General features: G+C 58.5%; 54 protein-coding genes (2 of these 54 cut by a window edge). 23 read left to right on the top strand and 31 right to left on the bottom strand.

Features of this window, described 5'->3' with window-relative positions:
- The 3 genes in view from moaA to Q0802_RS02235 are tightly spaced (at most 9 nt apart) and all read left to right on the top strand, a layout consistent with a single transcriptional unit that may run on beyond the window.
- A protein-coding gene (gene moaA, locus Q0802_RS02225; RefSeq protein ID WP_298913557.1) for a GTP 3',8-cyclase MoaA crosses the window boundary here: on the top strand, positions 1–172 show its 3' end. It extends 836 nt beyond the left edge of the window; the window shows 172 of its 1,008 coding nt (coding positions 837–1,008); the start codon falls outside the window, past its left edge; the stop codon is at positions 170–172.
- A 9-nt stretch (positions 173–181) separates the two neighbouring features.
- A complete protein-coding gene (locus Q0802_RS02230) occupies positions 182–1,480 on the top strand; it encodes a 3-deoxy-D-manno-octulosonic acid transferase (protein WP_298912916.1) in 1,299 nt (432 codons plus the stop codon).
- Positions 1,477–2,541, top strand: coding sequence for a glycosyltransferase family 4 protein (locus Q0802_RS02235; protein WP_298912918.1), 1,065 nt, complete (start codon positions 1,477–1,479; stop codon positions 2,539–2,541). The genes Q0802_RS02230 and Q0802_RS02235 overlap by 4 nt, the downstream gene beginning before the upstream one ends.
- Here the strand turns inward: Q0802_RS02235 and Q0802_RS02240 are convergent.
- From Q0802_RS02240 to Q0802_RS02255, 4 genes are all read right to left on the bottom strand, one after another.
- The gene (locus Q0802_RS02240) at positions 2,538–3,704 is read right to left on the bottom strand and encodes a M20 aminoacylase family protein (protein WP_298912920.1); all 1,167 of its coding nucleotides are present in this window, start codon (positions 3,702–3,704) and stop codon (positions 2,538–2,540) included. The two genes, Q0802_RS02235 and Q0802_RS02240, sit on opposite strands and share 4 nt — an antisense overlap.
- A gap of 200 nt (positions 3,705–3,904) precedes the next feature.
- Complete coding sequence (locus tag Q0802_RS02245; protein ID WP_298912922.1) at positions 3,905–5,251, bottom strand: FAD-binding oxidoreductase; 1,347 nt, start codon at positions 5,249–5,251, stop codon at positions 3,905–3,907.
- A gap of 69 nt (positions 5,252–5,320) precedes the next feature.
- Positions 5,321–6,484, bottom strand: coding sequence for an acetylornithine deacetylase (argE, locus tag Q0802_RS02250; protein WP_298912925.1), 1,164 nt, complete (start codon positions 6,482–6,484; stop codon positions 5,321–5,323).
- Between the two features lie 6 nt (positions 6,485–6,490).
- On the bottom strand, positions 6,491–8,335 hold the full coding sequence (locus tag Q0802_RS02255) for an ABC transporter ATP-binding protein (protein ID WP_298912927.1): 1,845 nt from the start codon (positions 8,333–8,335) through the stop codon (positions 6,491–6,493).
- A gap of 276 nt (positions 8,336–8,611) precedes the next feature.
- Here Q0802_RS02255 and Q0802_RS02260 point away from each other — a divergent pair, with 276 nt between their 5' ends.
- The 3 genes from Q0802_RS02260 (at position 8,612) to Q0802_RS02270 (ending at position 12,433) form a co-directional block, all read left to right on the top strand.
- Positions 8,612–10,333: a peptide ABC transporter substrate-binding protein gene (locus Q0802_RS02260; protein ID WP_298912929.1), complete on the top strand. Its 1,722-nt coding sequence runs from the start codon at positions 8,612–8,614 to the stop codon at positions 10,331–10,333.
- Between the two features lie 113 nt (positions 10,334–10,446).
- Complete coding sequence (locus Q0802_RS02265; protein ID WP_298912932.1) at positions 10,447–11,454, top strand: ABC transporter permease; 1,008 nt, start codon at positions 10,447–10,449, stop codon at positions 11,452–11,454.
- Entirely contained in the window at positions 11,447–12,433 is a 987-nt protein-coding gene (locus tag Q0802_RS02270; protein ID WP_298912934.1) for an ABC transporter permease, read from the top strand. The genes Q0802_RS02265 and Q0802_RS02270 overlap by 8 nt, the downstream gene beginning before the upstream one ends.
- A gap of 62 nt (positions 12,434–12,495) precedes the next feature.
- Here Q0802_RS02270 and Q0802_RS02275 read toward each other — a convergent pair whose 3' ends face one another.
- The 5 genes from Q0802_RS02275 to Q0802_RS02295 all read right to left on the bottom strand — a co-directional run bounded on the left by Q0802_RS02275 (position 12,496) and on the right by Q0802_RS02295 (position 18,195).
- A complete protein-coding gene (locus Q0802_RS02275; RefSeq protein WP_298912937.1) occupies positions 12,496–13,779 on the bottom strand; it encodes a DUF3422 domain-containing protein in 1,284 nt (427 codons plus the stop codon).
- Between the two features lie 438 nt (positions 13,780–14,217).
- Positions 14,218–15,651, bottom strand: a complete 1,434-nt coding sequence (locus Q0802_RS02280) for an NAD(P)(+) transhydrogenase (Re/Si-specific) subunit beta (RefSeq protein ID WP_298912940.1) — start codon at positions 15,649–15,651, stop codon at positions 14,218–14,220.
- Between the two features lie 17 nt (positions 15,652–15,668).
- Positions 15,669–17,243: a Re/Si-specific NAD(P)(+) transhydrogenase subunit alpha gene (locus tag Q0802_RS02285; protein WP_298912943.1), complete on the bottom strand. Its 1,575-nt coding sequence runs from the start codon at positions 17,241–17,243 to the stop codon at positions 15,669–15,671.
- A 125-nt stretch (positions 17,244–17,368) separates the two neighbouring features.
- The gene (locus Q0802_RS02290) at positions 17,369–17,818 is read right to left on the bottom strand and encodes an isoprenylcysteine carboxylmethyltransferase family protein (protein ID WP_298912945.1); all 450 of its coding nucleotides are present in this window, start codon (positions 17,816–17,818) and stop codon (positions 17,369–17,371) included.
- On the bottom strand, positions 17,815–18,195 hold the full coding sequence (locus Q0802_RS02295) for a VOC family protein (protein WP_298912947.1): 381 nt from the start codon (positions 18,193–18,195) through the stop codon (positions 17,815–17,817). The genes Q0802_RS02290 and Q0802_RS02295 overlap by 4 nt, the downstream gene beginning before the upstream one ends.
- 119 nt (positions 18,196–18,314) lie before the next feature.
- On the opposite strand from Q0802_RS02295, the gene Q0802_RS02300 reads away from it, so the two are divergent.
- Positions 18,315–19,067, top strand: a complete 753-nt coding sequence (locus Q0802_RS02300; RefSeq protein WP_298912949.1) for an SDR family NAD(P)-dependent oxidoreductase — start codon at positions 18,315–18,317, stop codon at positions 19,065–19,067.
- Between the two features lie 69 nt (positions 19,068–19,136).
- The gene (locus Q0802_RS02305) at positions 19,137–19,715 is read left to right on the top strand and encodes a transposase (protein ID WP_298912952.1); all 579 of its coding nucleotides are present in this window, start codon (positions 19,137–19,139) and stop codon (positions 19,713–19,715) included.
- Here the strand turns inward: Q0802_RS02305 and Q0802_RS02310 are convergent.
- The 5 genes from Q0802_RS02310 to Q0802_RS02330 form a co-directional block, all read right to left on the bottom strand.
- Positions 19,703–20,479 (bottom strand): gamma-glutamyl-gamma-aminobutyrate hydrolase family protein, encoded by a 777-nt coding sequence (locus Q0802_RS02310; protein ID WP_298912954.1) that lies wholly within the window; start codon positions 20,477–20,479, stop codon positions 19,703–19,705. The two genes, Q0802_RS02305 and Q0802_RS02310, sit on opposite strands and share 13 nt — an antisense overlap.
- A 128-nt stretch (positions 20,480–20,607) precedes the next feature.
- The gene (locus Q0802_RS02315) at positions 20,608–21,033 is read right to left on the bottom strand and encodes a heme-binding protein (RefSeq protein WP_298912959.1); all 426 of its coding nucleotides are present in this window, start codon (positions 21,031–21,033) and stop codon (positions 20,608–20,610) included.
- 41 nt (positions 21,034–21,074) lie between these two features.
- Positions 21,075–23,219 (bottom strand): malate synthase G, encoded by a 2,145-nt coding sequence (locus Q0802_RS02320; protein WP_298912962.1) that lies wholly within the window; start codon positions 23,217–23,219, stop codon positions 21,075–21,077.
- Positions 23,220–23,305: 86 nt separating this feature from the next.
- A complete protein-coding gene (locus Q0802_RS02325) occupies positions 23,306–23,464 on the bottom strand; it encodes a DUF2256 domain-containing protein (RefSeq protein ID WP_298912964.1) in 159 nt (52 codons plus the stop codon).
- A 4-nt stretch (positions 23,465–23,468) separates the two neighbouring features.
- Positions 23,469–23,645: a hypothetical protein gene (locus tag Q0802_RS02330; RefSeq protein ID WP_298912967.1), complete on the bottom strand. Its 177-nt coding sequence runs from the start codon at positions 23,643–23,645 to the stop codon at positions 23,469–23,471.
- Between the two features lie 104 nt (positions 23,646–23,749).
- On the opposite strand from Q0802_RS02330, the gene pepN reads away from it, so the two are divergent.
- The 3 genes from pepN to Q0802_RS02345 are packed head-to-tail and all read left to right on the top strand — an operon-like array spanning position 23,750 to position 27,469.
- Complete coding sequence (pepN, locus tag Q0802_RS02335; RefSeq protein WP_298912969.1) at positions 23,750–26,302, top strand: aminopeptidase N; 2,553 nt, start codon at positions 23,750–23,752, stop codon at positions 26,300–26,302.
- Positions 26,302–27,042, top strand: coding sequence for an SDR family oxidoreductase (locus Q0802_RS02340; RefSeq protein ID WP_298912971.1), 741 nt, complete (start codon positions 26,302–26,304; stop codon positions 27,040–27,042). Before pepN ends, Q0802_RS02340 begins: the two co-directional genes overlap by 1 nt.
- Entirely contained in the window at positions 27,032–27,469 is a 438-nt protein-coding gene (locus Q0802_RS02345; RefSeq protein WP_298912973.1) for a hypothetical protein, read from the top strand. The genes Q0802_RS02340 and Q0802_RS02345 overlap by 11 nt, the downstream gene beginning before the upstream one ends.
- Here the strand turns inward: Q0802_RS02345 and Q0802_RS02350 are convergent.
- On the bottom strand, positions 27,455–28,117 hold the full coding sequence (locus Q0802_RS02350; RefSeq protein ID WP_298912975.1) for a transglycosylase SLT domain-containing protein: 663 nt from the start codon (positions 28,115–28,117) through the stop codon (positions 27,455–27,457). The two genes, Q0802_RS02345 and Q0802_RS02350, sit on opposite strands and share 15 nt — an antisense overlap.
- Before the next feature lie 380 nt (positions 28,118–28,497).
- On the opposite strand from Q0802_RS02350, the gene Q0802_RS02355 reads away from it, so the two are divergent.
- From Q0802_RS02355 to Q0802_RS02375, 5 genes are all read left to right on the top strand, one after another.
- On the top strand, positions 28,498–29,637 hold the full coding sequence (locus tag Q0802_RS02355; protein WP_298912978.1) for a hypothetical protein: 1,140 nt from the start codon (positions 28,498–28,500) through the stop codon (positions 29,635–29,637).
- A gap of 20 nt (positions 29,638–29,657) precedes the next feature.
- Complete coding sequence (locus tag Q0802_RS02360; RefSeq protein ID WP_298912981.1) at positions 29,658–30,143, top strand: hypothetical protein; 486 nt, start codon at positions 29,658–29,660, stop codon at positions 30,141–30,143.
- A gap of 85 nt (positions 30,144–30,228) precedes the next feature.
- Positions 30,229–31,740, top strand: a complete 1,512-nt coding sequence (gatB, locus tag Q0802_RS02365) for an Asp-tRNA(Asn)/Glu-tRNA(Gln) amidotransferase subunit GatB (RefSeq protein WP_298912984.1) — start codon at positions 30,229–30,231, stop codon at positions 31,738–31,740.
- Between the two features lie 53 nt (positions 31,741–31,793).
- The gene (locus Q0802_RS02370; protein WP_298912987.1) at positions 31,794–32,273 is read left to right on the top strand and encodes a thioesterase family protein; all 480 of its coding nucleotides are present in this window, start codon (positions 31,794–31,796) and stop codon (positions 32,271–32,273) included.
- 116 nt (positions 32,274–32,389) lie between these two features.
- Positions 32,390–32,851: a DUF4177 domain-containing protein gene (locus Q0802_RS02375; protein WP_298912990.1), complete on the top strand. Its 462-nt coding sequence runs from the start codon at positions 32,390–32,392 to the stop codon at positions 32,849–32,851.
- A gap of 9 nt (positions 32,852–32,860) precedes the next feature.
- On the opposite strand, the gene Q0802_RS02380 is transcribed toward Q0802_RS02375, so the two are convergent.
- Positions 32,861–33,118: a BolA family protein gene (locus Q0802_RS02380; protein WP_298912993.1), complete on the bottom strand. Its 258-nt coding sequence runs from the start codon at positions 33,116–33,118 to the stop codon at positions 32,861–32,863.
- 74 nt (positions 33,119–33,192) lie between these two features.
- On the opposite strand from Q0802_RS02380, the gene Q0802_RS02385 reads away from it, so the two are divergent.
- The 6 genes from Q0802_RS02385 (at position 33,193) to Q0802_RS02410 (ending at position 39,774) form a co-directional block, all read left to right on the top strand.
- Entirely contained in the window at positions 33,193–33,819 is a 627-nt protein-coding gene (locus Q0802_RS02385) for a J domain-containing protein (RefSeq protein WP_298912996.1), read from the top strand.
- A gap of 125 nt (positions 33,820–33,944) precedes the next feature.
- On the top strand, positions 33,945–34,931 hold the full coding sequence (gene cobS, locus Q0802_RS02390) for a cobaltochelatase subunit CobS (RefSeq protein WP_298912999.1): 987 nt from the start codon (positions 33,945–33,947) through the stop codon (positions 34,929–34,931).
- 4 nt (positions 34,932–34,935) lie between these two features.
- Entirely contained in the window at positions 34,936–35,634 is a 699-nt protein-coding gene (locus Q0802_RS02395) for an aspartate/glutamate racemase family protein (protein ID WP_298913002.1), read from the top strand.
- 3 nt (positions 35,635–35,637) lie between these two features.
- The gene (gene cobT, locus Q0802_RS02400) at positions 35,638–37,515 is read left to right on the top strand and encodes a cobaltochelatase subunit CobT (protein ID WP_298913005.1); all 1,878 of its coding nucleotides are present in this window, start codon (positions 35,638–35,640) and stop codon (positions 37,513–37,515) included.
- A gap of 46 nt (positions 37,516–37,561) precedes the next feature.
- Positions 37,562–39,352: an aminopeptidase P family protein gene (locus Q0802_RS02405; RefSeq protein ID WP_298913008.1), complete on the top strand. Its 1,791-nt coding sequence runs from the start codon at positions 37,562–37,564 to the stop codon at positions 39,350–39,352.
- A 77-nt stretch (positions 39,353–39,429) separates the two neighbouring features.
- A complete protein-coding gene (locus tag Q0802_RS02410; RefSeq protein WP_298913010.1) occupies positions 39,430–39,774 on the top strand; it encodes a DUF427 domain-containing protein in 345 nt (114 codons plus the stop codon).
- On the opposite strand, the gene Q0802_RS02415 is transcribed toward Q0802_RS02410, so the two are convergent.
- The 14 genes from Q0802_RS02415 to ftsW form a co-directional block, all read right to left on the bottom strand.
- Positions 39,771–41,450: a chloride channel protein gene (locus tag Q0802_RS02415; protein ID WP_298913013.1), complete on the bottom strand. Its 1,680-nt coding sequence runs from the start codon at positions 41,448–41,450 to the stop codon at positions 39,771–39,773. The genes Q0802_RS02410 and Q0802_RS02415 overlap by 4 nt on opposite strands.
- A 66-nt stretch (positions 41,451–41,516) precedes the next feature.
- Entirely contained in the window at positions 41,517–43,166 is a 1,650-nt protein-coding gene (gene recN / locus Q0802_RS02420; RefSeq protein ID WP_298913016.1) for a DNA repair protein RecN, read from the bottom strand.
- Positions 43,167–43,192: 26 nt separating this feature from the next.
- Positions 43,193–44,062, bottom strand: a complete 870-nt coding sequence (locus tag Q0802_RS02425; RefSeq protein WP_298913019.1) for an outer membrane protein assembly factor BamD — start codon at positions 44,060–44,062, stop codon at positions 43,193–43,195.
- Between the two features lie 171 nt (positions 44,063–44,233).
- Entirely contained in the window at positions 44,234–45,157 is a 924-nt protein-coding gene (gene lpxC, locus Q0802_RS02430; RefSeq protein ID WP_298913022.1) for a UDP-3-O-acyl-N-acetylglucosamine deacetylase, read from the bottom strand.
- Positions 45,158–45,363: 206 nt separating this feature from the next.
- Positions 45,364–46,980, bottom strand: a complete 1,617-nt coding sequence (ftsZ, locus tag Q0802_RS02435; protein ID WP_298913026.1) for a cell division protein FtsZ — start codon at positions 46,978–46,980, stop codon at positions 45,364–45,366.
- A 360-nt stretch (positions 46,981–47,340) separates the two neighbouring features.
- Positions 47,341–48,645, bottom strand: coding sequence for a cell division protein FtsA (gene ftsA, locus Q0802_RS02440; RefSeq protein ID WP_298913560.1), 1,305 nt, complete (start codon positions 48,643–48,645; stop codon positions 47,341–47,343).
- 32 nt (positions 48,646–48,677) lie between these two features.
- Positions 48,678–49,553, bottom strand: a complete 876-nt coding sequence (locus Q0802_RS02445) for a cell division protein FtsQ/DivIB (protein ID WP_298913029.1) — start codon at positions 49,551–49,553, stop codon at positions 48,678–48,680.
- Complete coding sequence (locus tag Q0802_RS02450) at positions 49,541–50,419, bottom strand: D-alanine--D-alanine ligase (protein WP_298913563.1); 879 nt, start codon at positions 50,417–50,419, stop codon at positions 49,541–49,543. The genes Q0802_RS02445 and Q0802_RS02450 overlap by 13 nt, the downstream gene beginning before the upstream one ends.
- A gap of 161 nt (positions 50,420–50,580) precedes the next feature.
- Positions 50,581–51,498 (bottom strand): UDP-N-acetylmuramate dehydrogenase, encoded by a 918-nt coding sequence (murB, locus tag Q0802_RS02455; RefSeq protein WP_298913032.1) that lies wholly within the window; start codon positions 51,496–51,498, stop codon positions 50,581–50,583.
- A gap of 10 nt (positions 51,499–51,508) precedes the next feature.
- Positions 51,509–51,757 carry a DUF2484 family protein gene (locus tag Q0802_RS02460; protein WP_298913036.1) on the bottom strand — a complete coding sequence of 83 codons (249 nt, stop codon included), beginning with the start codon at positions 51,755–51,757 and terminating at the stop codon, positions 51,509–51,511.
- Entirely contained in the window at positions 51,754–52,002 is a 249-nt protein-coding gene (locus Q0802_RS02465) for a DUF2484 family protein (RefSeq protein ID WP_298913039.1), read from the bottom strand. The genes Q0802_RS02460 and Q0802_RS02465 overlap by 4 nt, the downstream gene beginning before the upstream one ends.
- The gene (murC, locus tag Q0802_RS02470) at positions 52,002–53,408 is read right to left on the bottom strand and encodes a UDP-N-acetylmuramate--L-alanine ligase (protein ID WP_298913042.1); all 1,407 of its coding nucleotides are present in this window, start codon (positions 53,406–53,408) and stop codon (positions 52,002–52,004) included. Before murC ends, Q0802_RS02465 begins: the two co-directional genes overlap by 1 nt.
- Positions 53,405–54,508 carry an undecaprenyldiphospho-muramoylpentapeptide beta-N-acetylglucosaminyltransferase gene (murG, locus tag Q0802_RS02475; protein WP_298913045.1) on the bottom strand — a complete coding sequence of 368 codons (1,104 nt, stop codon included), beginning with the start codon at positions 54,506–54,508 and terminating at the stop codon, positions 53,405–53,407. Before murG ends, murC begins: the two co-directional genes overlap by 4 nt.
- Positions 54,505–55,674 (bottom strand): putative lipid II flippase FtsW, encoded by a 1,170-nt coding sequence (ftsW, locus tag Q0802_RS02480; RefSeq protein WP_298913048.1) that lies wholly within the window; start codon positions 55,672–55,674, stop codon positions 54,505–54,507. The genes murG and ftsW overlap by 4 nt, the downstream gene beginning before the upstream one ends.
- A 139-nt stretch (positions 55,675–55,813) precedes the next feature.
- On the opposite strand from ftsW, the gene Q0802_RS02485 reads away from it, so the two are divergent.
- Positions 55,814–56,983 carry an NAD(P)/FAD-dependent oxidoreductase gene (locus Q0802_RS02485; protein ID WP_298913051.1) on the top strand — a complete coding sequence of 390 codons (1,170 nt, stop codon included), beginning with the start codon at positions 55,814–55,816 and terminating at the stop codon, positions 56,981–56,983.
- A 24-nt stretch (positions 56,984–57,007) separates the two neighbouring features.
- Here the strand turns inward: Q0802_RS02485 and murD are convergent, their stop codons facing one another.
- On the bottom strand, positions 57,008–57,671 hold the final stretch of the coding sequence (gene murD, locus Q0802_RS02490; protein ID WP_298913052.1) for a UDP-N-acetylmuramoyl-L-alanine--D-glutamate ligase. The gene runs 728 nt beyond the window's last position; the window shows 664 of its 1,392 coding nt (coding positions 729–1,392); its start codon lies beyond the right edge, outside the window — the gene reads right to left on this strand; its stop codon occupies positions 57,008–57,010.

Genomic DNA, 57,671 nt, shown 5'->3' on the forward strand with positions numbered 1-57,671 from the left:
GGACGCCGCAGACCTGCGCGCGCCGCTGCGCGCGCACCCTGCCGATGACGGGCCCCTCGAAGATGCCATCCGCGCGGCGATCGCGTTAAAGCCCAAAGGGCATGATTTCGACTATTCCCGTCAACGCCTGGACGGTCAGATGCCTCGCCATATGAGCCATACCGGCGGCTGACCTGAGCCAATGCGCGCACCGCTGCTCTTTCATGTCTATGTGGCGGCAACCACGTTGCTGATCCCTTTCGCGGCCTGGGCGCAGACACGCAAGATGCGTCGCCAGGGTGTTTCAGTGCTGCGCGCGCACGAGAAACTCGGCCATGCCAGTCAGCCTCGTACGGGGGGCGGAAAACTCGTCTGGTTTCATGCGGCCTCGGTTGGCGAGAGCCTGTCGGTTCTGGCGCTGATAACGCGCATGGGTGAGATGCTGCCCCGCGCCCAATTCCTGATCACCTCCGGCACGCCGACGTCGGCGAAGCTGGTTGCCGACCGTTTGCCGCCGCGCACCGTGCACCAGTTTGCGCCGCTCGATGCCCGTGGCCCCGTCAGCCGTTTCCTGCAACACTGGCGACCTGCTGCCGCAGTCTTCGTTGAGAGCGAGCTTTGGCCGCAGATGCTGCGCATGACCCGGAACACAGGCGCAAGCATGGCGCTGGTGAATGCGCGCCTCAGCGCAAAATCGCGCGCCGCCTGGACGAACAAGCCAGCTCTGGCGGCTTATATCTTCGATGTCTTCGATCTGATCCTCACGCAGAATGACGACATGGCGCAGGCCATGGTGAACATGCATGCGCCCGCCGATCGGGTTGCCCGGGGGATAAACCTCAAATCCATGTCGGCCCCCCTGCCGACCGACCCTGCCGTCCTTGCGCCCGCCCGCACGGCAATCAAGGGACGCCCCGTCTGGGTTGCAGCCTCCACCCACAAAGGGGAGGAGGCGATTGTTCTTGAAGCCCATAGAGCGCTTTTGCGTGATTATCCGGAGCTGCTCCTGATCCTGGTGCCGCGCCATCCCGAACGCAGCGCTGAAATCGCAGGGCTGATCAACAGTGGTGGGTTCAGCTGCGCTGTTCGCTCAAAAGGTGACCATCCGAAGGCGGGTGAAGCCGTCTACCTTGCCGACACGCTTGGCGAGTTGGGCAATTGGTATGCTCTTTCGGATGTTGTCTTTCTGGGCGGATCATTGTTGCCTATTGGTGGTCATAACCCCTTTGAAGTTGTGCAATCGGGTGCTGCGGTCATCTCAGGGCCTCATGTGACGAATTTCGCTGAAACGTTTTCCGACATGGAAAAATCGGGCGTAGCCCGCATTGCAGAGGACGGCCCTGCTCTTGCGCAGGCGGTTCAAATGATGCTGCAAGACGGTGCGCATCGCGCCACTGCATTGCAGGCCGCGCGCGACTATGTTCAGGACAAGGCGGATCAGCTCAGCGGTATTGCAAGCCGCCTGATCCGAATGCTCAAGCTGGAGGATGATATCCGATGACAGCCCCGCTCCCACCCCTGCGCGACATCGATGTCATTGCGCCCAATTTCAAACGGCGGCATTCCGGTGTGACATCGACGGTGATACGTCTCGTGCCGCTTCAGGCCCGCGACATCGCCATTGCCGCCTGTGCGCCTGATCTGCCACCGGAGGTGCCCAACCTCGCGCCCGGAAAACTGCTGCTGCTGCCGCGCAGCGGTCCCTCCGGAGCGCGCGTCTGGCATGCTAGGCGCAATGTTGAAATGATCGCCGGGCTGGCATTAAAATATCTCGCAGGCAAACGTCTGAAACTGCTTTTTACATCTGCTGCGCAACGTCGGCATACCGGATTTACCCGATGGCTCCTGCGGCAGATGGATGCGATCATTGCGACCTCTTCCAAATCTGCAAGTTATCTTGATCACGAGGCGACCGTCATTCGACACGGCGTGGATTGCGCGTTGTTTCAACCGGTGCAAGACAGAAAGGCGCTGCGCGAGGCTCTTGCTCTGCCCGGCGACGGCCCGTTGATCGGGTGTTTTGGTCGTATACGGCACCAAAAGGGTAATGACCTTTTCGTCGCAGCCATGATCGAGGTTTTTGCCGCCCACAAAACCGCCAAAGCGTTGATCATGGGACGTGCGACGACAGAGCATCAGGATTTCCTCAAGAAACTTAAGGAAGATGTCGCTGCGGCGGGTCTGGCTGACCGCATTCTCTTTCGCGACGAGGTGCCGATAGAAGACCTGGCAAAACATTTTCAGGCCCTTGATCTTTATGTCGCCCCGCAACGCTGGGAAGGGTTCGGACTGACCCCACTGGAAGCCATGGCCTGTGGCGCGCCCGCAGTGGCCACCAAAGTCGGCGCTTTTGAAGAACTCATTGCAGAAGGCGAAACCGGTCATCTGGTGGATATAGAGGATGTGCCCGCCATGGTGACAGCGATCGACGGAATATTGGCCGATGACGCCAAGCGCGACGCAATGTCCAAAGCAGCGCGCGCCCGGGCCGTTGGCAACTTCCGACTGGAGCAGGAAGCTGCCGCAATTGTCGCCGTTTATCGAAAGTTGCTCGCCAGCTAACCGGCAGCAGGTAGGCGCTGTTCCACAATTTCTGCCCACCAGCTGCACCCCGCTGGGATCGCCTCATCGTTGAAATTATACTCCGGATGATGAACCGCGGCCCCCGGGCCGTTTCCGACGAGAATATAGGCGCCCGGTCTCTCTTCGAGCATGAAGGCAAAATCCTCTCCCCCCATGACCAGAGGCGCTTCCTCGCAGGCGCCCGCAACTTTTTCTGCGACCTTCGCTGCAAATTCCGTCTGCTCATCATGATTGACCATAACCGGATAGTTGCGCGTGTAATCCACGCGGGCCTCCGCCCCGAAACTTGCGGCAATCCCAGTCGCAACCGCCTTCAGCCGTGTTTCCGCCAGATCGCGCATCTCCGTTGTCATGGTGCGCACGGTTCCCTTGAGCAAAACGCGCTGCGGGATGACATTGAAGGCTTTTGAAGAGGTCTCAAAAGACGTCACTGAAACGACGATCTGATCGACAGGATCGGCGTTGCGGCTCGCAATGGTCTGTGCCGCAATGACAATATGGCTGGCGACAATTGTGGTATCGATCGTTTCATGGGGTTTTGCCGCGTGTCCGCCCAGACCTTCCACTTCGATCTCGAAAATATCCGTGGCGGCAAAAAAGGCACCGGGGCGAATTGCAAAACTGCCCATCGGATGACCCGGCCAGTTGTGCATGCCGTAAACTTCCTGGATGCCGAACCGCGCCATCATACCGTCGTTACACATCTCGCGCCCGCCGCCACCGCCTTCTTCTGCGGGTTGGAAAATCACCACTGCTGTGCCATCGAAATTCCGCGTCTCTGCGAGGTATTTTGCCGCGCCCAGCAACATGGCCGTATGACCATCATGGCCACAGGCGTGCATCGCACCCGGTGTTTTGGAGGCATATGCGACACCCGTCTGCTCGTGTATCGGCAGCGCATCCATATCTGCACGCAGCCCGACAACCTTGCCGGACCTATTTGTCTTGCCCTTGATCACGCCGACGACACCGGTTCTGCCGATACCAGTCACAACCTCGTCGCACCCGAAAGCTTCCAGTTTTTCCGCCACCAGCGCAGAGGTGCGATGGGTGTCGAACAACAATTCGGGGTGCTCGTGCAGATCGCGCCGCCAGGCAGTGATTTCATCGTGCAATTCGGCAAAACGGTTTTTGACGGGCATTCGGGATTTCTCCTTGAAATATCGTTGGTGCCAAGTGGGTTGTGATCTGCCGGGGCAGATGACCTTACGACATCAGGCTACTGGGCTTATGTGCCGACAGGGGCACTCAGAAACGGGCATGATTCTGCCTTCCTGAAAGCCATCTTAAACCTCCCTGCAGCGGCTTCAACCTGATCCGAGCGCTTTTGCAAGATGTCGCGTTATAGCGCGGGACCAAGGCGCATCGCACTGCCGTCAGCAAAACGCGAAAACCGAAAACGGTCAAGATCATGCCCCGGATCCTTGCCCTGTGCGAGATCAGCCAGAATGCGCCCCATGGCCGGACCGATGCCAAAACCATGACCGCTCATTCCCGTCCCCAGCGTCAGTCCGGGGAGAGCCGCCACGCGATCTACAACTGGAACAAGGTCAGGCATCGTATCAATCATCCCGGCCCAAGTATGGGAGAGGTCGAAATCGGGCAATTCCGGAAACAGGGCGGCAAACTGACCCTTGAGCCGATTCGCCCGCGATCTGTTCGGAGCCGGATTCAGAACACGCATGCTTTCAAAGGGGCTGATACCACCCTCAAGCCAGCGCCGCGGCGTTGTCCACGCATCGGGATACCCATGCGGTGCCGCTGGATAAAACCGGGTACCAAAAGGCTCAGCCCGCAATTGCGTGAGGAATTTTGGCAGTGAGCGCAGCGCGTTCCAACCTATGAAGAGTTCGTGAAATCCGCCTGGCGCCAACGTATAGCCACCATCTACCCGCCGCCTGAAAGCGATCTTGTCATCTGCAACACCGCCCTCAGTGATCAACGGCAACGCACTGGTCGCGGCAACTGTTGCGCGCACTGAAAGCTGCGGCAGAAAAACCTCCTGACTACCCAGCAGGAGAGCGGACCATGCACCCCCGGCCAGAATCACTTCAGGCGCGGAAATTCTGCCCTGTTCCGTGATCACGCCCGCCACACGCCCTGCCGCAAGATCAAGCGCTCGCGCGGCACAGTTTTCAACAATGCAAGCTCCCTCACGCACCGCTATGCCAGCGAGGGCAGGAACGGCGACCCAAGGCTCGGCGCGCATATCGGAGGCCGTATGCAACGCCCCTGAATAAGTTTGCGACATGCCCGGCACCAGAGCTGCGGTCTCTGCCGCACCCATCGTTCTTGTATCGACACCAAGCTCTTGGGCAATCGGCGCCCAAGCTGCGTATTTGGCCATCTGGGCTTCGGATTTCGCAAGGTATGTGACGCCCGCTTGCCGTAGTCCGATGTCCTGATTGGTTTGCGTCGCAAGCTCTCGCCATAGCCTGTTGGCCTCGACCATGATCGGCAATTCATCGGGATCACGCCCCTGCTGCCTGATCCATCCCCAATTCCGGCTGGATTGTTCCGCCGCAACGCGTCCCTTTTCCAAAAGCACCGTTTTTTTCCCGGCACGGGCCAGGAACAGGGCCGATGAGACGCCAATGATCCCACCGCCGATCACCACCACATCTGCCTGATCAGGGAGAGGGCCGGGGAACTTTACGGGTGTTTCAAGAGAAATCGGAAACGGCTGCATTTCAGATTTGGGCCTTTGCGCCAATCATGTTGCGATATCTATGCTCGGACGCCATGTCACTGGCGTGCTTCATGAGCCCAACTGAGCAACAAGCTTTTGCATGAAAGTATGGCCGGCCTCGAATTCAGCCACGGAGATAAACTCATTGGGCTGATGCGCCTGAGCAATATCGCCGGGACCACAGATCACCGCGGAATACCCTGCTTGCTGAAACTGCCCTGCCTCGGTTCCGTAGCTGACCACGTGGCTGGCGTTATCGCCTGTTAGCGCACGTGCAAGACTTTCCGCTTCTCCCGCTTCTTCGGGTCGCAGTGCAGGGACATCGAAACGCGGGGTGATCTCGATCCGGGTTTCGGGGACAACCGCTTGCATCAACGCCTCGACTTCCGCAACACGCGCCCGGTAGCGCGCCTCCCAGGCGTCCTTGTCTTCTCCGGGAACAACGCGGAAATCGACAGCAAAGCGGCAATCCTTTGCAGTGATGTTATGGGCCGTTCCGCCTTCGATCATGCCGACATGCACCGTGGTAAAGGGTGGGTCGAACATCGCCGCCACATCCCCGGGCGGATGCGCGCTGTTTTGGGCATTCATCTCATTGGCCCATTCGATCAGCTTGGCGCCATACATGATAGCGTTGACGCCGCGATCCATCAATGAGCTGTGGACTTCAAAACCCTGCACATGGGTGTCGAAACCGGTCCCACCTTTATGACCAGACACCGCCCGCATCGAAGAGGGTTCCCCCACGATCACCGCAGAGCCTTTGGGCAACACGGGCTGCATCGCTTCGATCATCGGCGGCGCCCCGGTGCAGCCGATCTCTTCGTCAAAGCTCAGGGCGATTTGCAGCGGTCGTTTGATGCCAGCGTGGTGCGCCTCGACCAGCGCCCAGATCGCCAGCGCATCGAACCCTTTCATGTCGCAGGTGCCACGCCCGTAGTATTTTCCCTCTTTTTCAACAACCTCGTAAGGGTCCGTCTCCCAGGGCTGGCCATCGACGGGCACCACATCCGTATGGCCTGACAGCACCACGGCACCCTCCTGCCAGGGGCCTACGTGGGCAAACACGGCCGCCTTCTGCGCGCCGGGGTCGGTATATCGGTGCGTTTCAATACCGTGATCGCCCAGATACCCCTCCACCCAGTTGACAAGGGGTAGGTTGGTGTCGCGGCTGACGGTCGGAAACGCCACAAGGTTTCGCATGATTTCCAGCGGGGTGAGACGTGCGGCCATGAAAGATCAGTATCCGCTGTCCGTTTCGAGAACAAAATGGCCCGGTTCCACCTCGTTGTAGACAGAGGGCTCCGGCGCATAGCCGACGGGGTGGATCGGTGACGGGATCGGCTTGAAATTCAGCTCGCTTTCATCCTTGCGTTTGCGCGGATCCGCAATGGGCACCGCTTTCATCAAGGCCTGGGTGTACGCATGCTGAGGGTTCTCAAACACCCGCGGTCGGGGTCCAAGCTCAACAATCCGACCCAGATACATCACGCCGACATGGTGGCTTACGCGTTCAACCACCGCCATATCGTGGCTGATGAAAAGGAAAGACAAACCCATTTCGGCCTGCAATTCCATCATCAGGTTCAGCACCTGCGCCTGCACCGAGACATCCAGCGCCGAGACTGCCTCGTCCGCAATGATCAGCTTGGGATTAAGCGCAAGCGCGCGCGCAATGGCCACCCGCTGACGTTGTCCGCCTGACAACTCATGGGGGAAACGTCGCATGAAACTGCGCGGCAGTTCCACCCGGTCGAACAGCATAGCCACACGGTCGTGAACCGCCGATCCCTTCAGCGTACCATAGTTATGAATAGGTTCGGCCACCTGATCGCTGAGCTGCATTTGCGGGTTAAGCGAGGCAAAGGGATCCTGAAAGATCATCTGCATGTCCAATCGCGCTTCTCGCAGCGCTTTCTGGTCCAATGCCATGATGTCTGTGCCATCAAGATCGACCTCGCCCGACATAGGATCGACCAGCCTCAGAATTGACCGCCCCGCAGTGGATTTTCCACATCCGCTTTCGCCCACAAGGCTGAGCGTCTGACCTTTGTTGATGGTGAAGGACAAATCCTCGACCGCGTGTACATTAGCGACGGTGCGCCGAAAGAACCCGCCTTTGACCGGGAATCTTGTCGTCAGGTTCTTGACCGACAGCAAGACCTCCTCGGTTCCGGGAATGGGATGGATGGCGTTATTTTCCGACCCCAGCAGCTTCATCGGCTCCGGCAATGGTTTCCCGGTCATTTCCCCCAACTTGGGAACGGCGGCCAACAAGGCCTTGGTGTAAGGGTGCTGCGGATTCTCGAAAATCTCCGCGACCGGCCCCTCTTCAACCTTGTTGCCGCGAAACATCACCACAACCCGGTCAGCCATTTGCGCCACGACGGCCATATCATGGGTAATAAACATCACCGCTGTCCCGGTTTCCCGTTTCAATCGGTCCATCAGCGCAAGTATCTCGGCCTGAATGGTCACATCCAAAGCTGTCGTGGGTTCGTCGGCAATAAGCAGCCGCGGCTTACAGGCCAAGGCCATCGCAATCACCACCCGCTGGCGCATACCACCGGACAATTCGTGCGGGTATTGAACCAGCCGCCGCTCCGGTTCCGGAATGCGCACCTCGCGCAAAAGCTCAAGCGCGCGCGCTTCGGCCTCTGCCTTTGTCATATCCTTGTGCAGGCGCAAACCTTCGGTGAGTTGCCGCCCCACTGTGAAAACCGGATTCAGGGCCGTCATCGGCTCCTGAAAAATCATGCCAATCTCGTTGCCACGGATGGAGCGCATTTTCTCGGGATCGGTATCGGCCAGATCCACGTCATCAGCACCGGGGCGGTCGAACCAAAGCTGGCCACCGGTGATTTCACCACCGCCAAATTCCACGAGACGCATCAAAGACAAGGACGATACTGACTTACCGGACCCGCTTTCACCCACCACGCAGACGGTCTCGCCCGGATTGATGTCAAAGGAGACATCTTCCACCCCGACAACCGGCCCGTCCTTGGTCTGAAACTCGACCCGCAGCCCTTTGATTTGTGCAATTGGGTGCACGGTTAAGGTGTCTTGTTCTTGATCCAGCATCGCCGCCCCTGAAGTTCTTGTCTCAGGACGCTAAAGCCAAGCAGCCTCCGGTGTCAAACCCGTCAGCCACAGTTGCCACAAAGTCGTCCATCACAAGGGTTGCTTTTTCCGAAAAAGATGCTTCGATGGGCATATGCATCCGGGGGATCGGCTCAAAAACTGCGTCTTTTCGCAAAGTTAGGCCAATGTTCTCACATCACCTCCGGTCGGCACCCAAGCGCCCAGGACGTAATCGAGGCGCGTAACGGCACGAATGTGTCCAACATGGAGTATAAAATGAAACTCAAAACCCTATTGATGGGGGCAATCGCCACAACTGCTTTGGCACCCGTCGCATTCGCCGACGGCCACGAAGGGGAACGCGGTCGCGACGGTCAGGTCAACATCATCTATTGGCAAGCGCCTTCGATCCTGAACCCCTATCTGTCTGGCGGTACGAAGGATCTGGAATCCGCGTCCCTGGTGATCGAACCCCTTGGTCGCTATGATGAAAATGGTGCTTTGGTTCCTTACCTGGTCGACGAAATCCCTACCGTTGAAAACGGTGGCGTGAGCGAAGACCTCAAATCCATCACATGGAAACTGACGGAAGGTCTGGTCTGGTCTGACGGCTCACCCGTAACCTCCGCTGACGTCGCATTTACCGCAGAATATTGCATGCACCCCGAAGGTGGCTGCGCTCAGGCGTCCAAGTTTGACGGCGTGGAAAGCGTTGAGGTTCTGGATGACCTCACAGTCAAAGTGAATTTCGTGGATGCCAAACCGAATCCCTATGGTCCCTTCATGGGTGGCCAATCTCCGATCATTCAAAAGGCACAATTTGCAGACTGCCTGGGCGCCAAGGCACCTGAATGCACGGATGCAAATTTCAACCCCATCGGCACAGGCCCCTTCGTGGTGACGGATTTCCGTCCGAATGACGTGATCCAGATGGTTGCCAATGAGAATTACCGCGAAGCAGGCAAACCCGCCTTTTCCTCACTGACGTTCAAGGGTGGCGGCGATGCCACGGCCGCTGGTCGTGCCGTGCTGGAAACCGGCGAGTTCGATTATGCCTGGAACCTGCAACTGGCGCCTGATGTGCTGGCGAAAATGGCCGAAGGCGGCAAGGGCACGCCCATCGCGGCTTTCGGGACGCTGGTGGAACGTCTGGAGATGAACCTGACGAACCCATCGCCTGATCTGCCGGAAGGTGAGCGCTCAACTCTTGCGCACCCGCACCCTTTCCTGTCGGACTTCAACGTTCGCAAAGCGCTCTCAATGGCAATCGACCGCGAGTTGCTGGTCGAGATTGGGTATGGTCAGGCAGGTCGTGCGACCTGTAACCTTGTCCCTGCCCCGGCACTCTATGCCTCCGACAACACCGAATGCCTGACCCAGGACATTGACGGTGCCAAGGCGCTGCTGGACGAAGCGGGCTGGACTGACAGCGATGGCGACGGCGTGCGCGACAAGGACGGCGTGAAACTGTCGATCCTCTATCAGACCTCCACCAATGCCGTGCGTCAGGACTTCCAGGCGCTGATTAAGGACTGGTGGAACCAGATCGGCGTTGAAACCGAGTTGCGGAATCTTGACGCTTCCGTCTTCTTCGGTGGTGATCCGGGCTCGCCCGACACCTTCCAGAAGTTCTATGCGGACGTTGAAATGTACGCCAACAACTTCGATGGCACAGATCCGCAGGCCTACCTGTCTGCCTATCGTTGCGGCAATGAGCCCAAGCCTGCGAGCCAATGGCAGGGTGAGAATATCAACCGCTTCTGCAACGAAGAGTACGACCAGTTGCTCGACGAGCTGGCGCGGACAGGTGAGTTGGACAAACGCGGCGAAATTGCCAAACGCCTGAACGACATCATCACCCGCGAAACGATGACCATCGTGCCGCTGGTGGATCGCGGTCGTGTGTCGGCGCACTCCAACACACTTGGTGGTGTGATCCTGAACACATGGGACAGCGAACTGTGGAACGCAGCTGACTGGTACCGTATCGGCAGCTGATGTGAAACGGGCGGGGTGCGCATCAGCGCCTCGCCCACCCCTCGCATCCAGCCTCTTTCTGGACGCTGGTTGAGTTCCACCAATAACAAGACTGACGCATAAAGGCGTAGCACATGCTGACATACACCATCAGACGGTTGGTCCTGTCGATCCCGACGCTGCTGTTTATTTCACTGGTGATTTTCCTGCTCCTGCAACTGGCCCCGGGTGATCCCATGGCGCAGGTGCCCCTGACCGTCCCTCCGGAAGTCAAACAGAAGATGCGCGAAGCCCTGGGCCTCGGCGCTCCGGCCCATGTCCAATACTGGAAATGGCTGGTGCAATTCTTCTGGATCGAACCGCAGGTTCTGATCGACCACTGGTTTGGGACAGGTTTTGCCGAAGGCAAGTTACGGGTGATTTCCTGGCAGACCCGTTCTCCCGTGATGGATATCGTCATGCAGCGGATGCCCCAGACGCTTTGGGTTGTGGGCATGTCCTACATCGTCGGCATTCTGATTGCGCTGCCGATCGGTATCTATTCGGCCTACAAGCAGTATTCCCTTTTCGATCAGGCGGGTACTTTTGTTTCCATGATCGGGTTCTCGGTCCCCCCGTTTTTCTCCGGCGTTCTGGTCATCGTGATCTTTTCGGTCAATCTGGGCTGGTTCCCATCCATCTATGATACCACACACGTCGTCACCGACTGGGCGAGCTTCAAGGTTCAACTCCAACAAATGATCATGCCGGTTATGGTTCTGGCACTTCAGACCACGGCCCAGATCAGCCGTTTCATGCGGGCTTCAATGCTCGACAATCTCAATCAGGACTATGTGCGCACGGCGCGCGCCAAAGGGCTGAAAGAAAGCGCTGTGGTGCTGATCCACGTGTTGCGGAATTCCATGATCCCGATCATCACGGTTATCGCCCTTGGCATCCCCTCGATCTTCGGCGGCGCGATCATCACCGAAACCCTCTTCAAGGTGAATGGAATTGGCCAGTTGCTGTTGACGGCGCTATTTGCCAACGACCTGCCGATGGTGATGACGCTGACGTTTATCTTTGCCATCCTCATCGTTCTCTTCAATCTGATCGCGGATGTGCTCTACGGCATTCTCGATCCGAGGATTCGCTATGACTGATCAATCATCTGACCCGTCCGACATCGAACTCTATGGCGCGCTCAAGGACAAAGAACCGCCCAAAGAACCCCGCAGCCAATGGAAAGACGTCTGGGATCAGTTCCGCAAACACAAAGGCGCGCTGATCGGTGGTGGCTTCCTGCTGTTCATCACCCTCGCTGTTCTGATCGGACCCCTGGTATGGGATGTGGATCCGAAAAAGCTCGACATCCGGAACAAGGACATGCGCCCGCTCTACACCCTGCTCTGGGACGGAGACGCGCGTACCAGCTGGGCAAAACCCCTGGGCTCAGACAACCTGGGCCGCGATATTCTGGCGACACTGATCGCTGGTGGCCGCGCCTCCATGGCCGTGGGCTGGACGGCGATGGTACTGGCTCTGTTTATCGGCACCGCTGTTGGTGTCTCCGCGGGCTACTTCAAGCGGCTTGACGGACCTCTGATGCGGCTGACAGACCTTTTCTTGTCTCTGCCCATCCTGCCGCTGCTGCTGGTCGCCGTGACGCTCTTCCGACAACCGCTCAGGGCGAACTTTGGGCCGGAAACGGGGATGTTCATTCTGATTGTCGGCGTTATCGGGATCACCTCGTGGATGCAGACAGCCCGGATTGTACGTGGTGAAATCCTCGCTCTCAAGGAACGCGAATTCATACTCGCCGCCCGATCCATCGGCACTACGCCGTTCAAGATCATTCGACGTCACTTGCTGCCCAATGTTGTCTCCCCCATCATGGTCTCCGCGACATTGGGGCTGGCCACGGCCATCATCACCGAAAGCGCGCTCAGCTTCCTCGGTGTTGGCTTCCCGTCAGATTTTCCCACCTGGGGCAAACTGCTGTCAGACGCGGTTCCGCGCATGGAAGAATTCCCCGAACGGGTGATGCTGCCCGGCATTCTGATTTCATTGACCGTCCTGTCCGTGAATTACCTCGGCGACGGCCTGCGGGATGCCTTGGATCCCAGGATCAGAGGGCGCTAGCTACGGGACGGCGGGCGGGGCGTCTTGGCGCGTCCCGCGACAAGCGCGTCGTTCCGACGTCCCTACTCTACGGACTTCCGCAATCGCCGGATCATCGTCCAGACCAGCAGGACGACGGGCACGGTCGCAATCGCCGTCAGCATCCCCTTGCTGAGCCCTGTTGATTGCGTCAGCGGATAAAGCAGATAACCCACCAGCGACACCGCATAGTAGCTGATCGCCACAACCGACAACCCTTCGACCGTCCGTTGCAACCGCAATTGTAGATCCGACCGCCTATCCATGCTTTCCAGTAGCGATTGATTCTGCGCCGAGCGCTCCACATCCACACGGGTTCTGAGCAGATTCGACGCGCGGATGGATCGGCTCGACATCGCCTCCAGCCGCCGCTCCGCCGCATTGACGGTGCGCATGGCTGGTGCATAGCGGCGCATCATGAATTCCGCAAAATGCTGCCGGCCCTGAAAACGATCCTCTCGCAGGGCTTCAATCCGCTGATTGACCAGCGCCTCGTAAGCCCCCGTGGCACCAAATCGGAAAGAGCTTTGCGCGGAGAGCGTTTCCAGTTCGGCCGAAATTGCCAGCAGATTGTCCAGCGTCTTTTCAGCAGATGCTCGCTCGTCGCTCATCGCCCCCATCAATCCGGTCAGCTTGGTGTCGAGATCGTTCAGCTTTGGCTGAAGCGCCTTGACCCGCGCGAATCCGAGCATGGACATCGTCTTGTAGGTTTCAATCTCACACAGCCGTTGCACAATCCGCCCGATGCGCCGGGCGTCCGTTGCCGCATCGGCAAAAACCACAAAGCGTAGATGACCGTTCATGTCGATGCGGAAATCACCTGCCACAACCGCAGCTTTGTCCAGCACTTCCGAAACGGCAAGGCTTTCAGACACGAACCATTCGTTCAAAAGCGTTGTGACTTCCTCGTTCTTCGCCGGCCGGGGCGCAATGTGCAGCAACGCTGAGGTCATACGCTGGCCCGGTGCTGCTTCGAGCCAATCAGCCGGAAAAACATCAAATTGCGCCGGATCAAATGGCCGTCCTGAGACGCCTTCGGCAAAGGCGGTGTAGGTGACAAACTCCGTGTGTTGTTCCCATTTCAGCCAGTATTTCCCGATCTGTCCGTAGTAGTGCGTGGCCCCCGGTTGTGGGTGAGGCGCGCCATGCCGGTCCAGAAGCTCTGTCAGATGAGCCAGATCAAGCGCACGATCACGACTTACCGCATCGTTGGGTTGCTTGATGGCGATGTAGACCGCGGAACAAGGCGCATTCATCGACGGAAAAGGGCGCGCGTGCAATTCGTTTGCAAGCTTGTAGCGAAGAGGATGATCAGTAATGGGCGGCATAATATCTCGTCAAAGGGGTTTAGGCTCAATTAGGGCGGATCAGCTTGGAAGTAAAGAAAAAGCCCTTTTTATTCATTATCTTAGCGGTACACATTCGCATACCGCCCAAGAATTGCACCAAAAGATTCAGCAACCAGATCGCGGACCGCAAAAGGCCCTCATACCTGACGGAGCCTGTGCCCCTCGTAGGGAGCAATAAAGTGAGATGTATATCCGCGCCTTTGGCTCGATCCTCACAATCGCCGTACATGATGCCGGGCTTCGACGTGAATGGGCATGGAGGTGCGGCCGGCCCTGACAGCTTCTGCCCAAAGCGGCACTTCGCCACTGGCGCACAGGGTTGATATCTGCTGACATCAAGATGGGGTAGACGGTTAAAATCCGGCCCCCGGGTCAGGGGAGCCGGATTTCTCTGATACTTCGGCCAGCGCCGCAGTTTCAGTCGATCATTGGCAGGAGCTTGTCGAGCGATGCCTTGGCATCGCCATAAAACATGCGGGTATTCTCCTTGAAGAACAGCGGGTTCTCGATGCCCGAATAACCCGTGCCCTGACCGCGTTTGGAAACAAAGACCTGCTTGGCCTTCCAGCACTCCAGAACCGGCATGCCCGCGATGGGCGAGTTCGGGTCCTCCTGGGCTGCCGGGTTCACGATGTCGTTCGAACCGATGACAATCGCAACATCCGTTGAGGGGAAATCGTCGTTGATCTCATCCATCTCCATCACGATATCATAAGGCACCTTGGCCTCGGCCAGCAGCACATTCATATGCCCCGGCAGCCGCCCCGCGACAGGGTGAATGGCGAAGCGCACGTTCTTACCCTGCGCACGCAACTTGCGCACCAGCTCTGCGACACCCTGCTGGGCCTGCGCAACCGCCATCCCGTAACCCGGGATGATGATGACGCTGTCCGCCTCGTTGAGCGTGGCTGCAACACCGTCAGCCTCAATGGCGATCTGCTCGCCCTCCACGGCCATTTGCTCACCTGCAGGGCCGCCAAAGCCGCCCAAGATGACCGAGATGAACGACCGGTTCATCGCCTTGCACATGATGTAGCTCAGGATCGCACCAGAGGAGCCCACCAACGCGCCGACAACGATCAAGAGGTCATTGCCAAGGCTGAACCCGATCGCAGCAGCGGCCCAGCCGGAATAGCTGTTGAGCATCGAGACCACGACCGGCATATCCGCCCCACCGATCCCCATGATCAGGTGGTAACCGATAAAAAGCGCCGCCAAGGTCATGATGAAGAGCGGAAAGAACCCGCCGGAGTTGAAGTACCAGATAAGGCATATGAGGGAGAGACCCGCTGCACCTGCGTTCAACATGTGACCACCGGGCAGCTTTGTCGCAGCCGTATCGACCTTGCCCGCCAGCTTGCCATAGGCGATCACCGACCCGGTGAAAGTCACCGCCCCGATGAAGACACCAAGGAAAAGCTCCACCCGCAGGATGGCGATTTCCACGCCGTCCTTTTTGGCCAGCAGCGCTGCGAAACCCTCCAGGCTCTTGCGCATTACCTCATCCATCGCCAGGACGCGGACCAGTTCCAGATGCGCATTAAAGCCCACGAAAACCGCCGCGAGACCCACAAGACTGTGCATGGCAGCGACAAGCTGCGGCATCTCGGTCATCTGCACCCGTTGCGCCACGACGTAGCCAACAAACCCGCCACCGAGGATCAGGACCAGCGACAAAAGCCACCGGCCTTCGCCCGGCCCAAGCAAGGTTGCGATAACCGCAAGCCCCATTCCAACGATGCCATACCAGACCGCACGTTTCGCGCTTTCCTGCCCGGACAGACCGCCCAGGCTGAGAATGAAGAGGACGGCTGCAACCACATAGGCTGCTGTAGTAAATCCGAAGTCCATTTTTTCCGTCCCGTGCTTTAAGATTTCTGGAACATGGCGAGCATGCGCCGTGTCACGAGGAAGCCGCCGAATATATTAATTCCGGCCATAAATATCGAGAGCGCGGCCAGCAGAACCACCAGGAATGACCCCGAGCCGATCTGCATCAGCGCGCCCAGAATAATGATCGACGAAATGGCGTTTGTCACAGCCATCAGTGGCGTGTGCAGCGAATGCGCAACGCCCCAGATGACCTGGAACCCGACAAACACGGCAAGCACGAAAACGATGAAGTGCTGCATGAAGCTGGCCGGTGCGACAAGGCCCACGGCCAGGATCAAGGCACCACCGATGGCGAGCATTGTCACCTGATTGCGGGTCTCTTGCTTGAACGCCTCCACTTCGGCCGCGCGTTTTTCTTCGGCGGTCAGCTCCTTTGGTGCCTCTTTTTTCGGTGCTGCGGCAATCGCGGCAATCTTGGGAGGCGGTGGTGGGAAGGTGACTTCTTTCTTGTGGGTAATCGTAGCGCCCCGGATGACATCATCTTCCATGTCGTGATTGATCACACCGTCTTTTTCAGGTGTTAGATCAGCCATCATGTGACGGATGTTTGTGGCGTAAAGCGTGGAAGCCTGTGCGGCCATCCGGCTGGGGAAATCGGTGTAACCGATGATCGTAACCCCATTGTCTGTCACGATTTTTTCATCCATGACAGTCAGCTTGCAGTTGCCGCCCTTCTCTGCGGCCAGATCCACGATAACGGAGCCGGGTTTCATGGATTTCACCATGTCCTCGGTCCACAACTCAGGCGCTTCGCGGTTGGGGATCAGGGCCGTGGTGATCACGATATCCATATCCGGCGCCAGTTCACGGAACTTGGCCAACTGAGCCGCGGTGAATTCCGGGCTTGAAACAGCGGCATAACCGCCTGTGGCGGACCCATCCTGCTGTTCTTCATCAAAATCGAGGAAGACGAATTCGGCCCCCATCGACTCAACCTGTTCGGCCACCTCGGGCCTTACGTCAAACGCATAAGTAATGGCGCCCAGAGAAGTGGATGTACCGATCGCTGCCAAACCGGCCACACCGGCCCCGACAACGAGCACCTTCGCGGGCGGTACCTTGCCTGCGGCGGTCACCTGACCGGTAAAAAAGCGGCCAAAGTTGTTGCCGGCCTCGATCACCGCACGGTAACCAGCGATATTGGCCATGGAGGACAGCGCGTCCATTTTCTGGGCGCGGCTGATGCGCGGCACCATATCCATCGCAATGACTGTGGAGCCCTTTCGCGCAGAGGCTTCCATCAGATCGGTATTGCCTGCGGGGTTGAAAAAGCTGATCAGGGTCTGTCCATCCCGCAGCCGCTTGACCTCGGCATCAGAGGGTGCGCGCACCTTCGCCACGACATCTGCGGCCTTCCACAAGGCTGCGGCGGTTTTGACGACTTCAACGCCTGCTTCCTTGTAGTCCGCATTTGAAAAACCGGCCGCCGCCCCGGCGCCGGTTTCGATGACGCATTCATGGCCCAGCTTCTGCAGGTCCCGGGCCGACGCAGGCGTCATCGCAACCCGTGCTTCCCCTTCAAAGGTCTCTTTTGGTGTGCCGATCTTCAATTGGAGCTCCCCCGTTTGATGCGTTTTCGCGTAATCTGATGCATATGGATGGTTTTTTCCCTATCTTCTCGACACGCAAGGTACAAGCGCGTGGGAAACTGTGAGCGCTCACGGTTGCACAGAATTCACACCCATCTGCGTGTTTTTTGAGCATATCGTGCAAAATCGGCCCGAAACACACGCCTCATGCGGTTTTCTTCCGGTATGATGAACCGTTTTTCCAAGACCCAGACAAAGATAGGTACAAAGATCAGCCCGAGCACCGCGTCCCACCACAAACACAGCCCGGTCAGAATCAGCACATCCGCCAGGTAGATCGGGTTCCGCGACTTGCCGAATACACCCGACTGGATGAGCTTGCCGGGGGTTTCGTGAGGAATGATGGTTGTCTTGTGACGTCTGAACTCAACGGCGGCCAGCATGGCCAGCACGATGCCCGCGCCCACAAGCAAGCCGGAAACCAGCGACGTGACCGGGTGGGTCAGGCTAAGCCCGAAAGGCAGAAACCTTGCCTGGCACCAGGCCAGAACCGCGAAACAGACCAACCAAAGGGGCGGCATGTCCAGCCATTTCATTCCGCATCCTCAGCAGCCATGGGCTGCCAGAGTTCAATGGGGTTACCTTCCGGGTCAGTCAATCTGGCAAAGCGACCATTGGGATATCGTTTTGCATCAACTTCCACGTCTATGCCCGCTGCGCGCAGCTGAGAGACCATGGCGTCCAGATCATCCACCCGCAAATTGAGCATCCAGCTTTTCGCGGCATTGCCGAAATATTCAGTATCCGCGGCAAAAGGCGCAAAAACTGTCGGGCCGGCCTGTTGCTGCCAGGCATCGGCCTCGTAGGTCACCGGAACCTCAGAAATGCCCAGATGCTCCGCATACCAGGCGGACGTTGCCTTGGGGTCGTCGGCACGGAAAAACAAGCCGCCAATACCTGTGACTTTCTGCATGATGCCATCCTCTTGCTGCGTCCCGATTGTAGCGCGTTTGAGCGCTCAAAACAATCGACGCACGCTCTTGTGTCTGCCCCCCTGCCCACTAAGCTGATGGCAAAATCAGGGAGAACGATATGTCGCTCGCAGGAAAACATGCGTTGGTCACAGGTGGCGGAAGCGGAATTGGTCTCGATGTTGCGCGTATGCTCTCGGCAGAGGGGTGTCTCGTTACCATCACCGGACGGCGACAAACTGCCTTGGATGCTGCCGCGGCAGGGAGCATTCACGGTATGACCATGGATGTGCGCGACGAAGAAGATGTGATCTCTACCATCGCCGCAGCGGTTGAAGCACGCGGGCCCCTTCAGATATGCGTGGCAAATGCGGGCATCGCCGAAGGGCGCGCTTTGCACAAAACCGACCTGAAATTCTGGCGCAACATGATGGCGACAAATCTGGACGGGGCCTTTCTGACCATACGCGAATCCCTGACCTCCATGCGCCAAACGGAGTGGGGACGCGTCATTGCGATATCTTCCATTGCCGGGCTGCGCGGGTTGCAGGGCGCATCATGTTACACCGCTTCGAAACACGGGCTGGTCGGATTGATCAGGGCGTTGAGCGAGGACCATCTGGGCAAGCCGTTCACCTTCAACGCCGTTTGCCCTGCTTATGTCGACACCCCCATCGTAACACGCAATACCCTGTCGATTGCAGAGCGCGCCGGGGTCAGCGAAGCGGAAGCCCAGGCGATCATGGTCTCGGCAAACCGGCACAACCGGTTGATCTCCCCCCAAGAGGTCTCCTCGGCAGTCAAATGGCTGGTGTCACCCGGATCCGAAAGCGTCAACGGCCAAGCCATCGAAATCGCAGGCGGTCAGATGTAGGGTCACAAATCTTCTGTCGCGCTGCCGGTCTTCAGGTTTCATTAACCGTGAATGCGCTAGCCTAAATCCATGACCAGCTGCTATCACTCAAAAAACCCGAACCCAACGTATTTTTTCACGGCGCGGCTTGCTGATCCAAACAGCAGTGTGCTGGTCAAAGAGGTTGCATTGTTGCGCCAAGCGGTGCGGGAAACGGTCGAACGTTATCCATTCACAATTGATGCAATCGTTGTGCTGCCCGCGGCACTTCACACGATCTGGACGCTGACAGCGCAGGACCCTGATTTTCGTCCGCGCTGGCGGTTTCTGAAATCGCGGTTTTCGCGGGCATTAATGCAAACAACCCCGCAACAGGATGGAGACTTGACGACACGTCGAGAGCGCATCTGGCACAAGCGGCTGTGGGACCATCAAATTCGTTCGTCCCACGATCTGGAGGTGCATCGGCAGCTGATCCATAGCGCGCCGGCTCAGACAGGCCTTGTTCAAGATCCAAAAGACTGGGCGTGGACCTCGCTGCACCGCACCCTGGCGGCCTCGCACAGGCAACACAATGCGCAACCCCCGCGAAAGCTAAGCGATCTGAACTTCAAATCCGTTCGCAGCACTCGAACTGTCTCTCTGCTGCCCGAAGCTCAGGCCACCTGAGCCGGGGTCAACTGCCGACCGTTCGCCCATGCATGGGTCGCCTCGCCGAAAGCGGCAAAGAGAGGCCGTGACACAGGATCGCGTGCCGCCTCATACTCAGGGTGCCATTGCACAGCGAGTGTAAAGCCGGGTGCTCCGTCAATATAAATCGCCTCCGGCGTGCCATCCGGTGCCACGCCATCCACGATCACCCGCGCCCCGGAGGATTTGATCCCCTGCCCGTGCAGCGTATTCGTCATCACCTCCTGCGCCCCCATCAACCGATGGAACACGCCCCCTTCGGTGAAGGAAACCGGGTGCCGGAGCTCAAATTTCTCTTCCAATGTGCCGTCAGGCGGCATTCTGTGGTTCATACGGCCCGGCAAATCCCGGATTTCAGGATGCAGCGTCCCGCCCATGGCCACATTGACCTCCTGAAAGCCGCGGCAAATGCCCAGGAACGGCTGGCCGCGTTCAACGCAAGCCCGCACCAGATCAAGTGCCACGGCGTCGCGCGCCCGGTCAAACTCTCCATGCGCATCAGTGGCTTCCTCACCATATTCGGCCGGATGAACATTGGGCCGCCCGCCCGTGAGCAGGAATCCGTCGCATGTGTCCAACAGCTCTTGTACCGAAATGAACCGCGGATCGGCCGGAATCAGCATCGGAATACAGCCGGAAACATCCGAGACAGCTTCAGTGTTCATGACCCCCCCGGCATGCACGGGATAGTCGTCAAAAAGCAGGTAGGGGTTGGAAAAAATACCAACGATTGGCCGCGCCATCAGAACCTCTTAATTAACTTCCTTTTGCAAGATATAGCCTTGCACACCAAGGGTTAACAGCCCATGACCGCGCAAGGGCCTGTGCAGAATTGCTTAACTTTTCCGAATTCAGCATACAAATCAACATCTCAGGCTTCTGCCATCAGGCCAGCGGCTTCAATGCCGGCAAGCGCGGCGATCACGTCATTGTCCGAGGTGTCTCCCGTCACACCAACTGCGCCAATGACGTTTTCCATCGCGTCTTTGAGCAGAATACCCCCCGGAACAGGCACCACCTGCCCGCCGAAAACACCATTTACGGACGTCATGAAATAGGCTTGGGTATCAGCCCGCGCCATTTGCGCAGTTCCCGCAATACCCAGCATGATCGATCCGTATGCTTTGCCGTGCGCGACGCCAAAGCGCCCCGGCGAGGCGCCGTCCTCACGTTCAAACGCCTTGACGTGCCCGCCAGCATCCAAGACCACCACGGACAAGGGCTTGAACCCTTCGGCGCGTCCTTTGGCAAGTGTTTCGCGGATGATGATGCGGGCTTGTTCCAGTGAGACGATCATGAGGGTTCCTTGCTGTTTTGGTCATTTTCCTGAGCGGTTCATCACAACCCTGAGGCTTTCAGTTCAAGGCGGCGGGCGTGCAAAACAGGCTCGGTGTAGCCGGACGGCTGCGTGCGCCCTTTGAAAACCAGATCGCAAGCTGCCTGGAACGCCACCCCATCATAGTCGGGCGCCATTGGTTTATACTGCGGGTCCGATGCATTTTGCCCATCAACCACCTCGGCCATCTTACGCATCACCTGCATAACTTCCTGGGCATCGACGACACCGTGGTGCAACCAGTTTGCGACGTGCTGCGCGGAAATCCGGCAGGTTGCTCGATCCTCCATCAAGCCCACGTCATTCATGTCAGGCACCTTCGAACAGCCGACACCGTGATCCACCCAACGCACGACATATCCCAGAATGCCTTGCGCGTTGTTTTCAACTTCCCGGATTTTCTGCGCGTCCGTCCATTTCTGATAGGTGGCCAGCGGAATATCAAGAACCGTATCCACATAGGCACGCCGCCCGTTTTTCTGCAACGCAGCGTGAACCGCAAAAACATCCACGCGGTGATAATGCAGCGCGTGCAGGGTTGCGGCGGTCGGACTTGGCACCCAGGCACAATTGGCCCCCGATTTGGGATGTTCAATCTTCTGCTCCAGCATCGCAGCCATCAGATCAGGCATGGCCCACATGCCCTTGCCGATCTGCGCACGCCCGGAGAGGCCGCACTCCAAACCGATATCCACGTTCTGGTTCTCATAGGCACCGATCCAGGCCTTGCGCTTGATGAAATCCTTGCGGCTGAACGGACCGGCCTCCATGGAGGTATGGATTTCATCGCCGGTGCGATCCAGAAACCCGGTATTGATAAAGGCCACACGGGATTTCGCTGCGCGGATACATTCTTTGAGGTTCACGGAAGTGCGCCGCTCTTCATCCATGATGCCAAGTTTCACCGTGAACTGCGGCAGGCCAAGCACATCTTCTACCCGGGTAAAAATTCGGTCGGCAAAGGCAACTTCTTCGGGTCCATGCATCTTCGGCTTGACCACGTAAACCGAGCCGGTCAGTGAGTTGCCGCCCTCCCGCTTCAGATCATGCATCGCGATGAGCGTGGTGATCATGGCGTCCATCAGCCCCTCGGGAACTTCATTGCCCTCGCGGTCGCGGATGGCCGGATTGGTCATCAGATGCCCGACGTTACGCACCAGCATCAGTGCGCGACCCTTTAGCGTGACTTTCATGCCGTCTGGCCCGGTGTATTCCCGATCAGCGTTCAGGGTGCGGGTCACCTGCTGCCCCCCCTTCTCAAACGTATCCTTCAGATCGCCTTTCATCAGGCCAAGCCAGTTGGCGTAAGCAACAACCTTGTCTTCCGCGTCAACGCAGGCAACGGAATCTTCACAATCCATGATCGCGGAAACGGCGCTTTCCATTCTAACATCCGCCAATCCGGCCTGATCCCTGCTGCCGATCGCGTGTGTCCGGTCAAAAAACAATTCCACGTGCAGCCCATTGTTGCGCAGAACCACAGCGGTCGGCGCCTTTGGGTGGCCTGAGTATCCGACGAATTTCTCAGGATGCACGAGGGGCTGGTCATCGACCAGCAGTGCCCCATTGCGCACATAGTAACGACGAGCGTCGGCATGGCTGGTCTTCTCGATCGGGAACGCTTCGTCGAGGAAGACCCGCGCACGCGCCACGACCCGCGCGCCGCGACCCTGATCATATCCTCCTTTGGGCGCGGGGCTACCCATGGCATCCGTCCCGTAAAACCCATCGTAAAGGCTTCCCCACCGAGCGTTCGCAGCGTTCAGTGCATAACGTGCGTTGGTGATCGGCACCACCAATTGTGGGCCCGGCACTCGCGCAATCTCGTCATCTACATTTGCGGTGTCAATTTCGAAGTCGTCTCCTTCAGGCAGCAGGTAGTCGATCTCTCGCAGGAATGTACAATAGGCCTCGTGATCATGAGGCGCTCCGCGACGCTCCACATGCCACGCGTCGATTTTCGCCTGCATGTCTTCGCGCTTTTGCAAAAGGGCGCGGTTCTCCGGCCCAAAATCATGCACCAGATCGGACAGCCCCTTCCAGAACTCCGTGGCTTCGATACCCGTACCGGGAAGAGCCTTGGATTCAACAAAATCCACCATCTCCTCAGCCACCTGAAGATCATTTTTCTGGAGAAAATCGGCCATTCAAAAACACTCCTCAACGATGGCGCTACGGGTATGGCCAAAAGGTTTAGGAGGTTTGTTTCCGATAGGCAACAGAGTTGGTAAGGTTACTTTACCAATCTTCGAGAAGGTTTGAGCCGGACACGGCGGCAGCGGTCCGAACAATAGCGTACTTCATCCCAAACCCGCTCCCACTTTTTGCGCCATGTGAAGGGCCTCTGGCAGGTCACACAGATTTTCTGGGTCAGATCACCCTTTCTGGTCATAGGTTCAGAGGGCGTTCAGATAAGAGCCTGCATCAAGCGAGACAACGCTCTCGGCTTCACCGCCAAACCAGTAGATCGCTGCGCCTAAACCGAGCGCAAGAAAGAGACCTGCCCAAAGTCCCCAGAGGGCCGGCCGGTGACGACGTTTCTGTTTGCCGATATTCGTGTCGGGTGCTGACATTTTCGTTCCTTTCGATTTTCATGACCATGCCGGGTTGCGGCGGGCGTCTTGGGACCATAACGTCCTGCGCGTCATACCCGTTCCAATCAACAAAGCAGGTGCCCATGCGCGACGCGACCCCCCAGACCATATACCTGAGCGATTACAAACCCTTCGGCTTTGACGTAACATCGGTAGAGCTGACATTTGATCTGGCCCCGAACACGACGCGCGTGCGCTCAAAGATCGCCTTTGTGCCCAGAGAAGGGACAGAGGGCACCTTCTTTCTCGACGGCAAGGGCCTGAAGTTGATTTCTGCCGCCATTGACGGTGTCGCCATTTCCCCGGACCTCACACCTGAGGGCTTGACCTGCGCGGTGCCCGATCACCCGTTCCTCTGGGAGGCTGAAGTCGAGATTGACCCCGAAAACAATACCGCCCTCGACGGGCTCTACATGTCAAACGGCATGTATTGCACTCAGTGCGAGGCGCAGGGATTTCGCAAAATCACCTACTACCCTGACCGCCCCGACGTGATGAGCGTGTTTACCGTCAAGATCAACGGACAGCACCCGGTGTTGCTGTCAAATGGCAATCCGGTCACCAGCCATCAAGGCTATGCAGAGTGGCATGATCCGTGGCCGAAACCGGCCTATCTCTTTGCGCTGGTTGCAGGCGATCTGGTTGCAGTGCCGGGGGCGTTTACCACCAAATCGGGACGCGATGTGGCCCTGAACATCTATGTGCGCCCCGGTGACGAGGGTAAATGCACCTTCCCCATGCAAGCCATCAAGGACAGCATGAAGTGGGATGAGGAGGTTTATGGCCGCGAATATGACCTTGATATCTTCAATGTCGTGGCGGTCGACGATTTCAACATGGGCGCCATGGAAAACAAGGGTTTGAACGTCTTCAATTCCTCCGCCGTTCTGGCCTCTCAAGCCACTTCCACCGACGAGAATTTTGTTCGCGTCGAGGCGATCATTGCCCATGAGTACTTCCATAACTGGACGGGCAATCGCATCACCTGCCGCGACTGGTTCCAGCTGTGCCTCAAGGAGGGGCTGACCGTATTCCGCGACAGCCAGTTTACCTCAGACATGCGCTCTGCACCGGTCAAGCGTATAACGGATGTGATCGACCTGCGGGGACGCCAGTTTGCGGAAGATCAGGGGCCACTGTCCCATCCGGTGCGGCCTGAAAGCTTTCAGGAAATCAACAACTTCTATACCGCTACCGTCTACGAAAAAGGTGCTGAAGTCATCGGCATGCTGAAGTGTCTGGTCGGCGATGAAGCCTATGCGCGCGCGCTTGATCTCTATTTTGACCGTCATGACGGGCAGGCCTGCACCATCGAAGACTGGCTGCAGGTTTTTGAGGATGCCACCGGCCGTGACCTGACCCAGTTCAAGCGCTGGTATTCACAGGCGGGCACACCACGCCTTACCGTGAAAGATGCTTGGTATGCAGGTACTTACATCCTGACATTCACGCAAAACCTCAAACCGTCGGCGACGACACCTGACCCCAAACCTCAGGTTATCCCCATCGTGACGGGTCTGTTGGCGCCTTCAGGCGAGGAGATTGTCCCAAGTCAGGTTCTGGAACTGACCGAAGCTTCGCAGTCCTTCACCTTCGAAGGCCTGTCGGAGCGCCCCATTCCTTCTGTCCTGCGTGGGTTTTCGGCACCTGTCGTGCTGGAAAGCGAGCTGGCGGAAAACCACACGGCCTTCCTGCTGGCACATGACACCGATCCCTTCAATCGCTGGGAATCCGGGCGCAGCCTCGCCAAGGCCAGCCTTCTGGACATGATCCGCACCGGTGCGGACCCGGATGAGCGGTATCTCGACGGTCTTCTGGCCGTCATTTCGGATGCGTCGCTTGACCCCACTTATCGTGCGCTGATGTTGGGACTGCCCAGTCAATCTGATCTGGCAACAGCACTTCACGATGCGGGCGACACCCCTGATCCGGAGGCGATTTGGGCCGCTACCGAAGCCATGCGCCGGGCCCAGGCCCAACATTTCAAGGGTATCCTCCCGGGGCTTTTTGCCGATCATCAGGTGACCGAACCCTACGTTCCGAATGCAGACCAGTCCGGGCGGCGCAGCCTTGCAAATGCCGCCCTGTCGCTGCTCAGCCGGCTTGAAGGGCCGGAACGCGCGCAAAACCAGTTCGATCAGGCCGATAACATGACCCAGCAGCTGGCGGCTCTTTCCATCTTGCTGCGCGAGAATGCAGGTGATAACGCCTTGAAATCATTTGAAGGTCAATGGAAAGATGACCGTTTGGTCATGGATAAATGGTTTGGGCTTCAAGTCATGCAAGCAGCACCCCAGCACGCCGCAGCAACCGCCGCCGCTCTAACGGAACATCCTGATTTCAATTGGAAAAACCCCAATCGTTTCCGCTCCGTCTTTGGTACGTTGGCCGGGCATCACGCAGGGTTCCACGCGGCGGGTGGCGCAGGTTACCGGCTGCTTGCCGATTGGCTGCTCAAACTGGATCCGGTCAATCCGCAAACAACTGCGCGCATGAGTGTCGCCTTCCAGACCTGGCGGCGCTACAGCGCCGAGCGTCAGGACATCGTTACTGCAGAGCTTGACCGAATGCTGGCCACGCCGGACCTGTCGAGAAACACAACCGAAATGCTGACCCGTATCCGAGGAAAAGAATAATGAAACCTGTCTTGCTTATCACCGGCGGGTCCGCTGGTATCGGAGCGGCTTGCGCCCGTATTGCGGCATCAAAAGGGTTCGATCTGGCGCTGAATTTCCGGACTGACACCGACGGGGCAGCGGCGGTCGCCAAGGATTGTGAGGCCGCCGGTGCAAAAGTCATCCTGTGCCCCGGCGACGTCGCAGACCCCGACGCGATTGTGCAGGTCTATAAAGACATCGACGACGCCTTCGGCCGCCTCGATGCCCTGATCAACAATGCCGGTGTGGTCGATCAGACCGCCAAGGTCACCGATGTGGATCATGCGCGCCTCAGACGCATGTTCGATATCAACGTGATCGGTGCCATTCTGGTTGCCAAAGAGGCGGTGCTACGCATGCAGGCCCAGGGTCAGGGTGGGGTCATCGTCAACGTATCCTCCGCCGCCGCCCGTCTGGGATCAGGCAATCAATATGTGGATTATGCAGCTTCAAAGGCGGCCATCGACTGCTTTACCAAGGGGCTGTCGGATGAAGTCGCTGGTGACAATATCCGCGTCATGGCAGTGCGGCCCGGGCTGATCGAGACAGAATTGCATGCCAAGGGCGGGGAGCCGGGGCGTGCGGACAGGCTTGCACATATGGTTCCCATGAAGCGCAAAGGCTCCGCAGAGGAGGTCGCCCAGGCGATTGTCTGGCTGCTGTCGGAGGATGCGAGCTACGTGACGGGATCGACGCTGGACGTCACGGGTGGTCGCTGACCCGTTTTCCTACCAGCACAGCGGACGTAACCTCAAAACGCTTTGCATCGTTCTGGGTATCTGGTTGATCCTGGCGCTGGCGATTATCGTGGTCGAGGCGGCGCCCTGGCTGATGGGCATCATTGCCCTTTGCACCCTGCCCGCCCTATGGGATCTGTTTGCTGACCCTGCTGCGGGGCTGACGTTTGATGACCGGTCAGTTCAATGGTTCAGCGGCAAGCGGCATGCCTCACTTCTGTGGTCGGAGGTGGATCATGTGCGTCTGGACACCCGGCTCGATTTTTCTGTGCGTGTCACTATTATGCTGAAGTCCGGTGGCAAGGTTCGGCTGCCTTACGAGGCAACCCCTCCCCATCAAACCTTTGAAAGTGCTTTGCGTGCCCGGGGCATTCGCACCGAAAGACACCACTTTTCACTTGTTGGGTGATTGATAAGGCACGCGTTTGCGCACAGGTTCAGGCGGCGCGTTACAATAGGGCTGCTGTTTGAGCCATGTCGCGATATCGCGCCTCTTGGTGGCACTGCGCATCGGACCCCAATCCGCCGCAACCCCGCGCCAGCGCCCTTCCTTGCCAGAGATGACGCCGTCCCGCGGGACCGTCACAGCCATGATCCGTATTGCACAGCTTAAGTTGTCGCCGCCGTCCTTGAGCGCCTCGCCGCTGCCAGCACGACAACTGTAACCCCGTGCCGTGGCGGGCGCGATCTGCAGTAGTCCAAACCACTTGCCACCCCCTCCAACGGCCCAGGGCTTGAACGTACTTTCATGTTTGGCCAGTGCAGACATAAAGCCGACCCAGAATGCCTGCCGCCCCTGAACATCCGCCTGCGCATAATATGGACACCACTGCTCAATATCTGCAGGGATCATATTGGTCAGAGGCTGGCCATGGGTTTGCAGCGCTCGCAAAGCCGCCTGATTCCACAGCACATGGTTTGGCATGTGGCTCCACCGCATCTGCGGCAAGCGCACCGCAGGGCTTTGCGCAGCTTCCTTAGCGGACTGCGCGTGCCCTTGAGGAGACCAGACTGTCAGGCAAAACAAAGCGGCGATCACGGGTATAAAACGTTTCATGGCCTAGCTATGCGCCGAGAGAACGCGATGGCGCAAGAAGATTGATCGTCGTTATGCGCGCATTCGCGGGGGTTTGCTCACCCGGTGATGGAATGCGTGCGCGATCGTTATCCAATTCAGAACAAAAGATATAAATTGTCTACATCCACGCGCTCAATCAACGAGATATCTCCGCGCCGACGCCATGTTTCAGCCCCAAAGAGACGTCATTTTTATTCTTGTTACCTGTTTTTGGAATACTGTAAATGTCGCTCCGGTCCTTGCTCTCAACGAACCCTTTTGCGTCGCTTTTCCGGCGACAACCGAATGGTTCTGGAATCGTTGATCAACCCGCAGAACATGCGCAAAAACATGGAAACTTACGACCTGAAAACGCATTGATGATCGCTTGTCCGAATCCCACCGAAGAAGAATCAATCCGCGATGCGCATCAGTCACGCGGACAATTTCTGGCGCGCCAGGAGCGGTGGTCGGACCTCGTTGATGAAATTCGAAAAGCAGAGGATACCCGCCGCGCTACACCCGGCTTGATGGCGGTAGCTGATTTGCTTGGCTACGGTGCCCGGTCGGACGTGGTGATGGCTGTTGAACATGCCCTGTTCGATGGACGCCCGGCAAAAGGGGCCCCTCTGTTGGAAGGGGTCCAGGCTCTTGAACAGATTCTAGTCGATGCTGAGGGGGACATGATCCTTGGCGCCATCGTGGCACAAGCGCATATGGATATTGCCTGGTTCTGGAGAGGCACCGGTTGGGACAGTCAGATCCTCAAGCGCAATCGTGAGGCATTCGAGGCCCATTTTGACCGCGCGCGTGATATTTTGTCTCCCTACAGGATGCATGAGTGCACCTCGCCAACGCTGGCGGCGGCGAAATGCGGCCTGTATGGTGCCGGGAAGGATACGCCCGATCACCTGGCCGCCGATTATGAATATCTGATTGATCTTGATCCAAGCAATCCCGCGCCAATGCGCGCGATGGGCAATTACCTCTCGCCGCGCTGGTTCGGCACCTATGAAAAGCTTGAACTGGAAGCGCGGCGAACCGCGGCCCGTACGCATGAAATCTGGGGCGCAGGGGCTTACACCTGGGTGATGTTTGATGCGCTTTCAGACGACGATACCGCGTGTGAAAATCTCGATCTCGAGTTCTTTGTGGAAGGGTTACAAGACATCCTTGACCGGAGACCGCATCAGTACATCGTCAACCTGCTCGCCGCCTATTGCGCCAACACGATTGGCAGCAACCTGACTGGCTACGATCCGGCGGATCAGACCCGCACACGCATTGCCGGTTGCGCCGATTGGATCGTGCGCAATCACATGACGGAACTGCATCCTCTTATCTGGGCCCATGCGGCCACAGGCTTCGACAACAACCTCAGAATTCGCTCTGCCCGTGGATTTGCGGCCGCAGGCCGGACCGAAGCCCTGCGCATTATCGCCGACCTCTTCCGGCGCGAAATCGCCCAGGGTAACCGCATTGTTTTCACCGCAGACGGCCCCGTGGCCGAACACTGTTAGACCGCACGAAAGGACGCATCATGGCTTCAATACCAGCAGACGCCATCCATTGGGACAGTGGCGATTGGATCGATTGGCACCGCAACGCCACACCACCCGATCCCGCGCCCTGTGCCGCGCCCTCCGAAGACCCTTTGGCACGGCTACACACATTGCGCACCCGCATGCTGCAGTGCGCGCGCGCGTTTCATGAACTTTCGGGCCAACATCTGCCGATCTACGAGGGCATCGCGCGTGTTCATGCAGCACTGGCATTTGACCTGCCGCTTGACGAGGACATCAGCGCCGCGGGCGGCGCTGATCAGCCGTGTATCATCGTAATACCGCCACTTGGTGCCACGGATATGATCACCTTCGATCCGGCAACACCCTGCAGTTGTCTAATCGTCGTGCGCATCAAGGACAACTTCAAGGCGGAGGCGCGCATGATGCCGTGCACAAACCTGCCGAAAGCAACGGATGGACCTATTCAACTGCGCTGGCGTGATTTGCCGACCAACGGCTGAACGGCGCGCGCACGGGGGCTTGCAGCACCCTGCGCGCTGGCCTAAGACCTCTGGCGTGATCAGACCTGCCTGACGAGGGACCACCATGCTCGATTTGACCTATGATACGCCCAAAGCCAAGACCATTGCAGGCGCCAAACACGATTGGGAACTCGTGATCGGGATGGAGGTGCACGCGCAGGTCACCTCGCAGGCGAAACTCTTCTCCGCTGCGTCAACGAAGTTTGGTGCCGAGCCCAACAATAATGTCTCTTTTGTGGATGCTGCCATGCCCGGCATGCTGCCCACGATCAACGAATATTGCGTTGAGCAGGCCGTGCGTACCGGTTTGGGCCTGAAGGCCGATATCAATCTTGAAAGCGCCTTTGATCGCAAAAATTACTTTTACCCCGATCTGCCGCAGGGCTACCAGATTTCGCAGCTTTACCACCCTATCGTGGGCGAAGGTGAAGTGCTTGTGGAAATGGGTGATGGTACCGCACGTCTGGTGCGCGTCGAACGCATTCACCTCGAACAGGACGCGGGCAAATCCATCCACGACATGGACCCCAATATGTCCTTCGTTGACCTCAACCGCACCGGTGTGGCCCTGATGGAAATCGTCTCGCGCCCCGACATTCGAGGCCCTGAAGAAGCGGCGGCCTATCTGGCAAAACTGCGCCAAATCCTGCGCTATCTTGGCACCTGCAATGGCGACATGCAGTCAGGGGCCATGCGGGCAGATGTGAATGTGTCGATCTGTCGTCCGGGGGACTATGAAAAGTATCAGGCGACGCAGGATTTCAGTCACCTTGGCACGCGCTGCGAAATAAAAAACATGAACTCCATGCGGTTCATTCAGGCCGCGATCGAATATGAAGCGCGCCGCCAGATCGCGATTGTCGAAGGCGGGGGCAAGGTTGATCAGGAAACACGCCTTTACGATCCGGATAAGAACGAGACGCGCTCGATGCGCTCCAAGGAAGAAGCCCATGACTACCGCTATTTCCCCGACCCTGACTTGCTGCCGCTGGTGATCGAACAGGGATGGGTCGATGAGATCGGAGCCAACCTGCCCGAGCTGCCCGATGCCAAGAAGGCGCGTTTTATCGGCGATTTTGGCCTGTCGGACTACGATGCGTCGGTGTTAACCGCTGATCTTGATTCCGCAGGTTATTTTGAAGCCGTGGCCGCCGGACGTGATGGCAAGATGGCCGCGAACTGGGTGATCAACGAGCTGTTCGGACGCCTGAAGAAAGACGACACGGACATCACCGAAAGCCCCGTGAGCCCCGCGCAATTGGGCGGCGTGATCGACCTGATCGCGTCAGACGCGATTTCGGGCAAGATCGCCAAAGAATTGTTCGAGATCGTTTACACCGAAGGCGGCGACCCGGCGGAGATCGTCGAAGCACGCGGCATGAAACAGGTAACGGACACCGGCGCGATCGAGGCCGCCGTAGATGAGATCATCGCTGCCAACCCTGAACAGGTTGCCAAAGCCAAAGAAAACCCAAAGCTGGCCGGATGGTTCGTGGGTCAGGTAATGAAAGCGACCGGCGGCAAAGCCAACCCCAAGGCGGTAAACCAGTTGATCGCACAAAAACTCAAGGGCTAGCGAATGCCGGGCGTCTTCACAAAACCATCGCCTGCTCCTGCGGGCAATTTGGAATGAAGCAGGCCTCCCCTTTCCAATCCTCTGTGATGACCGTCAAACCTGAATGGATAGACTTTAACGGCCATCTCAACATGGCCTATTACAATGTCCTGTTTGATCAATGTGCTGATGAAGTATACGAGCAGTTGGGGTTTGGTCCCGACTATCAAAAATCCGGCTGTACGACCTATACCAGCGAATTCCATCTGTGTTACCTGCGGGAATTACATGTAGACGACGCGGTCACGGTGACATTGCAGCTTCTGGACTACGATGAGAAACGTTTCCATACATATCAGGAAATCTGGCATCAGGACGGATGGTGTGCAGCTTCCGGCGAAGCGATGACACTGCACGTTGATCAGTCAGGACCGCACGTAGCACCCATGCCGTCCTCCATTCTGGCGCGTCTGGAAGCGCTCCATGCAGCACATAGTGATCTGCCCAGACCAGCACGCGCAGGGCGCAGCATCGGTATCCGCCGCAAAGATTGACCGACCGTCAGCGCGATCCGTTTTGCCGGAATGCCACGCCATCAATTCCGGTGTCAGCACGGGTTTTCGACCGTGATCGAGGTTGCTATAGAGCAGCGAGCACAGCGGAGTAACCCATGCCTCAATATGAATACAAAGTGATCAGCGCGCCCACACGTGGGATCAAGGCAAAGGGCATCAAGGCGCCGGAAGACCGCTTTTCCCTTGCGCTCGAAGACGTCATGAACCAACTGGCATCAGAGGGTTGGGAATACCAACGCGCTGAAACACTGCCTTCGGTCGAGCGATCCGGATTGACTTCCAGCACCACCAATTGGCGCAATGTTCTGGTGTTCCGCAGGGTGCGCTCGGAGGCTGCACCAAAAGCGCCTGCCGTCGAACCGGAGACGGCCACCCCCATCCGTCAGGAACCAGTGATCGTGCAGCCCAAAACACCAGAGGATGACGCCTCCAAAAGCGAAGGGGCCAGCAGGATGCTCAGCGACAACGGCGTCGAAGAAGCAAGCGAAGTTTCGGGCATGACAAACTCTCTGAAACAGCTGGCCGCCAGCAGAAACCCCGACAAAACAGAAGATTAACGGAGAGCTTTAAACATCCACATCAATGGCAAGCGCATGGATTTCCGAAATCAACTGCGCGCCTAAGGCCGCATGGATTGCCCGATGACGCGCCACACGGTTCATGCTCTTGAACTGCTCAGACCGGATCGCCACGTTAAAGTGACTTTCACCTCCTTCGGGATATCCTGAATGACCGCGATGGCTTTCGCTGTCATCGACCACCTCCAGCTCACGCGGGTTGAAGGCTGCCCGTAACCGATCTTCAATCTGCTGTCGTTTCAACATTTTTTTTTCCTGCCCCCTTCACTCTTTCCGTGTGCAGTTTAAACTAAGCGGCCTCGACTCGTATAGGTGCCAAAATGCCAAAACCAGATCCATTTGGATTCGATATGTCCGTCTCTTCGTCGAAGAAGAAAAATCCGCGTGGTCGGCGCGGCATGTCCGGCGCATCCGAAACGTCAACGCGTACCTGCGATCACGAGGGCTGCAACGAGGCTGGCAAGTACCGTGCGCCCAAAGCGCCGGACGTGCTGGATGATTTTTTCTGGTTCTGCCAGGCGCACGTGCGCGAATACAATCTAAAGTGGAATTTTTTCGATGGCACAACCGAGGCCGAGCTGAACGCTCAGATGTCGAAAGACAAGGTTTGGGAGCGCAATACCAAACCTATGGGCGACCCCGAAGCGCGCGCCTGGGCCCGGTTGGGTATTGAGGATCCACATCAGGTTCTGGGAGCCAATGCGACCCAGAACCCCGGGCGCGGTCCACAGGCCGGGCGGCGTTTGCCCCCGACCGAGCGACGCGCCATTGAAATTCTTGAGGCCAAGGATACCTGGACCAAACCCGAAGTGCGCAAGGCTTACAAAGCGCTGATCAAGGTTCTGCACCCGGACATGAACGGCGGTGATCGCAGCCAGGAAGAGCAATTGCAGGAAGTTGTCTGGGCCTGGGATCAGATCAAGGGCAGCCGAAACTTCAAGGATTGATGGCGTTACCGAATTGCGCCAACTGGCACGCCCCTTCCCCTTGCACATGACCGATATATGTTGCACCAGATGATCCGGGCCAGAACCGCCCCGATTTCGAATTCTATCTACAAAGGTGACACCTCATGGCCGACGGCGCACTGGACACAAACATGAAGCCGACCGAAGAAATCCACGTCCGCGACGTCTTTGGCATTGATACTGATATGGTGGTCAAGGGATTTTCCGATCGCAGCGATCGCGTGCCCGCACTGGACAGCACCTACAAGTTTGACCCCGACACAACGCTGGCGATCCTTGCCGGCTTTGCCCACAATCGCCGCGTGATGATCCAGGGCTATCACGGGACAGGCAAATCGACGCATATCGAGCAGGTCGCCGCGCGTCTGAACTGGCCCGCTGTGCGTGTGAACCTCGACAGCCACATCAGCCGGATTGATCTGATCGGCAAGGACGCGATCAAGCTCAAGGATGGCAAACAGGTCACCGATTTTCAGGAAGGCATCCTGCCATGGGCCTTGCGGAACCCCACGGCAATTGTGTTCGACGAATATGACGCGGGCCGTGCGGATGTGATGTTCGTGATCCAGCGGGTGCTGGAAGTGGACGGCAAGCTGACCCTGCTCGATCAAAACCAGGTGATCGAACCGCACCCCTATTTCCGCATTTTCGCCACGGCGAACACGGTGGGTCTGGGCGATACCACCGGTCTTTATCACGGCACGCAGCAGATCAACCAGGGCCAGATGGACCGCTGGTCTCTGGTGGCGACGCTGAATTACCTCAGCATTGACGCGGAAACAGCCATCGTTCTGTCAAAAAACCCGCATTACAACACGGAAAAAGGCCGCAAGATCGTCAAGCAGATGGTCACGGTTGCGGATCTGACGCGCACGGCCTTCATGAACGGCGATCTATCCACTGTGATGTCACCCCGGACCGTGATCGCCTGGGCGCAGAATGCCGAAATTTTCCGCAACGTGGGCTATGCCTTCCGGCTCAGCTTCCTCAACAAATGCGACGAATTGGAACGCCAGACCGTGGCGGAATTCTACCAGCGTCTTTTTGACGAGGAATTGCCGGAAAGTGCGGCCAGCGTGAGTTTGGGATAGGCCCATGCACATCGGGTTGATCGGCGGCATCGGCCCGGCAGCCACACTGGTTTACTATCAGCGGCTGACGGCCCTGATGCGCGACCGCGGCAAGAAGCTGGAATTGACAATTGTACAGGCAAGTGCGGATGAGCTTGTCGCAAATAATCTGGCCGATGATCGCACTGCACAGGCGGAGATTTACGCGAAGCTTATCGGGCGTCTGAAGGCCGCCGGTGCGGATTGCGCTGCGATAACGTCGCTTGGTGGGCATTTTTGCTATCCCGAAACGGAAGCGATCAGCCCCTTGCCATTGATCAGCGGTGTAACGCCCCTCGACACCTACTTTCAGGCGCAAGACCTTGGAACCGTTGGATTATTGGGCACCGAAGTTGTGATGCGCACCGCTCTCTACGGGCAGTTGAAACAGACCCGCGCGGTAACACCTCAGGGCAATCTCGATGAGGTTGGCAAGACTTATCTGGAGATGGCCTTGAGCGGTGTGGCGACGGATGCCATGCGGATGCTTTTCTTTGAAACCGGGCGTCACATGATTGCTGAACAGGGCGCGGATGCCATCGTGCTGGCGGGAACCGATCTGGGTCTGGCATTTGACGGCCACGATCCGGGCTATAAAGTGATTGATGCGTTGGATGTGCATGTTGCCATGCTGGCCGATCTGGCATCCGGTGACGCAGATCTGCCGCAGATGGCGAAAGGGTAAGCGATGAGCAAACCGTCAGACAATCCGGCCGACGCCTTCAAAAAGGCGCTGTCAGAGGCCACCAAGGTCATGGCTCATGACCCGGAACTGACCGTCTCCTATTCGGTCGATCCCGCCGGAATGTCGGGCGATTCCATGCGCTTGCCGCAGGTCAGCCGCCGAATGACGCGTGACGAGGTGATGCTGGCGCGCGGCACGGCGGACGCTCTGGCGCTCAACCGCCGCTATCACAATGGCCAGACCCATGCGCGTTACCAGCCGCAAGGAGACATGGCGCGTGATCTTTACGAGGCGATGGAGACCGCCCGCTGCGAGGCGATGGGCGCGCGCGACATGCCCGGCACCGCAGGAAATATTGATGCCAAAATCGCGCACGAGTCGATGCGCAAGGGCTATGATCAGGTCACTCAGGCCGCCGATGCACCGCTGGCCACGGCGGCGGGATATCTGATCCGCCATCTGGCCACCGGGCGTGATCTGCCCTCCGGCGCGCAGAATGTCATGGAATTGTGGCGCGGCTTCATCGAAGAACAATGCGGCGGCACGCTCGATAACCTCGATGAGACGCTCAGTGATCAGGCCGCCTTCGCCAAATTCGCGCGGCAAATGATCTCTGATCTGGGGTATGGCGACCAGCTTGGCGATGACCCGGACCAGCTTGATGACGATCAGGAGGATGAGGCTGAGGAAGGGTCGGAAGACGATTCCGATCCCGATAGCACTGGTCAGGATGATCAGGAGGATGAAGAGTCCGAAGGATCACCCGAACAATCACAGGAAGAACAGCAGGACGCCGCCCAAGCGCAGGTTTCCATGGACGACATGGCGGATCAGGAAATGGGCGAAGAGGCGGAAATGCCCGATGGCGAGGCACCGATGGAGCCGCCCGCGCCGCCGCCTGCCTCTGACGCGGATCCCAATTATCTCGTCTATATGAGCGATCATGACGAAGAAATCGGCGCCGAAGAACTGGCCGAACCTGTGGAGTTGGAACGCTTGCGCGCCTATCTCGATCAGCAGTTGGAACCGCTCAAAGGGGCCGTGAGCCGGTTGGCCAACAAATTGCAGCGTCGCCTTCAGGCGCAACAGAACCGGTCGTGGGAATTTGACCTCGAAGAAGGCATGCTGGACGCGGGTCGTCTGGCGCGGGTTGTGGCCAACCCCACCACGCCCCTGTCTTTCAAGGTCGAAAAAGATACTGATTTTCGCGACACTGTGGTGACCTTGCTGCTGGATAATTCCGGCTCCATGCGGGGGCGTCCGATTTCGATTGCGGCGATCTGCGCCGATGTGCTTGCGCGCACGCTGGAGCGGTGCAACGTCAAGGTGGAAATCCTGGGCTTCACCACGCGGGCCTGGAAAGGCGGTCAGGCACGCGAGGCCTGGCTGAATGATGGCCGCCCACAACAGCCCGGCCGTCTGAACGATCTGCGCCACATCATCTATAAATCCGCCGACGCTCCCTGGCGGCGCACCCGGCCCAACCTCGGGCTGATGATGAAAGAGGGGCTGTTGAAAGAAAACATCGACGGTGAAGCGCTGGAATGGGCGCACCGGCGCATGCTGATGCGGCATGAGGCGCGCAAAATCCTGATGGTGATTTCCGATGGCGCGCCCGTCGATGACAGCACGCTTTCCGTCAACCCGGCCAATTACCTCGAAAAACACCTCCGCGATGTGATCGAAATGGTGGAGAAACGCCGTGCGGTCGAGCTGCTGGCCATCGGCATCGGGCATGATGTGACCCGCTACTATGACCGCGCGGTGACGATCACGGATGTCGATCAGCTTGCCGGGGCGATGACCGAACAACTGGCGGCCCTCTTTGACAGCGATCCCCGCGCCCGCGCCCGCATCATGGGCATCAAACGCGCAGGCTGATCGCGGTCCTGCGTCGCAAAAATGCACAGAGGTGGAAGGGCCCAATATGTTTCAGACTTTCGAGGTAACCGCCCGGCCCGAGCAAGGCCCCCCAAGGCTTGCAGCGCTGCGCGAATGTATGGCGGCAGAAGGTCTGGACGGGTTTTTGATCCCCCGCGCGGATGCCCATCAGGGCGAATATGTCGCCGCCCATGACGAACGGCTGGCATGGTTGACCGGTTTCACCGGCTCGGCGGGGTTTTGTGCCGCACTTGCAGAGATCGCCGGGGTTTTCATCGACGGGCGCTACCGCACGCAAGTGAAAGCGCAGGTGGCAGAGGCATTCACGCCGGTGCCCTGGCCCGAAACATCGCTCGGGAGCTGGTTGATCCAACAACTGCCTGACGGTGGGGTGGTCGGCTTTGACCCCTGGCTTCATAGCGCAGGTCAGTTGGAGACATTGCAAAAGTCCCTGGAGAGGTCGGGCATTGAGATGCGTGCCTGTGGCAATCTGGTCGATCAGATATGGGAGGATCAACCCGCCCCGCCCCTGCAACCGGCCAAGGTGCATCCGCTTGAATTCGCAGGCGAAAACCATGATGACAAACGCGCGCGTCTGGCACAGGAATTGCGCGATGACAGCGACAGTGCCGCCCTGATCACCCTGCCGGATTCTGTGTGCTGGTTGCTGAACATTCGGGGCGCGGACATTCCACGCAATCCCATCGCCCAAGGTTTTGCGGTGCTGCACGACAGCGGTGCAGTTGATCTGTTCATGGCGGCCGAAAAACTCACGGAAATTGGTGATCACCTTGGACCAGACGTCACGCAACGCACGCCGGATAATCTGGTGCCCTTTCTGGAGGGCCTTCAAGGCACCGTCCGGGTGGACAAGGGGACTGTTCCCTTCGTCCTCGCGCAGGTGTTGGGGGAGCGGGCGCATTTCGCGGGCGATCCCTGCGCCCTGCCAAAAGCGCGCAAGAACAGCGCGGAAATCGAAGGAGCCGCCGCCGCGCATCTGCGCGACGGGGCGGCGATTGTCGAATTGCTGGCGTGGCTTGATGCGCAACCCTCCGGCACGCTGCATGAGACCCAAGTTGTCAGCAAGCTAGAAGGGTTCCGGCGCAACGACAACGCGCTTCAGGACATCAGCTTTGAAACCATTGCAGGCACTGGCCCCAATGGCGCGATCATGCATTACCGGGTGACCGAAGAGACCGACAGCCTGCTGGAAGACGGACAATTGATCGTGCTCGACAGTGGTGGGCAATACCTTGATGGCACCACGGATATCACGCGGACCATCGCCATTGGCATCCCGCCGCAAGAGGCGGCAGAGGCTTTCACCCGCGTTTTGCAGGGCATGATCGCCATGAGCCGCCTGCGCTGGCCCGAGGGGCTGGCGGGGCGCGACATCGAAGCCGTGGGGCGCATGCCGCTGTGGTTGGCCGGTCAGGACTTTGATCACGGGCTGGGCCACGGGGTGGGCGCGTATCTGAGCGTGCATGAGGGTCCGCAGAGGCTCAGCCGCATCAGCCACGTGCCGATTGAGGCCGGTATGATCCTGTCCAACGAACCGGGATATTACCGCGAAGGGGCCTTTGGCATCCGCATTGAAAACCTGATTGTTGCACAACAGGCCACCCATCTGCCCGGTGCTGATGCGCATCGCAAGATGCTGAGCTGGCGCACCCTAACCTTCGCGCCCATCGACCGCCGCCTGATTGTGACCGCTTTGCTGACGGATGCCGAACGCGCCTGGCTCAATGCCTATCACGCTGAGGTTGTAGAAAAGATTGCCCCCCGGCTATCCCCTGCCGCAAAAACATGGTTGGATGCTGCGACTGCGCCAATCTGACATGCGATGATGATGTCACCGCTTTGTTACGAAATGCGCGCATGAGCATTTGAGAGACCCAGGGGAGACGTTCAAAAATGGCCGACCATATTACGATCCGAAAAGCCGACGGCACCTGGAGCGTGCGCGCAGGCGGTGCTGTGCTGGGCGAAACGACGGAGGCGTTGGAACTGGTCGAAGGGGACTATCCCGCTGTCATCTATTTTCCCCGCGATGACATTGCCATGGCCTTCCTCGACCAGACCGAGAAAACCTCGCATTGCCCGCACAAGGGTGACGCAACATATTTTTCCGTGGTTACCAAAAGCACCACGCTCGCAGATGTCGCATGGTCCTATGAAAATCCGAAAGACGGCGTCGCAAGGATAAAGGATCACCTTGCCTTTTATACCAATGGCGATGTGACGGTGGAAGAAATCTAGGAATGTTCTTCAGCCGCGGTCGCCGCAAGCGCGCGATTGTAAACCTTGAGAGCATCCACATGAAAAAGCGCGCCCAGCAATTCCGGCGGCGACGCAGCGGCACTTAGCGTGACAACGGGGATGAAATTCACACCTGTTTCGAACATCGGCAGCGCCGCTTCCAGCGTGGCGTTTGCATCGATGTACGTACCCTCGCCAATCATTTCCCAACATCGGTCTTCATTTGCCGCATGGGGGTCGTCCTTCGTGCGCATCACACCGCTGATCCGCAGCATGGCCGGCAGATATGCCTGGGGGCCTGCCGCAAGATGTATATCCCGTCGCTCCAGTTGCGTGAGAAAGAAGCTGCGATCCACCAAGCGCGACGCCAGAGCCGTGGACATGGACACGGCCACCATCACCGCCAGTCCGGTTTGCCAGTCACCCGTCAACTCAAAGACAATGAGGGTGGTGGAAATCGGTGCACCCAGAACGGCCGCAGCGACGGCCCCCATACCGGTGAGCGCGTAAAGGGTAAGCGAGCTGGAAACATCCGGAAAAACCCCGGTGGCAATCAGCCCGAAACTCAACCCCGTGAGGGCACCAACCATGAGCGAGGGCGAGAAAATGCCCCCGCCCATGCGGCCCGCCATGGTGATGGCAAGGGCGACCGTTTTCAAAACCGCAAAAACGATGGCATTCCACAAGGTCAGTTGTCCGGTCAAGGCCAGAGAGGTCGTCTCATATCCCACGCCGATGATGTGCGGATAAAAAATGGCGATGCCGCCCAGCATGGCCCCGGCAATTGCCGGGCGCAGCCATCGCGGCAGGCGCGTTTTTTCCTGCACAAGATTACCGAAATCATCCGCCCAGAAAATCGCCTTCATCAGGGCCACGGCGATCAAGCCGGACATCAGTCCGAGGAGCAGATAGGCGGGCATTTCCTGGTAGAATTGAACGGCGCCGGTTGTGGCGAGCGTAAACTCCGTGACATCGCCAAATTCCAGACGGTTGATGACGGTACCGGCGGCACTGGCGATAACGATCGGCGCAAAGGCGTGCACCGCGAAGTGACGCAAAACAACTTCCAGCGCAAAGAGAGCACCTGCAATGGGGGCGTTGAAACTGGCGGAAACCGCCGCTGCCACCGCACAACCCAGAAGATCGCGCCCGGTCACACCATCGGCCAGGATACGTCGGTTGACCCAGGTTGAGATGACAGCCGCAAGATGCACCACTGGCCCTTCCCGGCCTGTCGATCCCCCCGTACTCAACGTGATCATGGAGGCTAAAGCAGAGGCCAACCCTGCGCGCGTCTCCACCCGTCCATCGTTCATCGCCGCACCATGGATCACATCCGCCACCGACCGCGCGCGCCCGTCTTTGGTGAAAACATGCAGGATGATACCGACCGCCAGACCGCCCAGAATCGGAATGATCAGGATCATGTACCAGGGCAACATCTCCGCGAAACTGTGCAGCAGACGCACATCTTCGGTGCCATAGAAATAGGTCTGTAACGCATTCACGCCTTTACGAAAGAATAGGGCGGCGAAACCAGCTGCGATGCCGATCGCAAGAGCAATGAACCAGAACTGTATCTGGTTAGGGCCACGATGCCGCAACAGGCGCAATCCATCCCGGCATGTGGTCAAGGCGTAATCGAGTTGCTGGGATACTAAGGATCGCTTGGACATCAATTCGTACTCTGGCTGATCTCTGTCTAGGCCAAGCGGACCAGTGGGGAAAGCCTTTTGGAGGTTTTATCCCGCCAGCAATGCACGTGCGGCCCCGCGTGCCTCTTCCGTGATCGTATCACCCGACAACATTCGTGCGATTTCATCCACCCGTTCTGGGTCCGGAAGGGCCGTTACCGTTGACGTCGTCATGCCTGACGTCACATGTTTTTCAACACGCCAATGATGCGCGCCCAAGGCGGCCACCTGCGGTGAATGGGTGACCACGAGGATCTGGCCGTTCGATGCAAGGGCTGCAAGCCTGCGCCCAACCGCGTCTGCGGTGGCTCCGCCGACCCCGCGATCAATTTCGTCAAAGATCATGGTCAGCCCGGATTGCCCTCTGGTCAGGCAAACCTTGAGGGCCAAAAGGAAGCGGCTAAGCTCCCCGCCCGAGGCAATCTTGTTGAGAGGACCAGCAGGCGCGCCGGGGTTGGTGGCCACGGTAAAGGCCACGGCATCCGCTCCGTCAGGTCCGGGGGTATCGGGGCTGATCTTGGTTTTAAATACTGCACGCTCCATTTTCAGCGGCGCCAGTTCCGCGCTAACAGCCTTGTCGAGCGCTTTGGCCGCTTTGCGGCGTGCCTTGGTCAACGCGTCGGCTGCCCTTGTGTAAACCTCCTCTGCGGCACCCATCTCCTTGCGCAGCCGAGACAAACCCGCGTCACCGGCATCAAGGGCCGCCAGCTTGTTTCGCAATATGTCCGCGAACCCAGCCAGATCATCCGCCAGGACTTCATGTTTGCGCGCCAGCGCCCGGATGGCAAACAATCGCTCTTCGGTGTCCTCCAATTCGGTTGGATTAAAGGACAGCCCCTCAATCGCAGCCGCGATACCTTCGGCGGCTTCGTCGAGTTCAACCATCGCGCGGGACAGCGATGCCATGGGCGCTTCCAGTGCCCCCTCCGCCTTCTCTGCCGCGCCGTCAAGCCATCTCAATGCGTCCGCCAGCGCGGCTTCTGCCCCTTGCGAGCCAAGGATTTCATGCGCGCGAATGACGTCGGCGCGGATTTTCTCTGCCCCTTGCATGGCGCGGCGATGTGTATCCAACGCGGCTTCCTCGCCTGGTTCCGGCGCAAGCGCATCCAGTTCAGCAACCGCATGTCTGAGGAATTCCTCCTCGTCGCGGATGGCAACCATTGCCGCCTCCGCAGTTGCAAGCTTCTTGGCTGCGGCACGTTTCGCAGCCCACGCAGACCGGCATTTTGATTTCGCGGCCGCGAGACCGGCAAAGTCATCCAGAATGACCCGGTGTCCTTTGGGGTTCAGCAAACCACGGTCATCGTGCTGACCGTGAAGCTCCACCAGTGTCTCAGAAAGCTGCCTGAGAACCTCGCCTGAGCAGCGCCGGTCATTTACCCACGCTGTCTTGCGGCCATCTGCGGCATTGATACGCCTGAGGATCAACTCTTCTCCTCCGGGCAATCCGGCCTCATCAAGAACGGCATGCGCGGGGTGATCAGAGGCCAGGTCGAACCACGCGGTAACCTCGCCCTGCGTCGCGCCCTGACGCACCAGATCGGCCCGACCGCGCCACCCCAGAACGAAGCCCAGCGAATCCAGCAGAATGGACTTTCCGGCCCCGGTTTCACCGGTGAGAACGTTCAAACCCGGCTGGAAACTCAATTCCAACCGGTCAATGATCAGCATGTCGGAAATATCAAGCCCGCGCAGCATCGGCCCTACCCGTCAAATGTGCCGGATCAGAGCCATTCGCCCTTGATCATCTGGCGATAGACCTGCCGCAGCCAGCCATCGCCCGCAGCCTCCAGCGTCAGCCCCTGACCGGTCAGCAACGCGTAGCTGTCCTCGTACCAATCGGTGGATTGGTAGTTATAGCCAAGGATGGCCCCAGCCGTTTGCGCCTCATTGGTCAGACCCAGAGACAAATAGGCCTCAACCAGACGGTGCAGTGCCTCGGCAGTATGTGTTGTGGTCTGGAAATCCTCGACAACCACCCGGAACCGATTGATCGCGGCTGTATAGTGGTCGCGGCGCAGGTAATAGCGCCCGATCTCCATCTCCTTGCCTGCCAGATGGTCAAAGGCCAGATCAAACTTCAGCACCGAAGACCGGGCATATTCGCTATCGGGGTAACGCTCGATCACCTCCCGGAGTGACTGAAGGGCCTGGAATGTCAGGCCCTGATCGCGGCCCACCTCGTCGATCTGGTCATAGTAGCTGAGGGCCAGAAGGTATTGCGCATAGGCGGCGTCGTCATCATCGGGATAGAAATCGATGAAGCGCTGAGCAGCGGAACGGCTGTTGGGATAATCCTGATCCCGATGATAGGAGAATGCCTGCATGATCAACGCCCGGCGCGCCCAATCCGAATAAGGATACAGGCGTTCGATCTCGGAAAAGAAAAAGGCGGCATCATCGGGCTGACTGCGGGTCAGCTCATATTCACCGCGCTCAAATATCTGCTCCGCCGAGTAGGTCTCCAGCGGAATTTCCTCGGGGTTGAAGAAGTTTCCGCCACGGCGCCCCGCATCCCGGTTACCACAGGCAGCGACCACACCCACAATCAGTACGGCTGCTACAATCCGCTTCCGCGACCCAAGCTTACTCATGCCGTGTCACCTTCATTCTGCACCACTTCCCGCCTTGATCCACGCGGCCCCTCTGAGGTCGTAGCACAGAATTTTCCGATGCAAAACGCCCATTGCGCCCTTTGTGAAGGCAGTTGTCGTTTAGCACGTAAAGGTGATTTTGCCACAACACGCAAGTTGTCGCCGCAACCGTTAGGCAACGGCGGGGATTTCATCCCAGATCAGACCATAGCCCGGCAGGCGCTGCGCCAGTTCTTCGTCACACACCACCATGCGAACAGCACCGGGCGTTGCGAAAAGATTACGCAGCAGGGTGTTGGTCATCGAATGGCCCGCACGAACGCCCGTGTAGTGCCCGATCAATGGCGCACCCGCTAAAGCAAGATCGCCCAGAGCGTCGAGCATCTTGTGGCGCACTGGCTCATCGCTGTGGCGCAAGCCGCCGGGGCTCAAAACCCGGTCACCATCAAAAACGACCGCGTTCTCGCCGGGCTCCCCGCCCAAGGCCAAACCGTTTGCGCGCATCGCGTCCACATCCGCCTGACGGCAGAAGGTGCGACTGTCACAAAGTTCGCGGGCAAAGCTGCCGTTATTCATGACCAGAGATTTCTGTTGATGACCGATTGCCGCATCCGCAAAGTCGATCTCAAAATCGATCCGCAGCGTGTCAGCCGGTGCCAGGGTGGCAGACGCCTGACCATCGGTCACGGTCACGGTTTTCAAAACCTCGAAGGCGCGAACCGGTGCTGCCAGTTCCCGCAAACCACGCTGCATGATGCCGCGCACGAAGGGCACGGCTGATCCGTCCAGAATTGGCACTTCCGGACCGTCAATTTCCACCAAAGCGTTGTGAACGCCACAACCGGCTAAGGCCGCCATGATATGCTCAACGGTAGAAACCTGCAGACCAGCCGCATTTTCAATCTTTGTACAAAGCGGAGACCGCAACACCGCATCCCAGCGCGCCGGGATCAGGCGATCCCCAACCGCAACGTCAGTGCGAGAAAACCAAATGCCATGCTCAGCAGTGGCAGGGCGAATCGTGACCGTCGCCTTGTGGCCTGTATGTAGACCACAGCCGGAAAAGCTGATCGGTGATTTGATCGTTGTCTGCACAATAGCCCCACAATACTCTCGAGCCTGTGGCCCGGTTGGATCAGTAGTTAAGGATTGGGCCGGGAAGCCTCAACTCAATCTTTGCAACGGACTGAAACACATCTGTTACATTTGAGCGCAAAGGCGCTTGCGCGGGGGTAAGTCATTAAAATCAAAATAAAAAGGGCCGCAAAAATGCGGCCCCAATTCGGTATATCGTGATCAAATCAATTCGCTTGTCGCCGCAAAAATGCGGGAATTTCGATACGCTCCTGATCCGGATCTGCTTGCTCCTGCGGCATCGGCGCGGGTTCCGCAACACGGTGTTGTACAGGAGGTTGCTGGCGTGGCGCAGGCTGGGTGACACCTTCGCCCTGCCCGGTCATCCGGTTGATCAGCGAGTTGATCCCGAAGCGTGGGCGATCTGCGGCCGCGTCGCCCTCAGGTGTGACACGCTGCTCTCTTGGGTCCCGCGGCGCCGCCTTTTGCGCAGCAGCCCGCAGACGCGCCATTGCTTCTGGTGAGGGCGTGCCGGGCGTTGGTGCCTGAGGTGCCACAAAGCTCTCCGCTTCAACGTGTTTCACGTCACGGTTTGGTTCAAAAGCAGCCACCTGAGGCCGGTAGGCAGGCGGTGGCAGATCATCATCAGAAGAATGTTGTTCCGCACCTGCGAAAATATCATCAGCCATTTCGGACGGCGCAGATTGCTGAGCATCCAACGACTCGAACAGCGACGGTTCCTCGGCAGCTTCTGCCATAACCGCTTCTTGTGGTTCGGGAATGACTTCCGCAGCCACAGGGGCCTCTTCGATTGCCACGGTCGACTTCAAAGGCTCAGACAGGGACCGGCGCGGCACTGGCATTTCCGTATTCACATCCGTGGCGTCGATACCGGTCGCCACCACGCTCACACGCATCAAACCACCCATATCGGTGTCGAGCGTCGATCCAACGATGATGTTGGCCTCCGGGTCCACTTCTTCGCGAATGCGGTTGGCCGCCTCATCAAGCTCAAAGAGCGTCAGATCATGGCCGCCGGTGATGTTGATCAGCACGCCTTTGGCACCACGCAGGCTGATTTCATCCAGCAGCGGGTTGGCGATGGCTTTTTCGGCCGCCTGAATGGCGCGATCTTCGCCGTCGGATTCGCCGGTGCCCATCATCGCCTTACCCATTTCGTCCATCACGGCGCGGACATCGGCAAAGTCGAGGTTGATCAGGCCCGGACGCACCATCAGGTCAGTCACGCCCTTCACACCCTGATAAAGCACATCATCCGCCATGGAGAAGGCTTCGGTGAAGGTGGTTTTTTCATTGGCCAGACGGAACAGGTTCTGGTTGGGAATGATGATCAGCGTATCGACAACCTTTTGCAGCGCCTCAACGCCATCTTCGGCCTGACGCATCCGTTTGGCGCCTTCGAACTGGAAGGGTTTGGTCACAACACCCACGGTCAGCACACCCAGCTCGCGCGCGGCCTGTGCGATGATCGGTGCAGCGCCTGTGCCCGTACCACCGCCCATTCCCGCAGTGATAAAACACATATGCGCGCCAGCAAGGTGATCAACGATCTGTTCGATGCTTTCTTCGGCCGCTGCTGCACCAACCGTGGCCCGCGCCCCTGCGCCCAAGCCTTCTGTCACTTTGATGCCGAGCTGAACCCGATTGTCCGATTTGGCCTGCTGGAGCGCTTGCGCGTCGGTGTTGGCCACCACGAACTCGACCCCGTCAAGCTCTTTCTCGATCATGTTGTTGACCGCATTTCCCCCTGCGCCTCCGACACCAAATACGGTGATACGTGGTCTGAGGTCCGCCTGTCCTGGCATCGAAAGAGTAAGGGTCATGATCAAATCCGCCTGTGCTGGTTCCCCGCATTCACGGGTGTTTTTGGTGCCTATTCCGCCCTGACACTATCCGTTGAGAGCCGTAGGGTCACGCAAAAAACGCAAATTTGCCACAAAATATAGGTTAATTCGGCCACTTACCCCCTGCTTACAGCGGGCCTCGGCAAGATGTTGCGCAAATTCCGTGTTCCACCGCTAGAGCGGCCGCAAAAGATTCGGTCGGATGCAGCGCACCCGGCACTTGCCGAAGCAAAAGTTAACACTTTCAGGACGCCTGCTCGGTCGCCGCTTGGCCTCTGTCGGGCCCTGGTCAAATTCTATCACATTCACCGTCTAACGTCACGGTGATTCGATCTTGGTTTACCAGTTGTCTCGGAACCATCGCACTGCGCGTTTGAGCGAACGATGCGGGTATCTTTCCGCGGGGATGTCAAAATCCCACCACTCGTCCTGCGGATGTGCGGCAAAGAGCGACAACCCGACAACGGAAGCAAACGCCGGCCCGGTCGCGGCCTGCGGCAGACCATGTACGCGCAAAGGTCTTCCCAGGCGCACTTGCTGGCCTAGGATGCGACTTGCCAGCCCATCCATCCCAGGGATCTGGCTGCCGCCCCCTGTCAGGACAATCTGCTGGCTTGGCAAGTGATCGAACCCCGCCGCATCGAGCCGGACACGGACTTCCTCCAGAATCTCTTCGACCCTTGGACGCATGATGCCGATCACTTCGGCCCGGCTGGCGGTGCGGCGATCATGTTCGAAATCGCCCGTATCCCCGCCGATCTCGATCATCTCCCGGTCATCCATGCCCGTCGCATGTACCCCGCCGTGCATGGTTTTGATCCGCTCGGCCATCGCCATCGGCACTTGCAGCCCCATTGAGATATCGCCCGTCACGTGGTCCCCGCCCATGCGGACGGTATCGGCGTAGATCATGTGTTTCTTAATGAAGATCGACACGCCCGTAGACCCGCCGCCCAGATCAATGCAGGCGGCACCCAGCTCCTGCTCATCCTCCACCAAAGCCGCGATCCCGCTGACGTAGGCAGAGGAGGCAATCCCGGCAAGTTCCAGATCACACCGTTTGATGCAATGCGCCAGATGCTGCACGGCAGAGCCATCAACCGTGAGCATATGCATATCCACGGAAAGAGCGTTGCCCAATTGTCCGCGCGGATCACCCAATCCGGAACGATGATCAATTGCGAAATTCACAGGCTGAGCATGCAACACCTCGCGACCGGGCCCATAATCGGGCACGTCACAGGCCGCCAGAACCCGCGCGACATCCTGTTCATCAACGGCCTCGCCTTCAAGCGCGATCTGGGCATCCAGCCCGTAAGAACGCGGCTCGGCCCCAGCAAAACAGGCAATCACGTGATCAACGCGGATGCCCGCCATTTTCTGCGCGCCCTGCAAGGCGGTGCGAATGGCGCGTTCCGTCTCCTGCATCGCGCAAATTTCACCAAACCGAACTCCACGCGAACGCGTTGTGGCCGCCCCGATGACGCGGAAACCGGACTGCCCCGCAAGTGAGCCGATCTCGCCCTCATCGCCAAGATCGCCGGTGCTGTCGAGCCGCAGCACAAGACAGGATATCTTTGAACTGCCCACATCCAGAATGGCCACTACGCCGCGTTGCATGGCCGCTTTGCGCATGTTCCGCATCTGGCGTTGGCTATCGTATAAATCCATTGAAACTACTGCCCTGAAATCTGTTTTATTTCCCACCACAGAGCGGTGGCCTGTTCACTCATCTGCACAGTGGGTCTTGCGCCAAGACGCATGTCGACCCGAACAACATCGCGCGCCAGAATGTCCTGGGCCCCATCCAGCGCGATCACCCGCTCCAGCGCCTCCACGGCACCTATTTCCGGCAAAAGGATGCGCTGGTTTCTGTCGAGTACGATGTCCCAGCGACGCTCCCCCATGCGCACAACGCCGCGCAACCGCCCACCAAGAGGTGCTGCCGCGCGGTAAAGATCGAGTGCTTCTTTCACATGCGGTTGCGCACCTTCGCCAGCGATCAGCATCAGGTCAGGTCGTTCCATGCGCTTGTTCAGCGTGCCGACATGGGTCCCCGTGATATCAACAAGGGACAACCCGTCTTTGCTGCGCCATATGGCGATGGGTGTTCGGGGCGTGACGTCCACTTGCAAAACGCCCCCCGGACGGATGCGCACCGAGGCCGAATGCACCGGGTCAAGTGCCGCGACCGTGCGGCGAATGTCCTGGAGGTCAAGATCGAAAGAACTGATCGGGAAATCGAGCGGAACGACCTCGCGAATATCGTCGGCCAAAGCGGTATCCACGCCGTCGATCGCCATCAGCTGGACCATGAACTCCGGGCGTGTTTCAAAGCTGGCGCGCGCTTCGGCAACGGTTTCGTGGATGGCCTGCCGACGCCCCTCATCGGACAGGTACCAGCCTGCGGCGGTAAAGGTGAGCATCATCGGGACACCGGCGCGCAACATGAACAGGAAGGTAGGCGTCAGCATCAACCGTTGCATACGCCAGGCCCACCGCGAGGGTGCCGGGTCACAGGCCGTCGGTCTCTGCCGCCTCAGCGATCGCATGAAGCGTCCTCCACCATCCATGCGCAAAGCTGGCCAAAGCTCATTCCACAAGCCTGCGCCTGCTCCGGTGTCAAGGAGGTGGCCGTCATGCCCGGTTGCGTGTTGGTTTCCAGCAGGATCAGCCCCGCAGCCCCTTTGTTTTCGTCCCAGCGAAAATCCGTCCGGCTGACCCCGCGACATCCCAATGCAACATGGGCGCGCAGGGCGTAATCCATGCAGAGATCAAAAATCTCAGAAGGGATATCCGCCGGGATCACATGCCGCGACCCGCCGGGTTTGTACTTGGCGTCATAATCGTACCAGCCGTCTGTGAGAATATCGGTCACGGTCAGGGCACGGTCACCGATCACGGTAGTAGTCAGTTCGCGCCCAGGTGCGAAGGCTTCAACCATGACCTCCTCCGGCATGTCATCCGAGAGCTGAGGGGGGCCGTTGCTGGCTTCATGCACCAGATAGACACCAACCGAGGATCCTTCGTTGTTGGGCTTGACCACATAGGGCGGCGTCATCACGTGGCGCACGCGCACCTCTTCCGCAGGGGCCAGAATACTGTCGACGATGGGCAGGCCAGCTGCCACAAAAGCTTCCTTGCTGCGTTGTTTGTCCATGGCCAGCGCGGAGGACAGCACACCGGAATGCGAATAGGGCATGCCCAGCCATTCCAGCAGCCCCTGCACGCAGCCATCCTCGCCCCAGCGACCATGCAGACAATTCAAAACCGCATCCGGGGATATGTCCTGAAGCACTGCGCAGAGGTCGCGGCCCGCATCGACCTCGATCACTTCAAATCCCTCTCCAAGCAACGCGGCAGCACAGGCTTGTCCCGTCGACAAGGAGACTTCGCGCTCCGCCGAAGGGCCTCCCATCAATACTGCCACACGCTGGGGTGTCCTGCTCGACTGACCCACTTTGGTGCCTCTGAATCGGGCCGTTTTGGCCCATTTTTAGTTGTCGTGTCCGGCTTTTGCGCCGGTTCACCGTCTTTTAGTATTCCATGCACAGTGGTGCGTTCTTGGTTAAGGAACCCTTAATTTTCACCAACGCGCATGATTTCCCATTCTAGCGTGATACCGCTTTGGGCGTAAACCTTTTTTCGCACCTCTTCGCCGAGCCCTTCAAGGTCAGCCGCCGTGGCGTCGCCTGTGTTGATCAGAAAATTGGAGTGCTTCTCGCTCATCTGGGCGCCGCCGAGGCACGCCCCGCGCATACCCGCGTCATCTATCACCTTCCAGGCTTTGAGATCGTGTACGTCATCTGCGCGCCCGGTCGAAGAATACCCGGCAGGATTTCGGAAGGTTGACCCTGCGCTGCGATCCTTTGTGGGCTGGGTGGCGTCCCTTTTAGCGATCTGCTCGGCCATGCGAGCGTGCAAGTCTTCCGCGCGACCTTCAGGTGCATTGAAGGTGGCACCTGTAAGGACCCATCCGTCGGGTAACCGGCTGTGACGATAGGAGAAATCCAGATCTTCTGGGGTGAGGGTCACAACATCACCAGCGCGGGTGACAGCCTGCGCCTCTACCAGAACATCCGCGATGTAGCTGCCGTAGCAGCCTGCGTTCATGCGAATGGCACCGCCAATACTCCCCGGGATCGTGCGCAGAAACGTCAAATCGCGCCCGGCATCCGCCGCCTTTTTCGCAACATGTGCATCGAGCACAGCAGCCCCGGCAACAACCCGCGTGCCGTCGATGCTGATGGTGTTGAACCCGCGCCCCAGCCTGATAACCACAGCGCGCAACCCACCATCGCGCACGATGAGGTTCGATCCCACACCCATCGGAAAAACGACAACATCCTCTGGCAAAGCCGCCAGAAATGCGCAGAGGTCCTCCAGATCAGCCGGCTGAAAAAACCAGTCCGCAGGGCCGCCGACACGTAGCCATGTCAGGTCATTGAGAGATCGGTTGGGCGTCAGGCGTCCCCGCACGGGCGGCATCGGCATCATGACGTGATCCTTATCGCACGGTCAGCCGTTTCAGCCATCGACCGAGATAGATCACCGGCCAGCGCAGGACGGACACCCCGGCGGCCAGAACCAGCAGTCCAACCCAGGGGCCGTGTTGCATGGTGACATATCCCACAATCGGAATGCCAATCGTAATCAGGATATATGCGTTGCGCCAATGATGGTCCTTGCTGGGCGTCATGGCCAAAACATTGGCGATCAGCGCCCAGACGGCCGCAAGCGTGAGAGACAGGCTCATTTCGGGATCTCCGGGGTTTGCCCGCGTGCTCGCGCCAGAAAATAGCGTAGCGGATTGCGAAACATGGAAACAAAAGCAAAAAGCGCGAGGGCCGCAGCCCACCACGCGACATCAATACCCACCCAAAGGATCAGGAGCGGTGCAAGGCCCAGTAAAACGATGCCCGGCGCATATTGCAGGCGCATGGGCAGCATCGCAACAATTGCTGAGGCAAAGACCCATCCGATACAGGCCCACAGCAGCATCAGGCGGCTCCTTTTTGCAGGCGGGCCGGCAATGCGTTGGCCCAGGCACTGATGGTCCCTGCCCCAAGGCAGACCACCATGTCACCGGGACGCGCCTGCTCTCTTACCAGGCGTTCCAGATCGTCCTCACCCATCACACTGCGCGCATGTCTGTGCCCATGGCGGATCAGGCCAGCAACCAGATCATCCCGGCTGGCACCTTCAATCGGGTCCTCGCCAGCGGCATAGACATCCGCAATGCCAACAACATCCGCATCGTTGAAACAGGCGCAGAAGTCATCAAAAAGACCCGACAAGCGGGTGTACCTGTGCGGCTGATGCACGGCGATCACACGCCCTTCAGTTGCTTGCCGGGCGGCTTTCAACACAGCGGCAATCTCAACCGGATGGTGGCCATAATCATCAATAATCGTCACGCCCTCAATCTCGCCGACCCGGGTGAAGCGCCGGTTAACGCCGCCAAAACTTGCCAGGGCGTCTCTGATCTGGTCGCCCTTCATACCCAGATGGCGCGCCACGGCCACCGCTGAAAGCGCGTTGGAGACGTTGTGGTCGCCCGGCATCGGCAAGGTGCAGCCTTCAATCACGATGCCTTCGGCCTGAAGCGCTACGTCAAAATGGGCAATGCCACCTTTGTAGCTCAAATTGACCGCACGCACGTCTGCCTGCGCGTTAAACCCATAGGTCACGATGCGCCGGTCGGTGATTTTGCCCACCAGTGACTGCACCTCCGCGTGATCCGTACAGCAGACCGCCACGCCGTAGAACGGGATGTTGGACACGAAATCCAGAAACCCCTGCCGCAAGGTGTCGAAATCACCCCAATGCTCCATATGTTCGGGGTCGATGTTGGTGACGATGGCAATAGTGGCAGGCAGCCTGTTGAAGGTGCCATCACTCTCGTCGGCCTCCACCACCATCCATTCGCCTTCGCCCTTGCGCGCATTAGAGCCGTAGGCGTGAATGATGCCCCCGTTCACAACCGTGGGATCAAAATCGCCTGCATCCAGCAACGTCGCCACCATCGTGGTGGTGGTCGTTTTGCCATGTGTCCCAGCCACGGCGATGTTGGATTTCAGACGCATCAGTTCCGCCAGCATCTCCGCGCGGCGTACAATGGGCAGACCCTGACTGCGGGCGGCATCCAGTTCGGCGTTACCGGGTTTGATCGCGCTGGAAATCACGACCACTTCGGCATTGGCGATATTGTCGGCGCTCTGGCCTTCGAAAATATGCGCTCCGAGATTTTCGAGGCGCTTGGTGATCGGCGTGGCCTTCAGATCAGACCCCTGAACGGTATAGCCATGGTTCAACAAGACCTCAGCAATGCCCGACATGCCGATACCCCCGATGCCGACAAAATGGATCGGTCCGACATCACCCGGCAGTTTTGTTGCAGCATTCATATCTCTTGCCCTTTGCCTGCAAGCTTCTCGACCATCTCTACCAGAAGTTCGGTTGCTTCGGGTTTGCCGAACTTCCCGGCTGAGCGGGCCATTTGCATGGCGCCATCGGGATTGTCCAGCACCGATGCGATCTGTTCCGCCAGGGCATCCACGCTGGCCTGACTTTCCGGCACCATGATCGCGCCGCCCGCCGCGACCAGCCCGCGTGCATTGGCCGTTTGGTGATCGCCCGCCGCCGCCGCAAAGGGGATCAGGATCGAGGGTCGGCCGATCACCGACAAATCCGCTACCGACGAGGCACCTGAACGACTGATCACCAATTGAGCTTCTGTCATCCGCCGGGGCACATCGTGGAAAAACGGCTGAACATCCGCCTTGATCCCATGTTCGGTGTAGAAAGAGGCGACCCGTTCCTGATCTTCTTCGCGCGCCTGATGACTGACGCGAATATTGGAGAGGATTTTCATGGGCAGCGCGGCAATGGCCGGGGGCACCACATCACTCAGAATACGCGCGCCCTGCGAGCCGCCGATCACCAGCATTTCCATCGGATAATCGCCGGGGGAGATGTAGCCTGCCTCGACCCGTTCAAGGATCGCACTGCGCACCGGGTTGCCTGTGTGCACGCCCTCGACGCCGTCAGGCAAATCCGTGGGCCAGGTGCCGCAAGCCACCGCATCAACACGTGGCGCAAAGAAGGTATTTACCTTGCCCAGAATACCATTTTGTTCATGTATCATGCGCGGCAGTTTCAATACATTGGCCGCCGCCAAAGCGGGAATGGTCGGGTAGCCGCCAAAGCCAACCACAACATCCGGCTTATTGCGCCAAAGACCGATCAATGCGCCGAGAACCCCAAGGCCGATCTGAAAAGGTGCCGCAATCTTGTCGAGCATGCCACCGCGCGCCAGAGTTGCGCTACGGATCTGTTCAATCTCAACCGAATGCGGGAAGCCGGAGGTATAACGCGCGCCCCGGGCATCAGTCGACAGTTTGACACGCCATCCACGCGCCAACATCGCCTCGGCCAACGCCTGTGCGGGAAACATGTGGCCACCCGTGCCGCCTGCGGCAATCAACAAGAGAGGCTGTGTGCTCAACGGGACCTCCCACGTGACAACAGATCGCTGATTTCACCCTGGGGCCGCGTGCGCGTGAAGGCCAGCAACATACCCACCGCGATGCCGCTGGCAATGACCGAAGATCCGCCATAGCTGACAAAGGGCAGCGTCATGCCTTTCGCGGGCAGCAGCCTCACGGCCACACCCATATTGATCATTGCCTGAACACCCAGAGTGCAGGCCAGACCGGTTCCGGCAAGGCGGATGAAGGGATCGCGCTCCCGCACCAACCGCAAGAGCGACCGCACCACCACCGTGGCATAAAGCGCAATGATCACCAGAACCAGAACCAGCCCGTATTCTTCTGCCGCGACGGCAATGATGAAATCCGTATGTGCATCCGGCAGCGACCATTTCACCTGTCCTTCGCCCACACCGACGCCAAAAAAACCACCCTCCTGAATGGCGTTTGTGGCGTATCCAAGCTGGGTTCTGGGGTCTACATCCGGGTTGAGAAATCCGTCGATACGCCGCGCGAAGTGCTCCGAGTTGGAATAGGCCAGCGTACCGCCAAAAATGACCAGCAGCGCCATTCCGACCAGTAGGGCCATGGGCGCACCGGCCACAAAATACATCACACCCCAGGAGAACAGCACCAGACAGCCCTGCCCGAAATCCGGTTGCATGATCAGCATCGAAACAATCGCGATGCACAACACGAAAGACCATGTCTTGCCCGGAGGGCCATTCAGATCGGAGGCCGCGGCCATCATCCAGGCGGCAACGACGACAAATCCGGGTTTGAGGAACTCAGAGGGCTGGATCGCGGCAAACCCAAGCCCATACCAGCGCACCGCCCCTTTGCCGAAATCGGTGCCAAAGAAGGGCAAAAGCGCCAGAGCGACAAAAGAGACCAGAAACCCCAGAACGGCCAGTCGCCGCACAAGCACGGGCGACATCATCGAGGTGATCATCATCGCGATCAGCGCCAATGTGCCAAAAGCGGCCTGCCGCTGCACGTAGTGAAAGGGTTCAAAACCGTTTTTGGCAGCCAGAGGGGGTGATGCAGCCAGACCAAGCAGCAAACCGACCGCAAAGAGCATCAGGATGCAGGACATCGCCCATTTGTCGATGGTGCGCCACCATTTGGGAAGGATCGGTTCACCATCGCGAACCGGAACTGCGCCATAGACCATTTCTGTCATGGGTGCCTGCCTTGGATATCGTTACACTGCCTCGATGCGCCCCTTTTTCGGGGTCTGCTGCGGGCATAGTAGCCTGAATTTATCCACAGCGCTAGCCTGAAGGCTTGCCATTCGCCTTATTTCACGCCACTTGGCGCGAATGCAGGTCGATACAGCGATCATAGGTGCCGGTGCCGCCGGAATGATGTGTGCCGCACATGCAAATGGCCGGATACTACTGGTCGATCACGCCCGTGCACCGGGTGAGAAGATCCGCATCTCGGGCGGCGGACGCTGCAATTTCACCAACCTTCACACGCAAGCCGGCGCGTTCCTGTCAGAAAACCCGCATTTCGCAAAATCGGCGCTGGCGCGGTATACCCAGTGGGATTTCATAGACCTGGTGGATCACCACGGCATCGCCTGGCACGAAAAGACACTGGGCCAGCTCTTTTGCGACACCTCTGCCAAGGAAATCATCACCATGCTGCGCGGGTTGATGCAGCAAAACGGCGTTGGTCTGCGGTTGCAGACCGCAGCACACAGCATTGCCAAAACCGCCGATGGATTCACCCTGATGCTGTCGCAGGAGGGCATTGAAACGCAGGTCTACGCCAAGCGGCTGGTGATCTCGACCGGCGGCAAATCCATTCCCAAGATGGGTGCCACCGGCATGGCCTATGATGTGGCGGCGCAATTCGGGATATCAGTGACCCCCACACGCCCCGCTTTGGTTCCGTTCACCTTTGCCAAAGACCGGTTCGCCGCTCTTGCCGGCGTCGCGACGAACGCGCGTGTCACGGCGAATGGCCAGAGTTTTGACGAAGCGCTGCTTTTTACTCATCGCGGATTGTCCGGGCCGGCCATTCTGCAGGCCTCCTCCTACTGGCGCGACGGGGATGACGTCACGGTCAATCTGTTGCCCAACGGTCGCTTGGTGGAGGATTTGAGAGCGCGGCGCACGCAGGCCGGGCGAAAGAACCTGACCACGGAACTGGCGCAATACCTGCCCGCGCGTCTGGTCGAGCATTTCGCAACGCAGATGGATCTGACCGGTAATCTTGCCGATCAGTCCGACGCCCGTTTGCGGCAGATTGCGACGGCACTATCGCACTGGTCCCTGACGCCCACCGGCACCGAAGGGTATCGCACCGCAGAGGTCACTTTGGGTGGGATAAACACCGATGAGCTATCGGCAAAAACGATGGAAACGCACAAGGTACCGGGGCTTTTCTTCATTGGCGAGGCCGTCGATGTGACCGGCTGGCTAGGCGGGTATAATTTCCAGTGGGCGTGGTCGTCGGCGATGGCTGCGGCTCAAGCGCTGTAGACGGCTTCCATCGAAACCTCTGGATCAGAGGAATTTTTCAACCTCTGCCATAAAGGCGTCTCCGCGTTTTTCGAAATTGTCGTATTGATCGAAGCTCGCCGCCGCCGGGGCCAGCAGCACAACATCGCCGGGGTCCGCATCCGCTACGGCCATGGCCACGGCCTTCTGCATCGTGGTGCAGACTTCCGCCTCCACCGGCAGTTGCATCGCGAATTGCGCCGCTTCACGCCCGATGACATAGGCCTTTTTGACCGATGACGCCGCACCAAGGCTGGCGAGCCCGCCTTCTTTCTCCAACCCGCCGCAAATCCAGCGCACCGCCTCAAAAGCGGCAAGCGCCTTGGCGGCGGCATCGACGTTTGTGGCCTTGCTGTCATTGACAAAGCGCACGCCATTTTTCTCCCCGACGATCTGACTGCGATGGGGCAGGCCTGCAAAACTGTGAAACGCCTTTTCAATGACCTTGGGCGCCAGACCGAGAGACCGACAAGCCGCATAGGCTGCGCAGGCGTTTTGATGATTGTGCGCGCCCGGCAGACCGGGCACGGCGCGCAGATCAATGGACGCGGCCTGTTTGCCCTTTCGGTATTCGGACAAAAACCCCTTCCGGGCGAAGACATGCCATCCCGGACCACTGAGTTTCGCAGCGACAGAAACGCGAATAACACGGTCATCGCCCGGGCTTTCG

It is taken from the genome of uncultured Roseobacter sp. (assembly GCF_947495275.1).
Classification (GTDB): domain Bacteria; phylum Pseudomonadota; class Alphaproteobacteria; order Rhodobacterales; family Rhodobacteraceae; genus Roseobacter.

Bases quoted from the DNA above. Each gene is read 5' to 3' on its own strand.
- Q0802_RS02405 (WP_298913008.1), top strand. From the start codon at position 37,562: ATGTTTCAGACTTTCGAGGTAACCGCCCGGCCCGAGCAAGGCCCCCCA.
- Q0802_RS02355 (WP_298912978.1), top strand. From the start codon at position 28,498: ATGATCGCTTGTCCGAATCCCACCGAAGAAGAATCAATCCGCGATGCG.
- Q0802_RS02295 (WP_298912947.1), bottom strand. From the start codon at position 18,195: ATGCAGAAAGTCACAGGTATTGGCGGCTTGTTTTTCCGTGCCGACGAC.
- cobS (WP_298912999.1), top strand. From the start codon at position 33,945: ATGGCCGACGGCGCACTGGACACAAACATGAAGCCGACCGAAGAAATC.
- Q0802_RS02330 (WP_298912967.1), bottom strand. From the start codon at position 23,645: ATGTCAGCACCCGACACGAATATCGGCAAACAGAAACGTCGTCACCGG.
- Q0802_RS02465 (WP_298913039.1), bottom strand. From the start codon at position 52,002: ATGCTGCTGTGGGCCTGTATCGGATGGGTCTTTGCCTCAGCAATTGTT.
- ftsZ (WP_298913026.1), bottom strand. From the start codon at position 46,980: ATGACCCTTACTCTTTCGATGCCAGGACAGGCGGACCTCAGACCACGT.
- Q0802_RS02425 (WP_298913019.1), bottom strand. From the start codon at position 44,062: ATGAGTAAGCTTGGGTCGCGGAAGCGGATTGTAGCAGCCGTACTGATT.
- Q0802_RS02360 (WP_298912981.1), top strand. From the start codon at position 29,658: ATGGCTTCAATACCAGCAGACGCCATCCATTGGGACAGTGGCGATTGG.
- Q0802_RS02265 (WP_298912932.1), top strand. From the start codon at position 10,447: ATGCTGACATACACCATCAGACGGTTGGTCCTGTCGATCCCGACGCTG.
- Q0802_RS02385 (WP_298912996.1), top strand. From the start codon at position 33,193: ATGCCAAAACCAGATCCATTTGGATTCGATATGTCCGTCTCTTCGTCG.
- argE (WP_298912925.1), bottom strand. From the start codon at position 6,484: ATGGCCGCACGTCTCACCCCGCTGGAAATCATGCGAAACCTTGTGGCG.
- Q0802_RS02290 (WP_298912945.1), bottom strand. From the start codon at position 17,818: ATGAAATGGCTGGACATGCCGCCCCTTTGGTTGGTCTGTTTCGCGGTT.
- Q0802_RS02460 (WP_298913036.1), bottom strand. From the start codon at position 51,757: ATGAGCCTGTCTCTCACGCTTGCGGCCGTCTGGGCGCTGATCGCCAAT.
- Q0802_RS02235 (WP_298912918.1), top strand. From the start codon at position 1,477: ATGACAGCCCCGCTCCCACCCCTGCGCGACATCGATGTCATTGCGCCC.
- murB (WP_298913032.1), bottom strand. From the start codon at position 51,498: ATGATGCCGATGCCGCCCGTGCGGGGACGCCTGACGCCCAACCGATCT.
- Q0802_RS02410 (WP_298913010.1), top strand. From the start codon at position 39,430: ATGGCCGACCATATTACGATCCGAAAAGCCGACGGCACCTGGAGCGTG.
- Q0802_RS02485 (WP_298913051.1), top strand. From the start codon at position 55,814: ATGCAGGTCGATACAGCGATCATAGGTGCCGGTGCCGCCGGAATGATG.
- Q0802_RS02305 (WP_298912952.1), top strand. From the start codon at position 19,137: ATGACCAGCTGCTATCACTCAAAAAACCCGAACCCAACGTATTTTTTC.
- Q0802_RS02300 (WP_298912949.1), top strand. From the start codon at position 18,315: ATGTCGCTCGCAGGAAAACATGCGTTGGTCACAGGTGGCGGAAGCGGA.
- Q0802_RS02230 (WP_298912916.1), top strand. From the start codon at position 182: ATGCGCGCACCGCTGCTCTTTCATGTCTATGTGGCGGCAACCACGTTG.
- Q0802_RS02375 (WP_298912990.1), top strand. From the start codon at position 32,390: ATGCCTCAATATGAATACAAAGTGATCAGCGCGCCCACACGTGGGATC.
- Q0802_RS02240 (WP_298912920.1), bottom strand. From the start codon at position 3,704: ATGCCCGTCAAAAACCGTTTTGCCGAATTGCACGATGAAATCACTGCC.
- pepN (WP_298912969.1), top strand. From the start codon at position 23,750: ATGCGCGACGCGACCCCCCAGACCATATACCTGAGCGATTACAAACCC.
- ftsA (WP_298913560.1), bottom strand. From the start codon at position 48,645: ATGCGGAACATGCGCAAAGCGGCCATGCAACGCGGCGTAGTGGCCATT.
- Q0802_RS02350 (WP_298912975.1), bottom strand. From the start codon at position 28,117: ATGAAACGTTTTATACCCGTGATCGCCGCTTTGTTTTGCCTGACAGTC.
- murC (WP_298913042.1), bottom strand. From the start codon at position 53,408: ATGAATGCTGCAACAAAACTGCCGGGTGATGTCGGACCGATCCATTTT.
- Q0802_RS02325 (WP_298912964.1), bottom strand. From the start codon at position 23,464: ATGACCAGAAAGGGTGATCTGACCCAGAAAATCTGTGTGACCTGCCAG.
- Q0802_RS02255 (WP_298912927.1), bottom strand. From the start codon at position 8,335: ATGCTGGATCAAGAACAAGACACCTTAACCGTGCACCCAATTGCACAA.
- Q0802_RS02310 (WP_298912954.1), bottom strand. From the start codon at position 20,479: ATGGCGCGGCCAATCGTTGGTATTTTTTCCAACCCCTACCTGCTTTTT.
- Q0802_RS02315 (WP_298912959.1), bottom strand. From the start codon at position 21,033: ATGATCGTCTCACTGGAACAAGCCCGCATCATCATCCGCGAAACACTT.
- Q0802_RS02280 (WP_298912940.1), bottom strand. From the start codon at position 15,651: ATGGACTTCGGATTTACTACAGCAGCCTATGTGGTTGCAGCCGTCCTC.
- Q0802_RS02450 (WP_298913563.1), bottom strand. From the start codon at position 50,419: ATGGGAGGCCCTTCGGCGGAGCGCGAAGTCTCCTTGTCGACGGGACAA.
- recN (WP_298913016.1), bottom strand. From the start codon at position 43,166: ATGCTGCGCGGGCTTGATATTTCCGACATGCTGATCATTGACCGGTTG.
- Q0802_RS02245 (WP_298912922.1), bottom strand. From the start codon at position 5,251: ATGCAGCCGTTTCCGATTTCTCTTGAAACACCCGTAAAGTTCCCCGGC.
- Q0802_RS02380 (WP_298912993.1), bottom strand. From the start codon at position 33,118: ATGTTGAAACGACAGCAGATTGAAGATCGGTTACGGGCAGCCTTCAAC.
- ftsW (WP_298913048.1), bottom strand. From the start codon at position 55,674: ATGACAGAAATGGTCTATGGCGCAGTTCCGGTTCGCGATGGTGAACCG.
- gatB (WP_298912984.1), top strand. From the start codon at position 30,229: ATGCTCGATTTGACCTATGATACGCCCAAAGCCAAGACCATTGCAGGC.
- Q0802_RS02275 (WP_298912937.1), bottom strand. From the start codon at position 13,779: ATGCCGCCCATTACTGATCATCCTCTTCGCTACAAGCTTGCAAACGAA.
- Q0802_RS02415 (WP_298913013.1), bottom strand. From the start codon at position 41,450: ATGTCCAAGCGATCCTTAGTATCCCAGCAACTCGATTACGCCTTGACC.
- Q0802_RS02395 (WP_298913002.1), top strand. From the start codon at position 34,936: ATGCACATCGGGTTGATCGGCGGCATCGGCCCGGCAGCCACACTGGTT.
- Q0802_RS02370 (WP_298912987.1), top strand. From the start codon at position 31,794: ATGAAGCAGGCCTCCCCTTTCCAATCCTCTGTGATGACCGTCAAACCT.
- Q0802_RS02340 (WP_298912971.1), top strand. From the start codon at position 26,302: ATGAAACCTGTCTTGCTTATCACCGGCGGGTCCGCTGGTATCGGAGCG.
- Q0802_RS02445 (WP_298913029.1), bottom strand. From the start codon at position 49,553: ATGCGATCGCTGAGGCGGCAGAGACCGACGGCCTGTGACCCGGCACCC.
- cobT (WP_298913005.1), top strand. From the start codon at position 35,638: ATGAGCAAACCGTCAGACAATCCGGCCGACGCCTTCAAAAAGGCGCTG.
- Q0802_RS02260 (WP_298912929.1), top strand. From the start codon at position 8,612: ATGAAACTCAAAACCCTATTGATGGGGGCAATCGCCACAACTGCTTTG.
- Q0802_RS02320 (WP_298912962.1), bottom strand. From the start codon at position 23,219: ATGGCCGATTTTCTCCAGAAAAATGATCTTCAGGTGGCTGAGGAGATG.
- Q0802_RS02270 (WP_298912934.1), top strand. From the start codon at position 11,447: ATGACTGATCAATCATCTGACCCGTCCGACATCGAACTCTATGGCGCG.